Source organism: Candidatus Ozemobacteraceae bacterium, from assembly GCA_035373905.1.
In the GTDB taxonomy this organism is placed as follows: domain Bacteria; phylum Muiribacteriota; class Ozemobacteria; order Ozemobacterales; family Ozemobacteraceae; genus MWAR01.
Genome location: DAOSOK010000032.1, coordinates 1 through 57671 on the forward strand (window position 1 = coordinate 1; position 57671 = coordinate 57671).

At 61.8% G+C, this 57671-nt stretch carries 52 protein-coding genes and 2 tRNA genes (1 of these 54 running past the window's edge); 32 read left to right on the top strand and 22 right to left on the bottom strand.

The genetic code is table 11. The annotated features are described in order from the left end of the window. Nucleotides 1-115: 115 nt before the first annotated feature. From clpX to PLU72_15005, 6 genes are all read right to left on the bottom strand, one after another. On the bottom strand, nt 116-1366 hold the full coding sequence (clpX, locus tag PLU72_14980) for an ATP-dependent Clp protease ATP-binding subunit ClpX (protein ID HOT29482.1): 1251 nt from the start codon (nt 1364-1366) through the stop codon (nt 116-118). A 4-nt stretch (nt 1367-1370) separates the two neighbouring features. Beyond that, complete coding sequence (clpP, locus tag PLU72_14985; protein ID HOT29483.1) at nt 1371-1979, bottom strand: ATP-dependent Clp endopeptidase proteolytic subunit ClpP; 609 nt, start codon at nt 1977-1979, stop codon at nt 1371-1373. Continuing rightward, entirely contained in the window at nt 1976-3319 is a 1344-nt protein-coding gene (gene tig / locus PLU72_14990; protein ID HOT29484.1) for a trigger factor, read from the bottom strand. The genes clpP and tig overlap by 4 nt, the downstream gene beginning before the upstream one ends. A 33-nt stretch (nt 3320-3352) precedes the next feature. Next, nucleotides 3353-3425 (bottom strand) — tRNA-Gly (locus PLU72_14995). Nucleotides 3426-3439: 14 nt separating this feature from the next. Further along, a tRNA-Leu gene (locus PLU72_15000) sits at nt 3440-3521 on the bottom strand. 260 nt (nt 3522-3781) lie between these two features. Beyond that, on the bottom strand, nt 3782-5842 hold the full coding sequence (locus PLU72_15005; GenBank protein HOT29485.1) for an ATP-binding protein: 2061 nt from the start codon (nt 5840-5842) through the stop codon (nt 3782-3784). Between the two features lie 145 nt (nt 5843-5987). On the opposite strand from PLU72_15005, the gene PLU72_15010 reads away from it, so the two are divergent. Genes PLU72_15010 through PLU72_15030 form a run of 5 tightly spaced genes read left to right on the top strand, consistent with a single transcriptional unit; the run spans nt 5988 to nt 8822 of the window. Then, on the top strand, nt 5988-6404 hold the full coding sequence (locus PLU72_15010; GenBank protein ID HOT29486.1) for a response regulator: 417 nt from the start codon (nt 5988-5990) through the stop codon (nt 6402-6404). Beyond that, a complete protein-coding gene (locus PLU72_15015) occupies nt 6376-6759 on the top strand; it encodes a response regulator (GenBank protein ID HOT29487.1) in 384 nt (127 codons plus the stop codon). The genes PLU72_15010 and PLU72_15015 overlap by 29 nt, the downstream gene beginning before the upstream one ends. A gap of 12 nt (nt 6760-6771) precedes the next feature. Further along, complete coding sequence (locus tag PLU72_15020; GenBank protein ID HOT29488.1) at nt 6772-8157, top strand: HD domain-containing protein; 1386 nt, start codon at nt 6772-6774, stop codon at nt 8155-8157. Nucleotides 8158-8166: 9 nt separating this feature from the next. Next, complete coding sequence (locus PLU72_15025; protein HOT29489.1) at nt 8167-8331, top strand: hypothetical protein; 165 nt, start codon at nt 8167-8169, stop codon at nt 8329-8331. 20 nt (nt 8332-8351) lie between these two features. Further along, nucleotides 8352-8822, top strand: coding sequence for a metallopeptidase family protein (locus PLU72_15030; GenBank protein HOT29490.1), 471 nt, complete (start codon nt 8352-8354; stop codon nt 8820-8822). Nucleotides 8823-8896: 74 nt separating this feature from the next. Here the strand turns inward: PLU72_15030 and PLU72_15035 are convergent, their stop codons facing one another. Further along, nucleotides 8897-9103 (bottom strand): cold-shock protein, encoded by a 207-nt coding sequence (locus tag PLU72_15035; GenBank protein ID HOT29491.1) that lies wholly within the window; start codon nt 9101-9103, stop codon nt 8897-8899. A 461-nt stretch (nt 9104-9564) separates the two neighbouring features. Between PLU72_15035 and PLU72_15040 the strand changes: the two genes are divergently transcribed. The 4 genes from PLU72_15040 to PLU72_15055 all read left to right on the top strand — a co-directional run bounded on the left by PLU72_15040 (nt 9565) and on the right by PLU72_15055 (nt 12615). Beyond that, nucleotides 9565-10281 carry a TVP38/TMEM64 family protein gene (locus tag PLU72_15040; protein ID HOT29492.1) on the top strand — a complete coding sequence of 239 codons (717 nt, stop codon included), beginning with the start codon at nt 9565-9567 and terminating at the stop codon, nt 10279-10281. 52 nt (nt 10282-10333) lie between these two features. Beyond that, entirely contained in the window at nt 10334-11389 is a 1056-nt protein-coding gene (locus tag PLU72_15045) for a lipase family protein (protein ID HOT29493.1), read from the top strand. 79 nt (nt 11390-11468) lie between these two features. Next, entirely contained in the window at nt 11469-12092 is a 624-nt protein-coding gene (locus tag PLU72_15050) for a LysE family translocator (protein ID HOT29494.1), read from the top strand. Nucleotides 12093-12141: 49 nt separating this feature from the next. Beyond that, entirely contained in the window at nt 12142-12615 is a 474-nt protein-coding gene (locus PLU72_15055) for an 8-oxo-dGTP diphosphatase (protein ID HOT29495.1), read from the top strand. Nucleotides 12616-12766: 151 nt separating this feature from the next. Here PLU72_15055 and PLU72_15060 read toward each other — a convergent pair whose 3' ends face one another. Further along, entirely contained in the window at nt 12767-13468 is a 702-nt protein-coding gene (locus PLU72_15060; GenBank protein HOT29496.1) for a cysteine peptidase family C39 domain-containing protein, read from the bottom strand. Nucleotides 13469-13700: 232 nt separating this feature from the next. Here PLU72_15060 and PLU72_15065 point away from each other — a divergent pair, with 232 nt between their 5' ends. From PLU72_15065 to PLU72_15075, 3 genes are all read left to right on the top strand, one after another. After that, the gene (locus PLU72_15065; protein HOT29497.1) at nt 13701-14372 is read left to right on the top strand and encodes a DUF4956 domain-containing protein; all 672 of its coding nucleotides are present in this window, start codon (nt 13701-13703) and stop codon (nt 14370-14372) included. Between the two features lie 73 nt (nt 14373-14445). Beyond that, nucleotides 14446-16188 carry a CotH kinase family protein gene (locus PLU72_15070; protein HOT29498.1) on the top strand — a complete coding sequence of 581 codons (1743 nt, stop codon included), beginning with the start codon at nt 14446-14448 and terminating at the stop codon, nt 16186-16188. Nucleotides 16189-16200: 12 nt separating this feature from the next. Then, the gene (locus PLU72_15075; GenBank protein HOT29499.1) at nt 16201-16977 is read left to right on the top strand and encodes a polyphosphate polymerase domain-containing protein; all 777 of its coding nucleotides are present in this window, start codon (nt 16201-16203) and stop codon (nt 16975-16977) included. A gap of 18 nt (nt 16978-16995) precedes the next feature. Here PLU72_15075 and PLU72_15080 read toward each other — a convergent pair whose 3' ends face one another. Further along, on the bottom strand, nt 16996-17649 hold the full coding sequence (locus PLU72_15080) for a tetratricopeptide repeat protein (GenBank protein ID HOT29500.1): 654 nt from the start codon (nt 17647-17649) through the stop codon (nt 16996-16998). On the opposite strand from PLU72_15080, the gene PLU72_15085 reads away from it, so the two are divergent. The 9 genes from PLU72_15085 to thpR all read left to right on the top strand — a co-directional run bounded on the left by PLU72_15085 (nt 17621) and on the right by thpR (nt 25790). Beyond that, nucleotides 17621-18928 carry a hypothetical protein gene (locus tag PLU72_15085; GenBank protein ID HOT29501.1) on the top strand — a complete coding sequence of 436 codons (1308 nt, stop codon included), beginning with the start codon at nt 17621-17623 and terminating at the stop codon, nt 18926-18928. The two genes, PLU72_15080 and PLU72_15085, sit on opposite strands and share 29 nt — an antisense overlap. Nucleotides 18929-19026: 98 nt before the next feature. Next, on the top strand, nt 19027-19881 hold the full coding sequence (locus tag PLU72_15090; protein ID HOT29502.1) for a phosphate ABC transporter substrate-binding protein: 855 nt from the start codon (nt 19027-19029) through the stop codon (nt 19879-19881). Beyond that, the gene (pstC, locus tag PLU72_15095; GenBank protein HOT29503.1) at nt 19868-20743 is read left to right on the top strand and encodes a phosphate ABC transporter permease subunit PstC; all 876 of its coding nucleotides are present in this window, start codon (nt 19868-19870) and stop codon (nt 20741-20743) included. Before PLU72_15090 ends, pstC begins: the two co-directional genes overlap by 14 nt. Before the next feature lie 15 nt (nt 20744-20758). Next, the gene (pstA, locus tag PLU72_15100) at nt 20759-21601 is read left to right on the top strand and encodes a phosphate ABC transporter permease PstA (protein HOT29504.1); all 843 of its coding nucleotides are present in this window, start codon (nt 20759-20761) and stop codon (nt 21599-21601) included. Beyond that, a complete protein-coding gene (locus PLU72_15105; GenBank protein ID HOT29505.1) occupies nt 21598-22383 on the top strand; it encodes an ATP-binding cassette domain-containing protein in 786 nt (261 codons plus the stop codon). Before pstA ends, PLU72_15105 begins: the two co-directional genes overlap by 4 nt. Then, the gene (pstB, locus tag PLU72_15110) at nt 22383-23138 is read left to right on the top strand and encodes a phosphate ABC transporter ATP-binding protein PstB (GenBank protein ID HOT29506.1); all 756 of its coding nucleotides are present in this window, start codon (nt 22383-22385) and stop codon (nt 23136-23138) included. The genes PLU72_15105 and pstB overlap by 1 nt, the downstream gene beginning before the upstream one ends. A 30-nt stretch (nt 23139-23168) precedes the next feature. Further along, nucleotides 23169-23837 carry a phosphate signaling complex protein PhoU gene (gene phoU, locus PLU72_15115; GenBank protein HOT29507.1) on the top strand — a complete coding sequence of 223 codons (669 nt, stop codon included), beginning with the start codon at nt 23169-23171 and terminating at the stop codon, nt 23835-23837. Between the two features lie 116 nt (nt 23838-23953). Then, complete coding sequence (locus PLU72_15120; protein HOT29508.1) at nt 23954-25195, top strand: competence/damage-inducible protein A; 1242 nt, start codon at nt 23954-23956, stop codon at nt 25193-25195. An 82-nt stretch (nt 25196-25277) separates the two neighbouring features. Continuing rightward, nucleotides 25278-25790, top strand: a complete 513-nt coding sequence (gene thpR, locus PLU72_15125) for an RNA 2',3'-cyclic phosphodiesterase (protein HOT29509.1) — start codon at nt 25278-25280, stop codon at nt 25788-25790. Nucleotides 25791-25839: 49 nt separating this feature from the next. Here thpR and PLU72_15130 read toward each other — a convergent pair whose 3' ends face one another. From PLU72_15130 to PLU72_15160, 7 genes are all read right to left on the bottom strand, one after another. Further along, on the bottom strand, nt 25840-27285 hold the full coding sequence (locus tag PLU72_15130) for a HAMP domain-containing sensor histidine kinase (GenBank protein HOT29510.1): 1446 nt from the start codon (nt 27283-27285) through the stop codon (nt 25840-25842). After that, entirely contained in the window at nt 27282-28478 is a 1197-nt protein-coding gene (locus PLU72_15135; GenBank protein HOT29511.1) for an FIST N-terminal domain-containing protein, read from the bottom strand. The genes PLU72_15130 and PLU72_15135 overlap by 4 nt, the downstream gene beginning before the upstream one ends. Nucleotides 28479-28678: 200 nt before the next feature. Beyond that, nucleotides 28679-29515: a hypothetical protein gene (locus tag PLU72_15140; protein ID HOT29512.1), complete on the bottom strand. Its 837-nt coding sequence runs from the start codon at nt 29513-29515 to the stop codon at nt 28679-28681. 140 nt (nt 29516-29655) lie between these two features. Further along, complete coding sequence (locus PLU72_15145; GenBank protein HOT29513.1) at nt 29656-31386, bottom strand: carbamoyltransferase C-terminal domain-containing protein; 1731 nt, start codon at nt 31384-31386, stop codon at nt 29656-29658. Between the two features lie 140 nt (nt 31387-31526). Beyond that, nucleotides 31527-32411: a gamma-glutamyl-gamma-aminobutyrate hydrolase family protein gene (locus tag PLU72_15150; protein HOT29514.1), complete on the bottom strand. Its 885-nt coding sequence runs from the start codon at nt 32409-32411 to the stop codon at nt 31527-31529. A gap of 148 nt (nt 32412-32559) precedes the next feature. Continuing rightward, nucleotides 32560-33882, bottom strand: coding sequence for a hypothetical protein (locus tag PLU72_15155; protein HOT29515.1), 1323 nt, complete (start codon nt 33880-33882; stop codon nt 32560-32562). Between the two features lie 27 nt (nt 33883-33909). Continuing rightward, entirely contained in the window at nt 33910-34950 is a 1041-nt protein-coding gene (locus tag PLU72_15160; protein ID HOT29516.1) for a hypothetical protein, read from the bottom strand. Nucleotides 34951-35219: 269 nt separating this feature from the next. Here PLU72_15160 and PLU72_15165 point away from each other — a divergent pair, with 269 nt between their 5' ends. Next, nucleotides 35220-36173, top strand: coding sequence for a hypothetical protein (locus PLU72_15165; GenBank protein ID HOT29517.1), 954 nt, complete (start codon nt 35220-35222; stop codon nt 36171-36173). Nucleotides 36174-36242: 69 nt separating this feature from the next. On the opposite strand, the gene PLU72_15170 is transcribed toward PLU72_15165, so the two are convergent. The 3 genes from PLU72_15170 to PLU72_15180 form a co-directional block, all read right to left on the bottom strand. Further along, nucleotides 36243-36959 (bottom strand): hypothetical protein, encoded by a 717-nt coding sequence (locus PLU72_15170; GenBank protein ID HOT29518.1) that lies wholly within the window; start codon nt 36957-36959, stop codon nt 36243-36245. Between the two features lie 123 nt (nt 36960-37082). Further along, complete coding sequence (locus PLU72_15175; protein ID HOT29519.1) at nt 37083-37580, bottom strand: septal ring lytic transglycosylase RlpA family protein; 498 nt, start codon at nt 37578-37580, stop codon at nt 37083-37085. Nucleotides 37581-37687: 107 nt separating this feature from the next. Then, nucleotides 37688-39163, bottom strand: coding sequence for a hypothetical protein (locus tag PLU72_15180; protein ID HOT29520.1), 1476 nt, complete (start codon nt 39161-39163; stop codon nt 37688-37690). A gap of 146 nt (nt 39164-39309) precedes the next feature. On the opposite strand from PLU72_15180, the gene PLU72_15185 reads away from it, so the two are divergent. Then, complete coding sequence (locus PLU72_15185) at nt 39310-42900, top strand: AsmA-like C-terminal region-containing protein (GenBank protein ID HOT29521.1); 3591 nt, start codon at nt 39310-39312, stop codon at nt 42898-42900. Between the two features lie 63 nt (nt 42901-42963). Beyond that, nucleotides 42964-43320, top strand: a complete 357-nt coding sequence (locus PLU72_15190) for an STAS domain-containing protein (GenBank protein HOT29522.1) — start codon at nt 42964-42966, stop codon at nt 43318-43320. A gap of 22 nt (nt 43321-43342) precedes the next feature. On the opposite strand, the gene PLU72_15195 is transcribed toward PLU72_15190, so the two are convergent. Further along, nucleotides 43343-43942 carry a TetR/AcrR family transcriptional regulator gene (locus PLU72_15195; GenBank protein HOT29523.1) on the bottom strand — a complete coding sequence of 200 codons (600 nt, stop codon included), beginning with the start codon at nt 43940-43942 and terminating at the stop codon, nt 43343-43345. 281 nt (nt 43943-44223) lie between these two features. Here PLU72_15195 and PLU72_15200 point away from each other — a divergent pair, with 281 nt between their 5' ends. The 8 genes from PLU72_15200 to PLU72_15235 all read left to right on the top strand — a co-directional run bounded on the left by PLU72_15200 (nt 44224) and on the right by PLU72_15235 (nt 55777). Next, nucleotides 44224-45255: a hypothetical protein gene (locus PLU72_15200; GenBank protein ID HOT29524.1), complete on the top strand. Its 1032-nt coding sequence runs from the start codon at nt 44224-44226 to the stop codon at nt 45253-45255. 468 nt (nt 45256-45723) lie between these two features. Further along, nucleotides 45724-47289 carry a bifunctional UDP-sugar hydrolase/5'-nucleotidase gene (locus PLU72_15205; GenBank protein ID HOT29525.1) on the top strand — a complete coding sequence of 522 codons (1566 nt, stop codon included), beginning with the start codon at nt 45724-45726 and terminating at the stop codon, nt 47287-47289. 172 nt (nt 47290-47461) lie between these two features. Continuing rightward, nucleotides 47462-49069 (top strand): HD domain-containing protein, encoded by a 1608-nt coding sequence (locus tag PLU72_15210; GenBank protein HOT29526.1) that lies wholly within the window; start codon nt 47462-47464, stop codon nt 49067-49069. Nucleotides 49070-49087: 18 nt separating this feature from the next. Then, nucleotides 49088-51646: a HEAT repeat domain-containing protein gene (locus PLU72_15215; protein ID HOT29527.1), complete on the top strand. Its 2559-nt coding sequence runs from the start codon at nt 49088-49090 to the stop codon at nt 51644-51646. 57 nt (nt 51647-51703) lie between these two features. After that, nucleotides 51704-52990, top strand: coding sequence for a tetratricopeptide repeat protein (locus tag PLU72_15220; protein ID HOT29528.1), 1287 nt, complete (start codon nt 51704-51706; stop codon nt 52988-52990). A gap of 1 nt (nt 52991) precedes the next feature. Continuing rightward, entirely contained in the window at nt 52992-53891 is a 900-nt protein-coding gene (locus tag PLU72_15225; protein ID HOT29529.1) for a 50S ribosomal protein L11 methyltransferase, read from the top strand. 222 nt (nt 53892-54113) lie between these two features. Continuing rightward, nucleotides 54114-55202: a M23 family metallopeptidase gene (locus PLU72_15230; protein ID HOT29530.1), complete on the top strand. Its 1089-nt coding sequence runs from the start codon at nt 54114-54116 to the stop codon at nt 55200-55202. A gap of 11 nt (nt 55203-55213) precedes the next feature. After that, entirely contained in the window at nt 55214-55777 is a 564-nt protein-coding gene (locus tag PLU72_15235) for a hypothetical protein (GenBank protein HOT29531.1), read from the top strand. Between the two features lie 468 nt (nt 55778-56245). Here the strand turns inward: PLU72_15235 and PLU72_15240 are convergent, their stop codons facing one another. Together PLU72_15240 and PLU72_15245 are read right to left on the bottom strand one after the other, a co-directional pair. After that, on the bottom strand, nt 56246-57157 hold the full coding sequence (locus tag PLU72_15240; protein ID HOT29532.1) for a hypothetical protein: 912 nt from the start codon (nt 57155-57157) through the stop codon (nt 56246-56248). 301 nt (nt 57158-57458) lie between these two features. Then, nucleotides 57459-57671 carry the final stretch of a hypothetical protein gene (locus PLU72_15245; GenBank protein HOT29533.1) on the bottom strand. The gene runs 549 nt beyond the window's last position, so the window shows 213 of its 762 coding nt (coding positions 550-762); its start codon lies beyond the right edge, outside the window; it ends in the stop codon at nt 57459-57461.

Consider the following 57671-nt stretch of genomic DNA (forward strand, 5'->3'; position numbering starts at 1 on the left):
AAACTCAAGATCATGGCTCTTCATGAGACAAAGTACGCTTTAGTCGGATGAACCTGAAAAGAAACGCAGGCGCGGGCCGTAGCTCGCACCTGCGTGGGTGGGCGGAGCGAGGACGTCAGGCGGTCCGTTCTTCGCTCATTTTATATATTACTTGATATGGTTCTTTCCGCTCGACCGTCCGTTCGGTGATGATGACCTTCGAGACGTCGCTGCTCGAGGGGATCTCGTACATCAGGTCGAGCATCATCTCCTCGAAGATGCGCCGCAGGCCGCGCGCGCCGGTGTTCTGGCGGATCGCCTTGCGGGCGATCGCCTGGAGGGCGGGCGGGGTGACTTCCAGATCGACGCCTTCCATGCGGAGGAGGCGCTGGAACTGCTTGGTCAGGGCGTTCTTCGGGGTGGTGAGGATGCGGACGAGATCGTCCTCGCCGAGCTGGTCGAAGGTCGCGACGATCGGCACGCGGCCGATGAACTCGGGAATCATGCCGAACTTGAGCAGGTCTTCCGGCATGATCTGCGAGAGCAGGTGACTGATGCGCTTGTCGCGCCTGGCCATCGGCGTGCTTCCGAAGCCGAGCGACGTGGTGCGGGTGCGTGACTCGACGATCTTTTCTATGCCCTCGAACGAGCCGCCCATCAGGAACAGGATGTCCTTCGTGTTGATCTGGATGAACTCGGAGTGCGGATGCTTGCGGCCGCCCTGAGGCGGCACGTGCGCGATCTTGCCTTCGAGCATCTTCAGAAGGGCCTGCTGGACGCCTTCGCCCGAAACGTCGCGGGTGATCGACAGGTTTTCGCTCTTGCGGGCGATCTTGTCGATTTCGTCGATGTAGATGATGCCCTTCTCGGCCTTCTGCACGTCGTAGTCGGCGGCGCGCAGAAGGTTGAGCAGAATGCTCTCGACGTCTTCGCCCACGTAGCCGGCTTCCGTGAGGGTCGTGGCGTCGGCGATGCAGAACGGCACGTTCAACAGCTGCGCCAGAGTCTGCGCAATGTGCGTTTTACCCGAGCCGGTGGGGCCGAGGAACAGGATGTTCGACTTCTGGACCTCGACGTCGTCCTTGCGGATCGGCGACCGGGCGAGACTGATGCGCTTGTAGTGGTTGTAGACCGCAACGGCGACGATCTTCTTCGCCCGCTGCTGGCCTACGACATACTGGTCGAGAACGTCGACGATTTCCCGGGGCTTGATGATGCCCTTCAACTCATGGGTTTGGTCGTCGTCGACCTCTTCCACCATAATGTCGTTGCACAGCCCGATGCACTCGTCGCAGATGTAGACTTCGGGGCCTGCAATCAGCTTGCGAACCTGATCCTGGCTCTTTCCGCAGAAAGAACACCGGAACTGGGGGCTCTTAGACAGCATGCGGTTACTCTCCGGCCGATTTGGCGGTTACTGGCTTGCGTTGAACGACTTCGTCGATGATGCCGTATTCCTTGGCTTCCATGGCCGACATGAAGAAGTCGCGGTCGGTGTCCTTCTTCACGCGCTTGAGAGGCTGGCCCGAATGATGCGCCAGCATGTCGTTGAGCTTTTCCTTGATGCGAAGAATCTCGCCGGCCTGAATCTCGATGTCGCTGGCCTGGCCCTGCGCACCGCCGAGGGGCTGGTGGATCATGATGCGCGAGTTGGGTAGCGCGTACCGCTTTCCGGCGGTGCCGGCCGCGAGCAGAACCGCACCCATGCTGGCCGCCTGGCCGATGCAGATCGTGCTGACGTCGGGCTTGATGTACTGCATCGTGTCGTAAATCGCTAGACCCGCGGTCACGACGCCGCCGGGGCTGTTGATATACACCGATATGTCTTTCTCCGGGTCCTCGGACTCGAGGAAGAGAAGTTCTGCGATGATGAGGTTGGCCATGTGGTCCTCGATCTCGCCGCCGATGAAGATGATGCGGTCCTTGAGAAGACGAGAGTAGATGTCGTACGCGCGTTCGCCACGACTGCTCTGCTCAATGACGATCGGTACCAGCGTCACTGTGCGTTATCCCCCTTGTTGAATTCGGCTTCTTTCACCATATCGTAATGAACCGCGTTGTTCTTTAGCAAAAACTCGCGAATCTGCCGGTCGCGGATCGCGTGGCGGAGATTTTCCTCGCCGTCACCCTTGGAAAGGTGCTCCATCAGCTTGTCCACGGTCATGCCGTAATCGGAAGCCCGCTTTTCGACTTCGGCCCGGAACTCGGCATCCGACACTTCGATCTTCTCGCGCTCGCCGATCTCGTCGACGATCAGCATGACCTTCGTCTCGAACTCGGCTTTCTCGCGGAACTCTTCGCGGAACGCCTTGTAATCCTTGTTCGAGCGCTTCAAAAACTCGGCCAGGCTGCTGTTGAACTGGCGCCAGCGGCGGTCGATGTTCGACACGAAGTAGTCGATCGTGCGCTCGACCATGGCGTTCGGCAGGTCGACATGGGTCTTGGCGACGACCTCTTTCAGGATCGCATCGACCGCGCGCTCTTCGCCGTCCTTCACCGCGTGCTCTTCGAGGTCCTTGCGGATCTTGGCCTTCAGTTCGTCGAGGGTCTGGAACTCGCCGACTTCCTTCGCGAATTCGTCGTTCAGGGCGGGGAGAGTCGGGCGGGAGATGCGCTCGAGCGTCACGGTGACGTCGAGGGTCTTTCCGTAATACTTGGAATCCTTTTCGGCGTCGGTGTTGACGTCGTAAGTGAAGGTGCGGGTTTCGCCTTTCTTCATGCCCTTCATCGGAAGGTACATGTGATTGTCTTCGGTGAACTTGTGGTATCCCTTCTCTTCGGACATCTCGGCATCTTCGGTGCCGTCGCAGGAGACGACGATCTTGCCCATGAAGTAGTCGCCGAACTGGAGTTCGCCGTCTTCGACCGGGACGGTCTTGCTGAACTGCTCGCGGCGCTGTTCGAGCACTTTGCCGACCAGTTCTTCATCGACCTCGAGGCGCTTCACCGTGACGGTATGGCCGCGATAGCCGATCTCGCCGAGCTTCGGGCGGACGTCGAACGTCGCCTTGAAGGTAAACGGCTGGCCTTCCTTCAGGTTGGACTCTTCGATGGAGAAATCGCTGACCGGATGCAGCTTGGTCTGGCGGATGGCGTCAGGATAAACCTGTTTGACGAGCTCTTCCTCGACCTGCTCGCGGATCGCGTCGGGGCCGATGAACTTCGCCAGGACCGGACGCGGGGCCTTGCCGGGGCGGAAGCCGGGGATCTTCACGCTGTGGGCGGCGCGCTGGAAAAAATGGTTGTAGGCGGCCGAAACCTGCTCTGTGCCCACCTCGACGGTCAACGCGACCTTGTTGGGGCCGATTTCCTGAACCTGTGTCTTGAGCTGCGTGGACATGGATCTGAAACTCCTTCAAGAGAAATAAAAAAGAGCGGGAGACGGGACTCGAACCCGCGACCTCCTGCTTGGAAGGCAGGAGCTCTACCAACTGAGCTACTCCCGCTTGCATGCTTGCTTTGCGAAGGGCGGGACTTGAACCCGCACGGTGTAAACCACCAGATCCTAAGTCTGGCGCGTCTGCCAGTTCCGCCACCCTCGCACGCTGTTGCGCACGCGCGCTCGACCATATTACCAGAAGAGAACGGAGAAGGCAACCCCCCGCCAAACTTCAAAGGCCGGAAACGCCTTTCATCTCAGAAAACACGATGAACACAGAGGTTTCACAGAGAACGACCTTGATGAAACCCTTCCCCTTCGGCATAACGCCGCGGGCGAATCGGGCGGTTCGCGAACCGCCCCTGCGGGAGGCGAACATTGGGGTGTAGGGGCGGTTCGTGAACCGCCCGTGACGCACCCTGGCTACACGGGCTTTTTCGCGGCGGTCGCGGCGGGCTGGGCCGGCGGCGGCGGGTTGAACGGGAGAGTGAGGCGGAAGGTCGAGCCCTTCCCCGGTTCCGACTCGACGGAGGCTTCGCCCTGGTGAACGTGGGCGATCTGTCTGACGAGGGCCAATCCCAGGCCGGTGCCGCCCACGTCGCGGTTGAGGGTGCTCTCGACCCGGAAAAACTTGCTGAACAACTGCTTCTGGTCCTCCCGGGAAATGCCGGGACCGTTGTCCGAGACGGATAATGTGTAGCTTGTGCTATCGTATGAGAGTTCGAAGGAAATCTTTCCGCCGGCCGGGGTGTATTTCACGGCGTTGCTGAGGAGGTTCAGCACGCTCTGGTGGACGAGGTCCGAATCGCAGACGGCCTCCCGGTCGGCATCGGGAAGCCGGACGTCGAGCGTGTGATTCTTCTTCTGTATATCGGCAGATAGAACGGTGGCGGCTTTTTTCACCAGGCCGTGCAGGCTGACGGTCGTGAACTTGTAGGTCTTGCGGCCTGCCTCCATCTTCGAGAGGTCGAGGATATCGTTGATCAGGTTGGTCAGCCGGACGGCCTCGTCGAGGACGATCTGCAAGTAGTCCCTCCGGGTCTGCGGGTCGTCGGTCTCGTCGTCGAGCAGCATCTCGGTGTAGGCCCGGATCGATGTCAGCGGAGTGCGCAGTTCGTGGCTGACGTTGCTGACGAACTCGGTCTTCATGCGGTCGATTTCCCGCTCCAGGGTAATGTCGCGCGTTAGGCCCATGCAGGCGATCACTTCGCCCTGTGCGTTCGTGATGCGCTTCGCGTAAAACGCGATCCGCCGCTTCACCTCGCCCCGGGAGTCGGTGATCGTCACCTCGCCCCTCCGCGGGCGACTGCCGCTCGCCGAATCGCCGGAATCAATGCTGCCGCCATCGTTCACGGAGGAAAAGCTGGGCCGTTCGAAAATGGCGGGCCACTTCTTCCCGAGCCACTCGTCGCGGTCGATCTCGTAATGAGAGCAGTAGGCTGGGTTCAGATACAGGATCGTGTCCTGTTCGTCGAACAGGATGATGCCCTCGTTGATGTTTTCGAACAGCGCACGAAGCTTGATCCGTTCGTCCTCGAGGTCGCGCGTGGCCCGCGCCGCGTCGTGCGCCGCCTTTTCGAGCCGGCCCCTCGTTTCCTGCAGGGCTTCGTCAGCGGCTTTCAGCTTGCCTTCGAGCGCTCCGGCGAGACCTTTGAAACGTTCAGAAACCAAAGGATAAAATATACTATAAAATCCGAAAAAGAGGAACCAGGACAGGATGAGGGAAACGCCCTGCTCGGCGATGGCGCGGGGAAGATGGGTGATGTGGCCGCCCGATGCGACGAGGGCGGAGTTGCAGGCCTGTATGAACATGAAAAACGTGAAACCCAGTCCGAGGGCGCCCGCCCAGATCGCCCTGCGCCGGATGCCGATGCCGAGGATGATGAGACAGGCGCCGATCACCAGGGGAACGATGCTCAGCGCGGCGGACCCCGGCAGCCCGCTCCCTGCCCCGACGGAGATCGTTCCCCGGCCGTCCGTATAGCCTGCATGGATGTTCACGATGAGGCCGATGAAGGGCCCGGCCGCGGCGACGAGGATGAACAGCGTTCCGATGATGATCAGGAGATTGCCGAACCAGTCGACCCACCGGTCGGGATTGATGTCGGTGAATTTCGCGGCGATCATCTTCCAGATGATCTTCGGCGGCTCGATACCCGAGCAGAGCCACCCCAGGAAAACCAGTGGCAGTGGGGTCGTGCACCAGCTCAGGACCATGCCGATGCCGCCTGTCAGGTAGAACAGCCAGCCGAGCTTCTGGCGCATTGGCAGGCGCTCCTGCCATTCATGGGTATGGAGATGCTCGAGAAGCCGCTCGGTGACGATCAGGGCGATGCCGACGCCGATCCAGTTGATGCCGTGAAATGCCCCCGGCTCATCGAGCGTCGACAAAAGCCTGAACATGCCATAGGCGAAAGCGGCAAAGCCCGCCACGCCCCACCGGCTGTGCGGTCGAAAATCACGTTTCCCGGAGCTCGATTCCATGACCGCGATTCTAACAGGGAACTCCGCCCCGGTCGAAGCAAATTTTCAGGATTTCATCCGCGTCATCTCCGGTATCTGCGTAATCTGCTGATTGGTTTCCCAAGCTCGCGCGGTTGATGAAAGACGTGAGCGGAGGAGAGCGGGGGTGTGGTATCGTAGGGGCATGGCGCATATCCTCGTGATCGAAGATGAAACGAATATCGCGCGGGCGGTGAAGGACCGCCTCGCGCGTGACGGCCACGCGGTCGACACCGTTCTCTCGGGGCCCGCGGCGTTCGAGTATCTGCGCGGCGCGCGGCCCGATCTGATCATTCTCGATGTGCTGATGCCCGACATGGACGGCTTCGAGGTCGTGAAGCGCCTGAAGGCAGATGAGACCACGCGAAGCGTGCCGGTGATGCTTCTGACGGTCCTGACGGAAGACGAGCGGCTGAAACAGCAGGGCCTCGATGCCGTGCTGACCAAGCCATACAGCGGCGCAGACCTGAGCCGCACCGTGCGCGAGATTCTCGAACGCGCGGCAGGAGGGAACCATGGAACGGAACAAGATCCTCGTTGCTGACGACGAGCCGCATATCCTGCGGGTCGTCAAGGACAAGCTCGCGAACGCCGGTTTCTCGGTCGTGACGGCGTCGAACGGGGAAGAAGCGCTGGAATCGGCCCGCCGCGAGAAGCCCGCGCTCGTCCTGCTCGACGTGATGATGCCGAAGATGAACGGCTTCGACGTCTGCCGGGCGCTGCGCGCCGAAGCGGAGTTCAAAAGCGTTCCGATCCTGCTGCTGACGGCGCGCGGGCAGGAGATCGACCGGCACATGGGCCTCGATGCCGGCGCATCCGAATACATCACCAAGCCGTTCAGCCCGCGGGAGCTTCTGGCGACGGTCCAGGCCCAGCTCGAAGCCGCGAAGACTGTCTGAGGAAAAGGCCCGATGACCGTTTCCCTGTCGCAGAGACTGGTGGATGCCGATCGTGTGCGCGCCGTGCTTCGTCACATCGAGCAGAGCGGCGGCACCTGGGCGTTGTTCGACAAGGCGGCCGTTCGTCGTGCCGGCATGCCGCCCGACATGCACATTCGGCTTCCCGACGACGTGGAGCTCGAGGTCTGGCTTCCGGCGGACTGGCAGATGGCCGTTCCCTGCCTGAAAACGGCGCTGGAACAGCTCGTCGCCGCGGAATACGAGAACGCCGATCTCGCCCGGGAACTGTCGCAGATGTACGAAGAGCTGACCCTGCTCTACAGGCTGAGCGAGTCGTTCACGGGAACCCTGAACCTCGACGAACTGCAGAAGCGCGCCGTGGCCGAAATCGCGGCGACGCTCGAGGTGAGGCGGGCGTCGATTCTCATGCTGAGCGAGGACGGCGAAAGCCTCATACTCACTGCGGGGCTCGGGGTCGCGAAGGGCGATATCGGCTTCCGCCGGTTCGGCCGCGGGCGCGGCCTCGCCTGGAAGGTGATCGCGTCGGGCCGGCCGCTGATCGTGAACGAGCCTGCAAAACACCCCGATTACGAGCCCGGCCTGATTCCCGACGAGAGCCTGCTGCTGGTGCCCCTGCCGGCGAAGACCGGCTGGCTGGGCGTCATCGCGGTGTCGAGCAGGCTCGACGGCGGCGAGTTCAGCTCGAAAGACGAAAAACTTCTCACCACGATCGCCCAGCAGATGGGCGCCGTCTGGGAAAACGCGAAGCTGTACCGCGAAACCCGCGAGTTGTTCCTCAACACGGTCGAGGCCCTGGCCGCCGCGATCGACGCCAAGGACCCCTACACGCACGGCCATTCGCGGCGCGTCACCGATTTCTCGGTCGCGACCGCCGCCCGGCTCGGCATTTCCGAAGAGAATCTCGAAACGATCAGGATCTCGGCGCTTCTGCACGACATCGGCAAACTGGGCGTTTCCGAGGCTGTTCTGCGCAAGCCCGACCGGCTCACGAACGACGAATACGCCGAGATCAAGAAGCACCCGGTCATCGGCGCCGAGATCATGCAGCATATCCGGAAGCTGTCGAAATTCATTCCGGGCATGATCGACCACCACGAACGGTTCGACGGAAGCGGCTACCCCGACGGCCGGAAGGGCGATTCCATCTCGCTCGCCGGCCGCATCATCGCCGTCGCCGACACGTTCGACGCGATCACCTCCAGCCGCCCCTACCACCCCGACCGCCGCGGCCGGCCCGCCGAGACAGCCGTCGCCGAGATCAAACGCTGTTCCGGAACGCATTACGACCCCGCCGTTGTCGAAGGCTTTTTGGCCGCCTGGCGAGCCGGCGAGATCCGCCCCGAAGCCTCCGCCGTCGCCGCCCCGCCTGTCGCCTGATGAAAAAATATGAATCCATATCCAAAGTGGCGGGATGTCAGAGAACGCTATTTTGCCAGGAAAGAGCTCGAAGTCCTCGATGAAGAGGTTCGGGCAGAGATCGAGCAAATCAAACGCCTCGAACTTCAGCGGTTTGGCGGCCTTGCCGGGGAAGCGGGTAAAACGCGTTATTGAATAAAGCAAATTATACTATCATGGAGTACGACCTGTTCCAGCGGCTTGTGCGGAACGAGGTCGACAAGATGCCGCCGCGATTTCTGCGCGGATTGTGCGGCGTTTTCGTTGAGCGGAAGGCGTTTCGGGAATCGGGGAGCCTGACCGGGCTGTATGTGCTGGGGCATTACTATCCGCAGTATCACTTGGCCGGCGGGCCGGCGGTCGTCATCTACTACGGCTCGTTCCGCCGGGTGTTCCGGGGCGCCGACGACCGGAAGATCATCCGCGAGATAGCGAAAACCGTTTCCCACGAACTGCTTCACCACTGGGAATTCCAGTCCGGCATCGACGACCTCGGCGACGAGGACCGAGCGTGGCTCGAAAAATGGCGCCGCTCGGCCGGCCGCACCTCGCCGAACTCGTTCGGCCGCGACTGGCGCGAGGCCCTGCTGTTCCTGATTCTTCTGATGACCGGCATCACCATCACCGCCTGGCTCGTCAGTCCGTGACGAGGGAAAAATGAACGGCGGAAAATGCAACCGGGGCGTCCTTTCGGACGCCCCGGCGTGTGTTCAGCAATCTATCAGGACAGCTTGCGAACGTTGATCGCCTGGGGACCCTTGGGGCCGGCTTCGACCTCGAACTCGACCTGCTGGCCTTCGTTGAGGGATTTGTAGCCGGAGCCCTGGATCGAGCGATGATGCACGAAAGCATCCTTTTCGCCGTTCTCGCGCTGAATGAAACCGTAACCCTTATCGTTGTTGAACCACTTAACAGTACCGCGCTCCATTATTTGGAGACCTCCTAGTATTTTCTCCGAAGCCTAGAACTACATTCCCGCTTACCCACAACTTGGTTCTTGTCCGTGCCGGCCCAAGACCTGTACTGCAACAAAACCGCATCGGAGTCGGGGACGCCCCTCGGAAGTTCCTTCATCTTACCACGCAACAAAAGGGTACGCAAGAGAAATCGCCGTGGGCACGAGGCATGATTCCCGCAAACCCGCTTCAGATAACGGAAAAGCGCTGAAAAATCCCCGATTGCCCGACGACGGAAGAAGGCCGGATACTGTATACTGAATCCTGAAAGATTCCTCCGTTCGCCCTGAGTCTGTCGAAGGGCGATGTCTCTCGTGTTTCGACAGGCTCAGCATGAACGGGAACGAGAAATTTGCTTTATGCCATGCAGGAATAAATCGTTGGCGATATCAGTAGATGTTGTTATCGGAAGCATGCTCCGGCGGAAAATCCGGTGAAGCAGTCCGAGTCACAAGCCGGAACCCTGGGCAGGGCGTATGCGAAATACGTCACGGCCTCGGCTATCGTCGTGCTCGCCCTGCTATTATTCCTCGGATTGCCGACCAGGGAAACGCTCGAACGTGCCCAGAATCTCTTCGCCGGCTCCGGCAGCGTCGGAGTCTTGTATTACACGGCGTTGTACATCGTCGGAAGCGTTCTTCTCCAGCCCTGTTTTCCCCTGACGCTGGGCGCTGGCTTCCTGTATGGGTTCCCGGCGGGGTTCGCCATCGCCCTTCTCGCTTCGACGCTCGGCGCGGCCGCTGCGTTCCTGACGGCCCGGTATCTTGCCCGCGGCTGGCTGGCTCGGCGAGCGGAAACGGACGAGCGGTTCCGGGCGGTCGACCTCGCCGTGACGCGCGACGGCTGGCGGGTGGTTCTTCTCCTTCGCCTCGCTTCGGTTCTCCCGTACAACCTCGTGAACTACACGATCGGCATGAGCGGCATCGGCCTGGGCCCGTTCATCCTGGCGACATGGATCGGCCGGATCCCGATCACGGCCGTTCACGCGTATCTCGGCTCGATCTCTCCGCGCCTCACCACCCTCGGGGAAACCGCGCAGGCCCTTTCCCCGGCCGAAATCGCCGTCTACGCGCTCGGATGGCTGGCAACACTCGCCTCGATGGTGTACATCGGCCGCATCGCCCGTGCCGCCCTCGCCGCCAGAGCCTGACCCCCCGGACCCCGGGGTTGGCATGCTATAATGGCCCAATGGAGGTTCGCTCATGACTCATGTTGCCATTCGTCACATCCGAACATCGCTGTATGCCATCGCCCTGATCGTGATGCTTGCCTCCCCGGCGTTCGCCGCCACTGGAGAGAATGCCTTCTCGACGGCTTTTCAGCCGGCGGCCGAGGGGCACAATCCCGTGAATGCCTACCTGTTGATGCTCGCGTGTTATTACAACTATGAGAACCGCATCAATACGGCCAATTTCGAAGAATTCAAAAAGAAATACACCGAACTCTTCAAGCCCTGGGGCATGACCGAGTTCGATTACCTGAACGTCCGCCGCCGGAGCGCCGACACGCAGGTCGTCGTCATGTCGAACGCGGCGGTCGTGATCGTCGTCTTCCGTGGCTCGGAAGCCAGCTCCGGTGCATCGTTCAAGCCCGTGAAGTTCGTCTACGACTGGCTGCTGACCGACTTCAACTTTTTCAAGCACACGGTCAAAGAGTGGGGCAGTGACGTGAAAGTGCATCGCGGCTTTTACAACGCCGTCGATGTCGTGTATCCCGAACTGAAGAAGTTGTGTGAAAAGCATCTCGCGGGCGGCGCCAAGCGCCTCTGGATCACGGGCCACAGCCTCGGAGCCGGCCTCGTGCCGATCGCCGCGTTCCGGCTCGCGAAGGACGGCATTCCGGTTCATGGTCTGACCAGCTTCGCCGGACCGCGCGTCGGAAACGAGGAGTTCGCGGACGCTTTCGCGGCCATGTTCCCGAAGTTTCAGCGGTGGGTGAACGACAGCGACATCGTGACGATGGTGCCGTTTGCCTGGATGAAATACCGCCACGTCTCGAAGCCGAACAACCTGTATGCCGACGGAACCGCCGCCATCGGCGACAAACCCTTCAAGGGCCGCGCGAAGGTCTCCGCCCACATGCCCGGCGTCTACCTGCAGAGGCTGTATGGCCAGGTCCCGCCGGAACTGCGCGATACCGTGCCGGCTCCGCCCGCCTTCGAAAGCGGCAAGGGCCCAGAAGACCCCGAACTCGAGCGCGAATTCTCGAAGAAACGCATCTCCATCATCGACTTCGGAAAGCCCGACATCGAAGACTGACGTTTGAATTGACGAGGGCCGCGGCGTATACTGCCGCGGCTCTTTTGTTAAGGTCTGTTATCGCCGGAGGCATGTGGTGATGGATGGAGCGGGATTTCTCGCTTTTCTGTGCGTTTCGGTTCTACTGACGATCGCACCGGGACCGGACAACCTGTTCGTGATCACGCAGGGGCTGACCCGGGGCAAAAAAGCGGCCGTCGTGACGGCCATGGGGATGTGCTGCGGGAACAGCGTTCACACGCTTGCGGCGGCCCTCGGTATTTCGGCGGTCATGTATGCGTCGGCGGTTGCCTTTGCCGTCGTGAAATACGCGGGGGCGGCGTATCTCCTGTACATGGCGGTCGCGACGCTGATCGAGAAACCGGGAGGCGCCGGGAAGGCCGCTCCCGAGCCGATGAGCGCGGGCGCCATGTTCCGGCGAGGCTTCGTCATGAATGTGCTGAATCCGAAAGTGGCGATCTTCTTCCTCGCGTTTCTGCCACAGTTCGTTCAAAAAGGCGATCCGCACCCTGCACTCTCGATGGTCTTCCTGGGGTTCGTCTTCGCCGCGCAGGCCGTCGTCATTTTCGGCCTGATCGGCTGGTTCTCGGGGGCGATCGGCGGATACGTGCTCGAAAACCCGAGGTTGTCGCGCCTTTTTTCCCTGCTGACGGCCGGAGTTCTCGGCGCTTTGGGCATCCGGCTGGCGCTGGCAGAGCGGTGATGGTGACCTGCCAGCATCGTATCCTTGTTTTCTTGAAAGGAAAATACAGATGAAACTTGCCACCCTCTGCTATGTCCGCCGTGACGGCCGGACGTTGATGATGCATCGCAACAAACGACCGGATGACACGCATTACGGCAAATGGAACGGCCTCGGCGGCAAGTTCGACGCGGGCGAGACGCCCGAGGAGTGCGCGCGTCGCGAGGTGCGTGAAGAGAGCGGGCTCGTGGCGCGCGAACTGCACCTGAAGGGTGTCATCACCTTCCCGAAGTTCGCGAAAGGGGAGGACTGGTATGTGTTCATCTATATCGTGCATGCCGATGGCGACCCTTTTCGCGAGTGTCCCGAGGGCGAGCTCGTCTGGATCGACGACGAGAAACTCGTCGAGTTGAACCTCTGGGAAGGAGACAGCGTTTTTCTTCCCTGGCTCGACCGCCCCGAACTCTTTTCCGCCCGATTCACGTATGAGCATGGGAAGCTTGTTTCCCATGACGCCGTCTTCTATCCGCTTTCTGAAGCGTGACGGATATCCGACGAAAGTCGTATGTTCTGAAATATAAAGTTATATTATATAATAAAGCCGGTTTCGGGGCGCCTCTTCTGGACGGCTGCAAGATGGGCTTCCGGTCGAAGTGCAAACCAGAAACGCTTACGGTGAAGTCGGGAGAAGAAGATCAATCGATGTGGGAAAATTCGGGCTGCCTGACTTCGCGGCCTTTCACGATGATGGCCATCTGGTTGTATTCGCGGCGCTTGCCATTCTCGATTTCGTAGTCATGCCAGCGGGTCAGGAACTCTTCGTTCGTGAGGTAGCCGCGGGTCCCGAGCAGGGAGGGGTCTTCGATGAAGATCGCCTGGTCGTTGAACCCGATCAGGATGCTGTAATGCCCGTCTTCCCACTCTTTGGAATAATCTTTGCCCGCCGTGTCGCCCCAGGCTTGGTAATCGATGATGACGACCCGGCCCTGACGCAAATCCTCTTTCATTGCTTCGAGGGAATAATGTTCAACCATCCGTGCGTCGAGGCCGAGCTCCTGCAGCCCCTTCACGAGACGGCTAGGGTGTGTGCCCTGCGCGGGTGTGGTTCCGAGAGATCTGGCGAATTCTTCCTGATATCCCCAGTGGCCGAAATACATGGCTGCTGCCTGAAATACCCCCACGCCGCAGGAGGAGTCGTTCATCTGGATGACGTCGGGAATATCTTTCATCAGGAATGCCGGGGTCAGCGAGGCAATGGAGACCGGCCGGGATTGAACCGACGAGAGACGCTCCCGAAACGGTGTTTTTTCCGCTCCGTCCGTGGGGCGATACCCGATGATCATCGATGCCAAAAGCGCCGCGAAAATCGTCAGACTGAGCCAGCCGTGTCGGTTCATCGTTGTCTCTCCCCAATTCGTGATTGTCTTTCGCCATTATAGCAACGCAGAGGAAAACGGCAATGGCCAGAACGGACGATGGCTCGCGACGGCGATGAGCGAAGGGCCCTGTTTGGATCCGTTCTTTCCGGAAAAGTCGGAATGATAAAAATATATATAAATATATATTATTGCCGTTGTAGGGGTGATCCTGATTGAGTTACCATACTGCATTCGGAAAAAGGAGATATCTATGGGTGATATGCTGACCGGTTCGGCACCAATGCGGTTGCTGGACCTTTCGGGGCCCGACGTGCTGATGGGGATGTGCCTTGCGTTCGCTCTCTGTCTCGTTCTTGCGCGGATCTGCGCGGCGACGGCGCCCGCGGGAACCCAGACGCGGCACGTGCCGCGAACCATGGTTCTGCTCGGGGTGACCGTGAGCCTGATCATGGCCGTGATCGGGAACAGCCTCGCCCGGGCGTTCGGGGCGATCGGCGCGCTGAGCCTGATCCGCTTCCGCACCGCCGTGAAGGATACGCGGGACCTCGCCTCGCTGTTCATGTCGATCGCCGTCGGCATGACGTCGGGAAGCGGGTATTTCCGGATCGCCATCGGGGCCACGGCGCTGATGTGCCTGTTCCACCTGTTCCTGGTGAAGTTCCCGCTCGTCGAGTCGGGGCGGCGGTTCTGCCTGCTGAGACTGCGCCATCCCGTCGATCTCGACGTGGCTGCCCAGGTCTTCCCCCTCATCCGCCAGAAAGCGGGCGAGATCAAGCTGCTCGGCAAAGAGGCGGCGGGAGACGGAAAACTCGCGGAAACGGTCATCGAGCTTTCGGTGGATGATTCCCTGTCTCTCGACGAACTCGTGAAAAACGTGGCGTCCGCCCAGCCGACCGTCCAGGTCAGCGTCCTGCTGGACTGACCGGCGATCCGGGCTGAACGGTATGGAGTCACGCCGGACGGGCGATCGCGCCGGTAGACGGGGCGGCACTCGAGTGCTGCTCTGGGTTGTCGCGTTCGCGCTGTTCGCCGCGTTCCTCGCGATGGAAGACGGAACGGGCGGAAGCCTGCGCAGGGGGCCGCCTTCCGCCGTCTCGGGCGGGCGCCCCAATCCCGCACTGGCAGCCGATCGTCAGGACCTCTTTCGCGTGCGCGACATCAGGCTGTCCATCGCCGAAGCAGACTGGGACTTCTTTTTCAGCCACCCCCCGCTCTCTCTGACGGCGTTTCAGAATGCCCGGCTCGCATGTCCCGGGCGAATCAAACCCCTGAAAGTGTCTCTTCGGGTGCGCGGCGGTCACGCCTGGCACTGGAGGCCCGACAAACCGTCGCTGCGCGTGCGGATGCCCGTCGGCCTGGCGTTCGAGGGGCGCCGGGTTCTCGACCTGATCAATCCCGAAGATCCCGCGATGGTGACGAGCCTGGTCGCGGATCACCTGGCGGTGCGGGCCGGCGTGGCGGCCTCGATCACCCGCTGGGCCCGCGTCTGGGTCAACGACCGCTTTCTCGGCATGTACCATCTGACCGACAGGCTCGACGGCACGCTGCTGGCGAATCTCGGCATGCCGGAATTGCCGGTGGGCGAGGGGAACCGCCGCACGTCGGACCTGTGGATGGACCCCGATCTCTGGGATGTTCACGGCGGTGCGATGACCGTTCGCGACCTCTGCCGGCCGGTGTTCGCGAAGCTGCTCGCGCTCGTCCGCCCGCCGCTGAACGTCGAGCGGACCGCCGGACTGTCGGAGTATCTCGACCTGGTGCGGACGGCCTCCTGGTCGGCGATGGTCACGGCCGTCGGAAGCCTCCAGAGCGATGACGTTCACAACCAGCACTGGGTCTTCGACAATACCGCGGGCGTGAAATTCTGGCCGGTGTTCGCCGACTGCGGCGGGTTCGGAGCTGTCACCCGGTTCGGCCTCGAAACCCGGCCGGAGGACATCGAGCTGTGGCCATACGAGTTCCTTTTCCCGATTATGGATGCCGCGTTTCGGAACCCCTACTTCGTCGCGAGGCGAAACATGGCGCTCTGGAAGCTGCTTCGCGGCGATCTGCGCGCCGAAGCCGTCGCCTCGCTCGCCGTCGGGCTTCACGCGCTGGTCGAGCCTGAGATCGCGGCGGAACGGCACCTCGGGGCCGTCGTCACCGTGCCCGGCCTGGGCGTTCCGGTGCGGGTCCCGATCTCGGCGCGGGTCGCGGCATCGGAAGCGGCGCGCATCGGAGACTGGATGCGGCATCGCGAGGCATATCTCGACGGCATGCTTGCATCGCTTGCCGTGACGATCGCGCCCCCGGAGGCGGTTTCCGGTGACTGGCTCCGCCTGCCCCTCGCGGTGTGGGGCCATGCTCCCGTCGAGTGGGAGCCGGGGGAGCTTGCCGCGTCGATCCGGCTCGACAGGAACCGGGACGGCCGCATCGACCAGGACGATGCCTCGTGTCCGGCACGGCTTCGCCTGTATCCGGCGATGCGCGAAGAGCCGGCGGCGGGCCGGAAATGGCTCCGCGGCGAGACGCGGCTTCTTCCGTATCTGCTGGCGCCCGCCACTCAGACCTATCTCATCGGCATCCGGGCAGACCGGGCCGCCGAGGTCGTGGCGGCATTGAAAGCCGGCGCAAGAAATTCCGTGACGGGGATGCCCGTTCCCGTGCTGACGGCTTCGGAGGCGGCGATGCCGCCCCTCTACGCGCATGCCGGGAGCCTTCACCCGTGGGCCGTGTCAGCCGGAACGCTGGACTGGTAAGGAGAAAAGACGTTGGCAAGCGACTGGGGGAGATACGAGGAGCGAAAGTTCCTGCTTCCGCCCGGAACGGCGGGAGAAATTCAGACGCGGCTGACCCGTGCCGCCGTTCCTGACAAACATTCCGGAGTTTCCGGATACGAGGTCGCCTCCCTGTATTTCGATACCTGGTCGGGGCAGTGCGCCTCGGACAAGCGTGAGGGGGAGTTCGACCGATACAAGGTGCGACTTCGCGCCTACCGTTCCGATGCGGCTGCCGGTTGGGCGGGTTTCCACCTCGAATTGAAAAGTCGCCAGGGAAATCGGATCGGCAAACGTCGCCAGCTTCTGCGGCCGGAGGAAGCCGACGGGATCGCTCGTGAGGGGCTGGGCGGCGCGGCGGTGGCCGCTCTGCTGGATGGGGACGGGGAACGGCTCATTCCGCCCGGACTGGCCGAGGCCTGGGCGGCCCGACCGGTACTGCGGCCTGCCGTTCTGGTGACGTACCGGCGGTCGGCGTTTCAGCTTCCGGGCTTGCCGGGCCTGCGTCTGACGTTCGACCGGCAGGTCGCCGCTCATCCGCCCTGCTGGCCCCCGGAAGACGCGGGAGGCGGGCGTCGGCCGTTCAGCCCGGTGTGCATCTTCGAAGGAAAAGCGCCTCTCGCCCTGCCGCGGACGATCCTGCAGATCCTGGCATCACACGGCATCCTGGAAACCAGTTGTTCCAAGTTCCTGCTGGCCCGGGACCTGCTCGATACCCGAATTCGCGATGTTCATGCGGCGATACCGCTTGCGGAAGGCCTCCACCCCTGAGGCGTGAAGCCGAACGCCTCACTCCCCCATGGCGAGAAGGGCGGCGAGCGTTTCCGCCCTCGCGGGATCGCAGACCGACAACGCTTTCTGCTCGCGAAGCGCCGTTTCGCGGTCGCCGCTCGACAGGGCGAGCGTGGCTATATACAAACGTATATATCCTTCCCGCGGGCCGGAAGGGTGGAGCGCGAGAACGTGCTGAAGCGCTTTCCCGGCCTCCGTCAGAAGACCGAGATCCGCCCGGGCCATCGCCAGTTCATACCAGGCGTCGATATCGCCGGGAGCGAGCCGGACTGCCTTTTCCAGAAGGCGTATCGCGTGTTCCATGTCGCCTGTCTGCCGGTTGCAGCGACCGAGGGAAACGAGGAGCGAAGCATCGTCCGGCTGCCGTGACCGGGCGCGATGGTAATGTCGTATCGCCTGGGTCGGCCGGCCGCTCAATTCCAGCGCAAGGCCGAGATCGTGGTTGACCGCGGGATCGTCGGGGTTCAGCCGGTAGAGTTCCTGAAAACGGGCGAGATCGTTCCCGAGTTGCGCACGATCGGGGGTTTGTGCAAGAATGACTGGTGAAAAGCAGGCGGACACGAGCATCAGCAGAACTCCGCCGATGGCTCGTCGCAGGAAGGGCGAAGAAAGGGGGCCCGTCATGGAAAACAACACCGTCAATCGGTTCATGTGGGTCATTCCCGTCGTTTTTCTCATCCTAGCATGGCGGATGAGCGGGCTCAAGGCATCGCGTGATATCTGCCCCGAGTTCGGCGGCGTGCTCGACATATCAGAAGCCGTTGCCGCCAAAGCCGACGGGACGCCGCCCCGGCTCGAAATGGAATACAAGTATCTCATCGAGGGGCCGGCGGAACTCCTGAAGAAAGACGAGTATCTGCTCGGCGCCATGCATCGGGCCGTCGAGCGTGAACTGCAGAACGAGTTTCAGTGGGAAGTCCCGAAATACGTCAACGCCTCGTTCTCGGTCTGCCCGATCGGCCTCGGCACGTTCTGCTTCGTCGACATCTACGTCGATACCCCGGACGGCATCAACGAGCGCTGGAACATCGCACATCGCATCCGGTACCGCTGGCACTCCCGGGGCGCGTTCATCCGGTACATGCTCGGGAGCGAGCGGGCCGACGATTACCCGCACCGGTGCGAATACCAGGTGAAGAGCTCGCGCGACGAGCAGAAGGACGGCTTCTATACCGCCAGGGAAACCCGGTTCGAGTATCGGAACGAGTCGCTGCCTTTCAAGCGCGACAAGTCTTCGCCGCCGCCGCCCTGGCCGTTTCACGAATATATACCATCTGCGATAACCGGGCATTATAAAAATTATTTCACGACCTCGGCGCAGGAATACGCGAGGTATATCCGCGAGGTCGAGCCCCACCGGGAGAAGCTCCGCCTGGCCCCGACCGTGATCGAGGTGATGACCCGGCGCCGGATCCATCTCAATCTGAACAACCCGTGGGGGGCTGCGACCGCGGTTCTCGGCGGCGGATCGACGACGAACACGACCCAGGCGATGGTGCTCACCCTCGATACCGTCGAGGTATACCCGCCGGATATCCTTCGGGTCTACTACGTTTCCAGGGAAGCGCTGAAATCGGGGATGTATGCCCAGCGGCTCGAGCGGCGCCTGCGGGACGAGTTCCGGCCCGCGTCGACCTATACCGAGGTCGAGTTCGAATTCGAACGGAATATCGAGGCCGCTCTCCACGAGCAGATGCGCGTTGCCACCGATTCCTCCGAAGCCGGTCGGCTCGCGGCGATCGAAACCGCGTTTCTCAAAGACCAGCTCCGCGTTTCCGAAATCGTCCGCAACGCCCTGCAAGAGCTGGGCCTGTCCGCGACGCCGATCAATATCAGCAAATATCGCAAGGCCCGGTCGATCCTGCGGGGCGATCTCGCCTGGTCGGCCTGGGGCGGCAAAACTGGCGTTGCAACGGGACCGCAACCGTAGATCGAGGCCGGATGTGTGGGAGATCTCGATCGGGGGAATATTGGGGCTTGCCATCGGGGCGTGGTTCTGGTAAAAATGCGCCCGTGAGAATGTACGCGATGGGCGTTCGATATCGGTCTCTTCGACCGGTCAGGTTCTTTGCACGCCTTGGGATCGCGATACTCGTTTTGTTCGGCCTCGTGGGGCTTTCCGGCTGCAGGGGCAAGGGCAGGGTTCTCATCGTCGCGGGCTCGACGTCGGTGCAGCCGGTGATGGAGAAGATCGCCGAAGCGTTCCGGAAGGTCAAGCCCGGCCTTCGTGTCGACATCGAGGGCGGCGGCAGCAGCGCCGGCATCATGGCGGTCAGGGCGAAGACAGCGGCGCTGGGGATGTCCTCGCGCGAACTCAAGCAGAACGACCCGAACGAGGCGCAGTTGTGGCGGCAAATGCTTGCTCTCGATGCGATCGCGATCATCGTTCACCCGGAAAACACCGTCGCGAGCCTGTCGCTGGCCCAGGTGCGCGACCTCTTCGCGGGAAAAATCAAGACATGGAAAGAGGTGGGCGGCCGGGACAGGCCTGTCCATGTCCTGGTTCGCGAGGAAGGCTCCGGCACGCGCAGCGCGTTCGAGGAACTCGTCATGAAGGACGGAAAGCACGAGACGCCGGTCGACGATTATGCGCTCGTGCAGGATTCGTCGGGAGGCGTGCGCGAAGTGGTCTGCAACGACCGCGACGCCATCGGCTTCGCCTCGCTGGGGGCGCTCAACGACAGCGTTCGGGCCGTCAGCGTCGAGGGAGTGACTCCCACGTTCGAATCGGTGCGGGAGGGGAAATACCGGCTCGTGAGGCCGTTCTATCTCATCGGTGTCGAGCCGCCGGCCGGTGATGCCGCGGACTTGACGAGATTTTCGCTGGGCAGTGAAGCGGCGGTGATCATGCAGAAGGAGGGCCTGGTCGGTGTCTTCCGGTAACGTGATGGCGGCCGACGACCTGCGCCGGCGCGAGGAGTGGATCAGACTGGCCCTGCTCTGCATGGCATTCTCGTCGATTCTGGTGCTCGCCATGATTATCCTGTTCGTCTTTCGCGAGGGCGTTCCGCAGATCGTGCGGGTCGGGATTCCCGAGTTTCTCGGCGGCGGCCGGTGGGCGCCGACGAAGGGGGTATTCGGCATTTTCCCGATGATCGTCGGCACGATCCAGGTCACGCTCGGCGCGCTGGTGATCGGCGTGCCGCTCTCCCTGCTGTCGGCGATCTGCCTCTCCGAGTTCGCCGCGCCGCGCGTCCGGATGGTCATGAAACCCCTGATCGAGCTGCTGTCGGCCATTCCGTCGGTCGTGTACGGCTTCATCGGCGTGACCGTCATCGTTCCCCTCGTCCGAGACACGCTCGGCGGAAGCGGGTTCTCGGTGCTCTCGGCCGCGCTCATGCTGAGCGTGATGATCCTGCCGACCGTGACGAGCATCGCCTACGACGCGCTCCGGGCCGTTCCCGCGGCCTACCGGGAAGGCGCGCTCGCGCTGGGGGCCACGCCGTGGCAGACCGTCACGCGCGTCGTCGTTCCGGCGGCCCGCTCGGGCCTCGTGACGGCCGTCATCCTCGGGATGGGCCGCGCCATGGGCGAGACGATGGCCGTCATCATGGTCGCCGGAAACGCCGTCGTCGTGCCGACCTCGCCCCTCCATCCGTGCCGCACACTCACGAGTAATATAGCTTTGGAAATGGCATACGCCTCGGGCGGTCATCAGAAAGCCCTGTTCGCGACGGGTGTCGTCTTATTCGTCATGATATTCTGCCTGAACTCGATCGCCACGTTCATCGCGCGACGCCGCTGACGGGAGAGGAGACCGATGGATCAGAACGTCCGCCGCCGCAACGAGCTCGCGAACCGGGCCGGCATCGGCCTCAGCTACCTCGTGACCGGGGCCGTTGGCCTGCTTCTCGCGGCGATCGTCGGCTACCTCGTCTGGAATGGCTGGCCGCGACTTTCCGCGGGGTTCTTCCTGCAGCAGCCCGAGGACCTCGGCCGGGCCGGAGGCATCCTGCCGGTGCTCGTTTCGACCGTCCTTCTCGGCGGGCTTTCCCTCGCGATCGCCGTCCCGCTGGGGGTCTGCACGGCCATCTATCTGACCGAATATACGACGGAGGGAAAACTAACGACGGTCATCCGGTTCGGGGCCGAGTGCCTCGCGGGCATCCCGTCGATCATCTTCGGCCTGTTCGGCTTCATCCTGTTCGTCATCACGCTCGGCATGGGCTGGTCGATGCTCGCCGGCGCCCTCACGCTCGCCTGCATGGTCCTTCCCACGATCATCCGGACCGCGGAAGAGGCGATCAAGTCCGTTCCGGCGGGGCTTCGGGACGTCGGCTACTCGCTCGGGGCGACGAAATCCCAGGTCGTCTGGCACATCGTTCTTCCCCAGGCGCGGCCGGGCATCATGACCGGCGTCATCCTGGCCCTGGGCCGCGCCCTCGGCGAGACCGCCTGCGTCATCTTCACGACCGGCATCTCCCTCGAAATGCCGACCTCGCTGCTCGATCCCGGCCGGCCGATGGCCGTCCATTTCTACATCCTCGCCCGCGAAGGAATCTCGATGGAGATGGCGTACACGACGGCCCTGGTGCTGGTCGGCCTCATCCTGCTCGTGAACGTCGCCTCGGCGTGGTTCCTCGCGAAGCGGAGCACGTCATGACGACCGAGCGGGCCATCATGCTGAAAGCCGAGCAAGTTTCCTACGCCTACGCGCCGCCCCCGGGAAAGCCTGCGGAACCGGCGCTGACGGATATCTCCCTCGAGGTCGAAACGGGAACGGTGCTCGCCATCATCGGGCCAGGCCGTTCGGGAAAGTCGACGTTCCTCAGGTTGGTGAACCGTCTGCAGGAAGTGGCGCACGACGGAACGATCTCCGGCAGGATCCTGGTGAACGGCTTCGACGTCTACAGCCCCGCCTGCGACCCGTTCCGCCTGCGGCGCCAGGTCGCCTTCGCCTTCGACAAGCCCCGCGCCCTCGACATGTCGATCGCCGAGAACATCACGTTCGGGCCGCGCCTCGCGGGCATCACCGCGAAGGGTGACCTCGAGGCCATCGTCGAGGAGACCCTGCGGGCCGCCTTTCTGTGGGACGAGGTGAAGGACCGCCTCTCGCTGAACGCGAACCGGCTCTCGGGCGGGCAGAAGCAGCGCCTCTCGATCGCGCGTTCGCTGGCCCTGAAGCCGAAACTCCTTCTTCTCGACGAGCCCTGCTCGGCGCTGGATCCGATCTCGACCGCCGCGATCGAGCAGGCCCTGACGGAGCTGAAATCCCGCACGACCTGCGTGCTCGTGACCAACAATACCAAGCAGGCCGCCCGCGTCGCGGACGTGACCGCCTTCTTCCTCATGTCGCAGCTCGTCGAGATCGGCCCGACGGCGCGCCTATTCCGAAGCCCGGTCGACAGGCGCACCGACGACTACCTCTCGGGGAGGTTCGGCTGATGCAGAGCGTCGTCACGGCCCGCGGGCTCGACTTCTGGTATGGAACGTTCCATGCCCTGAAAAATGTATCGTTTGATATAGAAGAGAAACGCGTGACCGCGCTCATCGGGCCGTCCGGGTGCGGCAAGTCGACCCTGCTCCGGGTGTTCAACCGGATGTGCGACCAGGTTCCGGGGTCGCGTCTCGCCGGCTCGCTTCGCGTGCTCGACCGCGAACTCGCGGAGCCGGACTGCGACGTGACGGGGCTTCGGCGCGACGTCGGAATGGTGTTCCAGCACCCCAATCCGTTCCCGATGTCGATCTTCGAAAACCTGGCGTTCGGCCTGCGCCTCGCCGGAATCCATGACCGCACGGCGCTGGAACGGGGGGTTGAGGAGAGCCTGACGGCGGTCGGTCTCTGGAACGATCTGAAGGACCGGCTCGACGCGTCCGCCGTCGCCCTGTCGGCCGATTACCAGCAGCGGCTCTGCATCGCCCGCGCCGTCGTGATACGGCCGAAGATCCTCCTGATGGACGAGCCCTGCTCCTCGCTGGATCCCGTTGCGACGCAACACGTCGAGGAACTGATCGTGCAGTTGAAGCGGGAATACACGATCATCATCGTGACGCACTCGATGCAGCAGGCCGCCCGGATCTCGGACCAGACGGGCTATATGCTGCTCGGGGAGTTGATCGAGTTCGACGCCACGCCGACGATCTTCCGGCAGCCCCGCGATAAACGTACAGAAGACTATATTTCCGGAAAATTCGGCTGAGCGTCGAACGCCGGCCGTGGAGGATTTCGCGTGATCATCAAACGCCATATGGATATGGAAATGAACGAGCTGCGCGGCATGCTGCACGAGATGGGGCGCCGGGTGCTCGGCATGCTCGAGCGCGGCCTGAAGAACGTCGGAAGCGGCAGCACCGACGTCTATGATGCCATATTCGACGAAGAGGTCGAGGTGAACCGCCTGCAGATGCGGATCGACGACCTCGCCTGGAAAGTCATGGCGCTCTACCAGCCCACGGCGGGCGATCTCCGGGCGCTGATCGGCGCCATCAAGGCCGCCGCCGATCTCGAGCGGGTCGGCGACGAGGTGTGCACGATGTGCCGCCGGTCGATGTCGCTCGGGAAGAGTCCCTGGCACGTCGACCCGCCGACGCTCGTCGAACTGGGCGTCATGGTCCAGAGCCTGTTCAAGGACGGGCTGACGGCCCTGTTCGAGCCGACCGAAGAGCTGGCCGAGTCGATTTTCACCGCCGACGACGCGATCGACGACGCGTTCCAGGCCCTGTTCGAGCAGATAAGGGAACGGCTTCGGACCGAGCCCGACCACATCGACAGCCTCCTCGATTTCCTTTCGATGGGCCGCAGTCTCGAACGCATCGCCGATCACGCGACGAACCTCGCCGAGATCGCGATCTTCATGCAGAAAGGCCAGGACGTTCGTCATCACGGCCTCACGTTTTGACCCGGCACATGCACGAACGCATTGATGCGTTGCAGGGGCGGGTCTCAGACCCGCCCCTACGGGCAATGACGGGAGTGCGACGTGTATATGTCAAAATATAAATCAATGGTGATGCGATGAGCGGTCGGACGGCCGAAATCGTGAGCGTGGGGACGGAGCTGCTGCTGGGCGAACTGGTCGATACGAACGCGGCGTGGATCGCGGGCGAACTCCGGCGGCTTGGGTATTACGTTTACTATAAAACGACGGTGGGCGACAACCGCGGCAGGCTCGCCGAGACGATCGGCCGGGCGTTCGGCCGGGCGGATCTCGTCGTGGTCAGCGGCGGCCTCGGGCCGACCGACGACGACCTGACGCGCGAGGCGATCGCCGACGTGTGCGGCGCGGTTCCCCGGGAAGACCCGGAGCTCGTGCGTCTGCTCGAGGCGCTGTTCGCGGCGCGCAACCGCCCGATGCCCGCCGTGAACCGGAAACAGGCCTGGCTGATTCCCGGCGCCCGCTCCCTGCAAAATCCGATCGGAACGGCGCCGGGCTGGTGGGTCGAGAAGGACGGCCGGACGATCGTCGCGATGCCGGGCCCGCCCCACGAAATGAAGAGGATGTGGGAAGAGCAGGTGAAACCGGCGCTTCCGAGGGGGTCGGCGATCCTCTGGGACACGACCCTGCATACGATCGGCATCGGCGAGGGAAACGTCGCCGAACTGCTTGCCGAGTTCACCGCGCGGGCGAACCCCAGCGTCGCCACCTACGCCCGCCGGCACGGCGTCGACGTGCGGGTCGCAGCGGGCGCCTCGGACATCGATGAGGCGAAAATCCTCGCCGCTCCTGTGCTGGCCGAGGTCGAGCGGCGGATCGGCAGGTTCGTCTACGGCAGGGACGACGAAACGCTCGCGGGAGCCATCGGAACGCTGCTTCTCGCGTCCGGGAAAACCGTCTCCGTCATCGAATCGGTGACCGGCGGCCTCGTCGCCGACATGCTGACGGACACGCCCGGGGCCAGCAACTGGCTGAACGCCGCGATCGTCGCGTATACCAGGGCCGCAAAGGAAATGAACGGCGTTTCCGCGGACCTCCTCGAGCGGCACGGCTGCGTCGCGGATGAAACCGCACGAGCCATGGCCGAGGCGGTACGGCGGCGATACGGCACCGATTGGAGCATCGCGACGACGGGCGTGGCTGGCCCCGGGGAAACCGAAGGAAAGCCGGTCGGTCTCGCGTTCGTCGCCGTCGCCGGCCCCGCCGGAATCCGCTCCATGAAACTCGGATGGCCGGGCGAGCGCCGCCAGGTCAAGGAGCGAACCGCCAACGGCGCCCTCGGCCTGCTTCTGCGGGTTCTTCGCGGCGACAGCGAACCTTGATTCATGGTTCCAGCGACGATGCTGTTGTAATATGAAAATAGCTATATAATAATAGAGAGAGGGTGCGTGCATGGCGAAGACGATGAGATTGTTTTATTCGATCCCGGTGCCGGACGATGTGCGGTATGAGCTGCGCAAGGCAGCCGACTCCCTGGGGCCCGACTGGCGGCCGTCGACCGAAGCGCAGCTGCACATCACCCTGGCGTTCATGGGCGAGGTGCCCGAAGAAGACCTTGCCGAGGTTATCGCCGCCGGCGATCGCGTGACCGCGGGCATGGCCCCCTTTTCCGTCAAACTCGGCGATGCGGGCGGGTTTCCGAACGACAGAAATCCGCGCGTCTGGTTCATCCATGTGGAATCTCCGGAGCTGATGCACCTGGCCGACGCGTTGAAGCCGGGGGTCGCCCGCTGGGCCGATCCGAAACCGTTCAAGGCCCATCTGACCATTGCCCGGCCACGCTCATACCGGGCCGCCGGCCGACCGCTGAAGATCGACCGGAGCTGGCGCGTCGACAGGTTCGAACTTGTCCGAAGCACGCTCGGCGCCAACGGCGCATCTCATACGGTGGTTCAAGAGTTTCGTCTGACCGGTTGAGCGAAACGGGAGCCTCTTCGCCAAGTTGCGGCTGGAACGTCCTCGAAGGTCAGGATGTCTCTTTCGTTCTTTGCGCGAGGGGAAGGTTCAGCACCACCTGTGTTCCCGCATCCTCTCCGGTTTCGCGGGAAGAAATGGCGATCGAGCCGCCGTAACGCTCCACGAACATTTTCACTAGCGGCAGGCCGAACCCGGTGCCGCGTTCTCCGCGGGTTCCGGGGCGAGTGGTGACCGTGGCGGGTTCGAACAGATAGGGCATCATGGCGCTTGGAATGCCGATACCGTGATCGCGGATGATCAGCAACACGCGGCTTGCGCATGGTTCTATCGACACCACGATCCGGCTGCCGGGATGACTGAATTTGATCGCATTGCTGAGAACGTTCTGCAATACGCTGAACTGAAGCGAAACCGGCTCGGCCATCACCCGGATGCCGGAGCCGGTCGTGAGTTCGTACGTTTTCATCAGTTCGATGCCTTTTTCCTGCAGGCGGCCCTTGAGGGTTGCGATGGTTCGGTCGAGATACTCGGTCAGGTCGACAGCCGTCAATCGAAGCGAGATTTTTCCGTTGGCCGTCGCCCGAAGCAGCCGGACGTTCTCGACGATCGCCTGGATATCACTGGCGCAGGAATACATTCTCAGAAAATACTCGTGATCGGCCCCCTGGAACCGGTGTTCGAGAAGCGAAAGAATGCCCAGAAGCCCGGTCAGGGGATTGGCCACGTCATGCGTCAGAAGCGAGACCAGGGCGCTGTTGCTTTCGCTCGATTCGAAAAAATGCTGCTTCTGCTCCTCGGAACGGCGGAGCGATTCTTCCAGCTGCAACGCGGTCTTCTGGCGCTCGTCCATCTCCTGCTTGAGAGCCAGCGCCTGGTTGCGCAGCTGCTCTGCCATCCGCTCGATCCGGCGCGTGTAATCGATGTTGAACAGGGCCTGCGACACGAGCGGCGCCAGCCGCATCGCCCGAAGGACATGCTTGGCCGAGAAGAACCCGCGCTGGGAATGCAGACACACGAACAGCGCCGGAACGGGGTCGTGGCGCAGCAGCACGTGAAGTGCCGATGAGAAGGGGGCGCGGATCGATTCCGGCTGTTCGCGCCACTCAGGTATGGCGGAGATGTCGAAACAGGCCGCCGCTTTTCCGGAGAGCACTCGCCTCATCATGTCTCCGACCGTCCAGACGGAGCCGGCCAGCTCGGCTTTCGTGCTGATGACCGGCTGCAGGCCCCCGTCGCCATCGAGCGTCAGGATCAGGGCTTCCTCGAAGCCGATGATTCCCTTCAGCACTTCGATGAGCTTTTCGAACACCCGTTCGCGATTCCGAGGGTCGGACAACACGTTCAGCCCGGCCAGGATCGCATCGGACTCTGCGCGTGCCTCCGATTCCCGAACATTGGCGCGTTCGAGATCGATAAGGGTTTCCCGGAGGGCCTCGGCGTCTTCAAAGGAGACGGAGCGATGCGTGATGTTCGGTGTCCCTCCGGATTCCGTCATTCGGTGAACACCAGCAGGGAGACCATGAAATTCCCGTGCCGATTCTCTCCCCCGACGAAACAGCCCTGCTCGCCGTAGGTGAATGCACCGAGAAAAGGAACGTCGTCACCCAGGCCGCGCCGGAGGCCGGCAACAACGTCATTCATTCGCTCGCGAACGATGAACATGCAGCCGGCGCAAAACATGACCATCGCACCTGAGATCCGTCCCTGAAGAGGCGAGAGGGAGTCCACCGCCGAACGTGCCGCCCGTTCGGCGCGCTTGACCAGGCCTTCCTGGGTTCCCTGCATGAGCCAGACCTTTTCGTTCGGGGAGATCCCGGTAAACAGGGTCAACCCCCCTTCCCGGGTCATCGTTGCCGGGTGCGACAACTGGAAATAGGGTATCTCGCCGATCAGGCCGGCTACCCTTCCGAGCGGGTGCAGAGCCGTCCGCTGCATCAGGTTTCCGCCGGTTGGCAGGAGGTCCGCCAGGCGGTTGTCGAGCCACTCATTGTAGACGTGGGCAGCCTTCCGGCCATCGAGTTCCTGGATGGTTCTTCCCTCGCATCGGGTAATGACGGCCATTTTCGTCGTAGGGTCATACCCGCTGTGAAAGGAAAAGCCGATCTGACCGGGAGAAAAGAGCACCGCCACCACCGCCGCGTTCTCATGCACCCTGCCGTTGGCGAACTGCTTCCATTGGCCGGTCAGGTCGTCGTCTGCCGAACTGCCGCCGCAGATGGGAACGTTCGGCCCGAACAGGTCCTCCAGACCGGCCAGCACCTCTTCCTCGTGGCCGGGCGCGTTGGTGACCCAGACCATCGTCGGGATTTCCCCTTCGCGGTTCGCCTGTTTCAATGCCTCCCGTCCGGCGATCACACCGGTGGTTCGCGGATGTGCTCCGAGCGGCGCCATGCCGACGCCGTATGCCCCGTCGGGGTCGAACAGCGCCAGAAGTCCCATGCAGCGATCCCCCGTGCATAACGCCCCCCGGTGGGTCATGATCCCCTGGCAGGACGTGCCGCCGTGCATCGGGACGTCCGGGAAGGCTGCGGACAGCTCATTCATCAGCACGGTTTCGTCGTATCCGATCGTCGCGTAATAAAACAGAAGCTGAGGTTTTGTTTTCTCCGGGGTTTCGGTCGCGCGCACCAACTCCCGTATCGCCTCGAGCGAATCGGAATGCCGGGAAAATGCAACGATCGTTCTCATCGGAATTCACTTCTCACGTTCAGATCATTCTCTGTTTTCAGGATAGACTGCCTTTTCCCTCCGTGTCAATGTCCGGAAGGGGTACCATCGGCTGTGCCGCATCGATCGCCCCGCGTCGCGCGCTGAAAAAATATAATTATAGTTATAATACGTGCGCCTGGTTTCGCTCTTCTCGCCGTGATGCGGGACGTACCTTCCGCTCAACGGTCGCGTCGCGGGTGGCAGGGGCAGGAGAGGCGTGCAAGGGGAGCGGGGTCGCCCGTGCGGTTGAATGCGCGCAGGGCAGATTTGATCGATTCGTCGCACTTGCCGCAGCCGGCAGGAACCCGTTTCGGCTCGAGCCCTTCGTCGCTCAGCCCGACGACGGTCTCCCCGAGGGCGCTCAGGGCTATGAGCGTTTCCACGACGGCCCAGAGTGAAACAGCCTGGTACCGGCCGGCAACGTATTCTTGCTCGAGAGGGGTGCCGGGGGCGATGAATGTCGGCTGGAGGGCGACTCTTGCCGGAAGCGACAGCCGCTTTGCGAGGTTGAATATATATCTTCCGGTATTGACGGCATCGACGATCGCTGCCTCGTCATCATGAATGCCGATCGGCTTGAGAAGAACATTCGCGAGGATGCTTGCGCCTTCCGCGGCGAGAACGCTTGCCGCCCGTTCGAATTCCGCCAGGCCGAATCCTTTGTTGATGAACTTTTCACGGACGGTGTCGTTCGAACTCTCGAGCCCGATGCCGACTTCCAGGATGGCGTTCGGAAGAAGCCTGCGGGAGTCGGCGATCCGCTCCGGGGTGATGAACTCCGGTCGCGACTCGACGAGAATCCGGGCGACGGCCGTCTTCCCGAGCATGCCGAGAACGTGCGTCCGGACGTCGGGCGGCATCTCGCCGTCGGCAAAAAACGAGCCGGAGTTGTACAGGTCGACTTCGCCTATGCCGTCTAGGGCACCCGGAGCCCCGAAAACCGACTCTGCCTGGGCGATCAGGTCGGCCGGCGTCCAGGTCGAGTCGCCGAAGGTCATCGAGCCGAACCCGCACATTGTGCATCCGCCCCCGGGCCGTCTGGCATACGCGCAGCCGGGCGCGCGAAAGATGAAGATCAGCCGATCGGCAGGTTTCCCGAAAACCCGGGTCGGAACACGCTCGACCCAGGCCGGTTTTCGGGGGTCCGGAGGGCGGCTCACCGCTTGACGAGATACGAGCCGATCGCCAGGGCGTCCATTTTCGACCGCTTGAAACAGTCGATGGCGTGTGACGGGGTGCAGACGATCGGTTCGCTGATGTTGAACGACGTGTTCAGGACCATTCCGATGCCGGAAAGGCTTTTCATCTCCTGGAGCAGTCTTGCGTAGATCGGGTTCACCTCTGGCCTCACGACGTGGGCGCGGGACGTCGCGACGCGCGTGATGCCGTTTTCCTGGACGACGGCGGGGATCCGCTGGATGTCGCGCGGCTCCTTCACGGGGAGGGCGAGCAGCATGTATTCCGCCGCATCGAGATCGGTCGGCGTCCGCAGATGACGCGCCACGTCCTCGACGAGGACGCTCGGCGCGAACGGGCGGAAGCTTTCCCGTTCCTTCACTTTCGCGTTCAGCTTCGTGCGGATGTCGAACCGGCTCGGATCGGCGAGAATCGAGCGGTTGCCCAGGGCGCGCGGCCCGAACTCGAGACGGCCCTGGAACCAGGCGACCACCTTGCCGTCGTAGACCATCCGGGCGACGCGCGCGGGGAGGTTGTCGATCATGTCGCCGCGGAGGCCGGCGGCTTCGATGGCGGTCCTGATCTCGGCATCGGTGTATTCCGGCCCGAGATAGGTGTGTTCGAGGCGGGGGCGCTTCGCGTTTCCGAGAACATGGCACCAGAGGTGGCATGCCGCGCCGATCGCGGTTCCGCCGTCGTTCGCGGCGGGCTGGATATGCAGGAACTTGAACGGGGTTTCGCGCAGGATCCGGGCGTTCGCGACGCAGTTCAGCGTGACGCCGCCCGCCATGCACAGCGCGTCGAGACCGGTCTTCCGGTGCAGCAGCTTCGCGAGATGGACGAACACCTCTTCGGTGACGGTCTGGAGGCCCGCCGCGATGCTGGCTTCCTCATACCGGTCGATGATCGAGGTGCGGCGCGGCCCGAGCAGCTTCTCGATGCCGCTGAAATCAGGGGTGCGGAACTTCATGATCGAGTTGTCGACCGTGAAGCCGGTGTCGGTCAGTTGGATGATCTTGCGGAACTGGGCGGCGTAATCGACCCCCGAATCCTCGCCGATCGGGTCGGAAATGCAGGCGTAGCCCATGACCTTGCCGGGACCGCCGTAGACGTCGAAGCCGAGATGTTCCGAGATCTTTTCCCAGACGAAGCCGAGCGAGTTCGGGTAGGGAATCTCGATGAGCGGGGTCAGCTTGTTCCCTTCGCCGATGCCGAGCCAGGCGGTCGTGAACTCGCCGATCCCGTCGATCGTCAGAACGGCGGCCTTTTCATGTCGAGACGTATAGAACGCGCTTCCGGCGTGGCAGAGATGGTGGGGAAGGAAGTGAAACTCGGCCTTCGGGAAGCGGCGCTTCAACTCCGCTGCGGCTTTGTGAAGATGTGCGTGAAATGTGACTTCGCCTTCGGGCGTACCGAAATCGCCGGGCGGAATGCTCTGCTCGCCGAGGTCGCGGTTGGCCGCGAGGCGGGCTTCGGGGTCGAAGGAGAACGCGACGTGATCGACCTGGTCGGGCGTGATGCCGGCATGGCGCAGGGCCCACTCGATCGCTTTGTCGGGGAGCTCGTCGGCGTTGTCGACGCGCGAGCACTTGGCGTGCTTCACCCGATTGAACCGTTCCTCCTCGACCGCGCCGAGGATGACGCCGTCGCGGAGAAGGCAGACGGATGATTCGTGATACGCCGAGTTGACGCCAAGGATAATCGTTCCCATGCTTTGCCGTCCTCCATGATATAATAATAAATATATATATACGCAGGAACGCCGGCATCCCGATCGGGGAACCGGACATCTCAGCGAGCGGAACCACTATACCACCGATGGGGCGTCTCGGACCAATTCTCCGGGCAGGGTCAGCGAAGGTTGTCTTCTATGGCCCGGAATCGGCGGGCGGCGTCGACGAACGTTTCGAAGAGACGGCCGAACTCGGCTCGATCCGGGAGCATCTTCTCGGGGTGGAACTGGACCCCCGTGAAAAAGGGGCCGGACGTCGTTTCGATCGCTTCGACGATGCCGTCGACGGAGCTTGCAGTGATCCGAAGGCTGTTGCCCAGCTTCTTCACCGCCTGGTGATGATACGAGTTCACCTCGACGGTGGGTGATGACAGCAGTTCGGCGAGAAGGCTTTCCGGTTCGATCCGGATGGTGTGCGTGCAGATGGCGGAATGGCCGTCGATCCGCAACCGGTGCGGAACGCCGCTTTCCGATGCCGCCTGGGCCGGAATATCCTGCCACAGCGTCCCGCCGCGGAACACGTTCATGATCTGGTGTCCCCGGCAGATGCCCAAAACCGGGATCCCGCGCTTTTCGGCCGTTTCGAGCGCCGTCAGTTCGAACTCGTCGAAGACGCGGTTCACCTTTTCGAGCTTCGGGTGCGGCCGTTCCCCATACAGCATCGGATCGACGTCGTCGCCACCGGGAATCAGTAGTCCGTCGATCCGCTGAAGACGGGCGGCCGTTTCAGAGGCCGGATCCGACGGCGTGAGCGGAACGATCTCGGCGCCCCAGCTCGAAACCGCGTCCCGATACCGCCGAAGCAGCTGCGGGTCATCAGGATTGGACGGCGAATTCGCCGGCAGCGGCCTGATCGAGAGTATGCCGATGCTGGGAGTTGATCGGGAAATCCCTGATGATGCGTTGCCCACCGGTCCCTGCCGGCAGAAGAAAAAGGCGACGATCAGCAGCAGAATGACTCTCAGATAACCGTTGACGGAACTCCTGGCACTCGAACCGCTCATCGCTCTGTGCTCCGATTGATGGAGGAATGTATTCTTTCAGAGATGTACCACATATCCGCCAGGATGTACAGCGGCAGATGATGAATCGGCAGAACGATGATCGCCCCGGCCGTGGGCCGGGGCGATCGGGCGAAAACCGCGTTTTCTGTCAGTATCCGTAGGTTGCCTGGTGGAGGCTGTTGATCACCTCGAGGCGCTTGCGGGCCATTTCGACCTGGCGTTTATAGGGGGCGATATATTCCTCGATGATCTGCGTGCGCCGGTTCATGATGTCGTGATACCGGTCCATCGCCCGGTCCATCTCGCGGCGGTAGGGTTGGACGTACTCGTCGACGATCTGGGCTCGGTTCCGCATCGTGTAATCGTACCGTCTGCGGTTTTCCTCGACGGTGCGGCGGGCCTGGTCGATCAGTTCGGCCGAGGGCGACGCCTGCGACTGGAGACGCCGGAGTTCCTCTTCTGACCGCTGGACTTCGCGGCGGGCATGCTCGACGCGGCGTTCGTATTCGCGCTCGCCGTCGTACTGGGCCTGGCGATACCGCTGCTCGGCGCGGTCGTAGTCGCTCCGGGCGTCGCGCAGCATGCTCTCGTAGTTGCGCTCGGCCGCTTCCCGCTGCTGATTGAGCATCTCGATCGATGCGTCGTGCTGGCTCCGGGTGCGCGCCACGATGCCGAGGCTGGCAGACTTCGGATCGCCGTTTCCGGCGATGAGCGTGGCGGCCTTGGCGTAATCGGCCTTCGCGCCGTTGAAGTCATACTGGGCGTTCATGACGGCCTTCGACAGATACACGTCGGACAACCGCTGATTGAAGTCGGGGTAATCGCTGAATTTGCCGGGGTAGTTCCATGACTCGAGCTGGGCGAGGGCGGTGAGCTCGGCCGCGTTGCCGTCGATCAGCTCGACGACCTTGAACAGCCACTCGATCGCGTCCTTCATGCGGGTGTCGAGGCGGTAACAGTCGGCGATCTCGAGGAAATTCTCATCGGAGCGGGCCATTCTGAGCAACCACTGGATGGCCTGTTCGTACTCCTTCAGCGCCTTGTAACAGCCGGCGATGCGGCCGCGCACCGTGTCGTCCTGCCGGTCGATCTTGAGGTAATACTCGATGGCCTTCCGGTATTCGCCCTTCTTTTCGAGCGTCGATGCGACGTTGAAGACCATTTCCTGAACCTGCTTTTGAAGGTCCTTCATGTCGGAATACATTGACCTGATCGTCTCCGACGTCTCGGCGATCTGCTTTTCGAGAGCTTTTTTCTTGCTGCCCTGGAAGACGCCGCCGAAGCCGTCGAGCTTGCTTCGCTCGATATACAGCCTGTCGAGTTTGAGCTCGGGCTCGAGCAGTTCGGTCTCCTTCTGGATCAGCCGCTTCTCAAGGGCTTCGATATCGGACGTGTCGGCGGCGAAAAGGGTCGCGGGGACGAACAGAAGACCGGCGGCCAGGATGCTCAAGGTATAGCGTTTGATATTCATCGTTGTCCTTCCTCTCTTTCCCGGTCGTCAGCGCCCGACGTTCACATACAGGTCGCCGAAGTCGGACTCGCTGTAATAGATGGCGTCGCTGCGGGTGCCGCCCGCCGGAACGACCCAGATCTGCGCCTTGGCGTTCTTGAGGCGGAGCTTCTGCTCGCCGCCCACGGACTCGACCTTGCCGAGCTGGGCGATGCGGCTATACTGATTGTCCGCCATCCAGCCGTAGGGGTTTTTCTCGATGACCGTCTGATACCAGGCCAGCGAGCCTTTCTCGGGGGCGTCGCGGGTCGGCTCGACCGTGACTTCGATGCTCTGCTTGCCCCAGAAGCCGCCGGTCGTCAACACCATGACCGCCTTGAGGTCGTTCGCCACCGCGACGCCCTTGTAATTGCGCATCAGGGCTTCGATGACGTATTTGCGACCGGAGACGTAGTAGTTGGTGACCGGCTTGTCGCCGCTCTCGTCGACATACGACGCCATCACCTTGCACTCGTGCCGGTCGAAAATCTCCCTGATCAGCTCGTTGCGGCGGTTTTCCTTGTTGTCGTCGACCGAGAGAACGGCTTCGACGATCGGCATCTGGATGACGACGAGACCGCGCTGGACGGTGCTGAGCAGCAGTTCGGAAGAGGCCGCGCGGCTGGTTTCCGTCGAGGCGACGTCGTTCGCCGCGCGAACGAGTTCGTCGGAAGCCCGGAAATCAGCGACTTTCAGGAATGCCGCGCGTTCTTTCAGCATCTGGATGGCGACGGCGGACGTCTGCGCTTCGAGTTCTCCCTTCCCGGCCGAAAAGGTCTGCGCCGTTTCGAGGGCCGCCTGAAGGTCGCCGGCGTTCTCGATGTCGCCGATCATGCGGCCCAGAGCCTGCTCGCGGCGCTCGGTCTGCGCGGCAACGGTGGTATATGCCTCGCGCGATGCGGCATCCGTCTCGTTCATCGTGTAGGCGGACTGGGCGATTCCCTGGGAAAGATCCTCGAGAGCCGCCTTCATCGCGTCCGCATCGAAGGCCACCGCCGGGGTGACGGCCAGAACGGCCATCGCCGCGACTGTCCAAAAACGTCGGAACATGCTCATCCTCCTCAAAAAGGCCGGAATTCTGAACTCCCTGTATAAAGCAAGAGATATGCCGCAGTGGTGTCCCTCATTGAAGGCTTGTTCCATGATGAACCCGGGCCTCCGGTGTCGATTTTTCGTCACTTTTCCTGCCGGAAATTCAGACATCGCAAGAGAAACGTCAGCGGCGCATGGCCGATCGGGGCATGGTCCGTTCCCTCTTGCATTACAGGTGGGGTGAGGGTATGATTGCGCCCTATCGATCGACGAAAGGAACAATACCGATGCGTCATATTCTCCCTCCTCTCCTGATCGCCGCGGCGTTCGCCATGGTCATTCCCGCACAGGCGGCTCCCAAGGCCGGCACTTCCGCCGCTCCCGCAGCCGCTTCCGAGACGAAAGCCGTGAACCCGATCGTCCTCGCGAACCAGATGATGATCACCGTCATGGAACGGATCAAGGCGGGCAACTACGCCGAAGCGCGCACCGTTGCCAATGACATGGTGTTTGGAAGCGAGAAACTGGTCGACACGCCGAACGCGGTCACCCGGAGCTTCGCAAATCTCATGGGGAAGAAACTCTACGAGAAGATGCTCGAAAAGGAAGGGCGGGGCAACGTCGAGGTGACCTGGACGCAACAGCCCATCGCCGACGGGTATTATTTCCTGGCCATGATCAGCTTCCAGGAGGGGAAACCTGACGAAGCCCTTGAGTTTCTGCAGAAAGCCATCTTCTGGGACCCGGTCCGCGCGGCGTTCTACGTCGAGCGCGGGTTCATGATGCATCACCAGAAATCCCCGGTCGAGACGGCCACGATTTTCATCACGTATCTCAAGGCTCTCGAACTGGCCGACAATCCCCAGGATTTTGCGGCCGCCCTCCGGGGAATAGGCTACCTGTTCGTCGAACGCCGCGACCTGAAGCCCGGCCTCGCCTGCTATCTGCTGTCGCGCAGGCTCGATCCCGACGACAAGACCGCGATCCGGCAGATCGACTACATCCGCGCCCGGTCGCCAGGCCTCGTGAAAGAGATGGATGAAACCAAGGCGGCTGCCATCCTCAAGGCCGCGAATGTGCCCCCCACCTACAACCCTCTCCACGTCCAGGTGCGTCTCGAAATCGCAGATGAGATCAAAGACCCCAAAAAGGCCGCCGAGGCGAAGGCGATCCTGACCGAAGCGCTCAGGCTCGATCCGAACAATCCCGAGATCATTCGCAGGCTCAAGGCCCTGAAGTAAGCCGTTTCAGTTCCAGGAAAACGGCGGCGGAATCCGAAAGGAATCCGCCGCCGTTTTGACGTGCACTCGTCAGGATTTTCCTTTGGCCGCAGATTTTTTTGTCTGTGCGGAGCCGGCCTTTTTCGCATCGCTCTTCGCCGAGGTGGTATCCGCCTTTTGCTTCTCGTCTTTCTTTTTTTTCGGCTTCGAAGGAGGAGTCCACGGAGGATTGTGCTTGCGGCTCTTTTCCTGCGACCACATGTGATCCTGCGCATACTGGATCAGCTCGGCATCAGACAATTCTCCGAAACTGCGTCCAGAGCCGGCGCCGGCCGGGGCGTTGGCGGTCGCCTGGGGGGTGTCCGCCGTTGCGGGCGCTGCGATTGCCGCGGAAGCGGTCGGGGCGACGGGGAGATCGGCAGGCGGGAACAGGGGCTTGGAGGCTTCTTTTCGAGTTCCGCGGTCAGTCTTCTCGCTTGCGGAGGCTTCGTTCTTGTGTTCGCTCCGCGGAACGGCCGGCTTTCTGGGTTTCTTCGCGGGCGCCTTTTGCTTTTCGTCCTGTTCAGGCTCGGTCACGATCGACCCTGGCTCGAACTCCTGGGCGGGCGGCGTCTGGGTCTCGAATTCGGCGGGCGGGGCGACGGTTTCGACCGGCGCGGCGGCAGCGGCCTCTTTCGCTTCGATCCTGCTGCGAATCCGTTCCAGCAGGTTTTTGCCGTCTTCGGTCAGCGCTGATGCCGGAGTTCCTGCCGCGAGCGTGAGAAAACCCGCCAGCAGAAGACCGGAAACTCGAAACTGTGAATTCATTGTTTTTCCTTTCGTCCGTTCACGACCGCCGGACGACAACCCGCCTCGACCGCAAAAGAGCCGGTTCAGGATTGTCCGGAGCGGTCGGAACGGCTTTGTATAAGCCGCCCAAACGCTGATCGATTACAGATGGCTCTGGTCAGCCCGTTGTTTCGCCGAGGCCATTTCGTCGTGATCAACCTTGAAGATCTTCGTCACGACGCGGCCGACGCCGCTGATGCCGAGAGCTTTGGCCCCATGTTCGTCGAGATCGACGATGCGGCCGGCGATGAACGGTCCGCGGTCGATGACGCGGGTGAGAATCTTTTTCCCGTTCGCGGGGTTGATCACCTTCACGAGGGTCCCGAACGGTAGGGTCTTGTGCGCGATGGGATAGATCATGTCGCGGATTCCGAGCTGCCTGTTGTCGATCTTTTCGGGCTTGGTGGGGCAGTGATACCAGGATGCGATACCAAACTCGACCAACACTTCGATGCCGGGATTTTTCTGATAGACGGTATTCGAATCGACGGATTTGTTCATCCTGGCGGCGACATCAGTGATCGGGATCGGCGCCGCATGTGCGGTTGCGGTCAAAAACAGGCCGATGACGAGGACTGCTGCGATTGATCGTACGGTCAAAACTCAATACCTCCGTTGATGGATCGAATCGTATCTGAGTTATAAAAGCATAAGAAAATCGCTCCCGGCTGTCAACCCGCCGGTCCGACCTTCGGATACGCTGATGATCAGCGGATGTTCGTGGGGTGAGAGAAACGGTAGGGGAGATTCCGGAACAGTTTCCAGGTTCCGTTCTCGCGGCGCCAGGTGATGACGGCGCTGATGGGGCCCGAGTCGACATCGACGCCCGGAACCAGCCTGATGACCCGCACCTGCGCCGAGCAGCGAACGGTGGCGAGGTCCGGTCCGTTGAACGCGATCGATTCAATGGCGTAGGTCGCGATCTTCACGTCGCAGGCGTTGAAACGCGCCTGGGCGGTCTCGATGAGATCGCTGAACGTGCTGTGCGAGTCCCAGTCGTTCCCGAAATTTTCCGAGACGAGCTCCCGAAGAACGTCGAGGTTCTCGCTTCCGAGCGCGGCCTGAAGCCGGACGTGGGCCGCCGCGATCTCGCCCCAGCGGGCGTCGGCGCCGAGTTGGCGCGGGTCTCCGGCCTTGTAAGGCATGTTCCGGACGATCTTCCAGAAGGTGCCCTCACGCTGCCAGTAGACGTCGGAATAATAGACGCCCGTCGAGCCGTCGGTTCCGGAAAAGAAGTTGCTCCAGAACGCCTCGGCGGCGATCCGTATTCGTGCACGGCCGCCCGGCATCAATTCCATGTCGATGATCGTCCAGGAGGCAACCGAGAAGTCGTAGGCGTCGAAGTACGAGGCTGTCTTTGTGAGCAGGTCGAGCCAGCTTGCCGACGAATCCCAGTCGTTCGTAAACGAGGTCGACACATACTGGGCAATCAGGTCGTGATTTTCCTTGAGAACGGCGTTCTCGAGAACCCGGTGTGCCTCGCGCAGCGTTGATTCGCAAGGCTGAATCGCCTGTGCCGCGGCGAGAACGGGGGTTTTCACCATCTCGAGGTCGAGAATCGTTTTCGGGACGGCCGACGGCTGAATCTGCAGGGCAAGCCGGATGGCGCGCGTCACGCTCGCGACGTAGGGCTCGAACTCCCGGGTCGCGATATCCCATTCCGTGAGTTCTTTCCCCATCTGGTGCGCGCGTTCCCAAATGAGCGCGACGGCGGTGGTGTCGACGGTCACGGAAAGCCGTGTCGTGTCAGTTTCCCGGAGATCGCGGGGAAACAGTCGCCGGCGCAGGGCTACTTTCCCGGCTTTCGCTTCGAGAACCAGCTCCGCGGAATAGGGGACCTTTGACACGGTGAACGTGCCGTCTTTCGCTGCCCATGCGGATTTTTCACCGGCGATGAGCTGGAATTTCGAGTAATCGCTCATCACCAGCAGGGAAGGGTTGATGACCCCGGTATCGACGAGGTCTCCCTCGACGGGGAGACTTGCGAGACTGACGGTTCCGGAAAGTGTATAATATTCCCCGACCGGTAACGGGTTGAAACGCAGGTTTCCCTGGTCGCAGCCCGCGGCGAACAGCATCGCGAGAACGGCGGCAAAAAGCGCCGTCAAGCGATGGAGCCAGAATCGAGAGGATCGCCGGCCGGTTGTCGATCGTGTTTCGCGCATGGATGTACGGATGACCACCTTCTTCTCCCTGTTCTATCTTCGGCTTTGCGACCGGATTCCCGAAGTGCGCCGGTTACCCTCTGGTCACGGAAGGCGAACTGGCGTATCATTGGCCGCGCACATCCAGGCCTGACCTTTTCAACCCGATATGGAGGCACATCATCATGAATACGAACACCCCAGAGGCGATCATCGATACCACCGCCCCCGAAAGCGAAGAAAAACCGCGTTCGAGCAGGGCGAGGCTGATCGGCATTTTCCTGGCGGCTGTCGGATTCATCGTGTTGCTGGTCGTCGGGGTCGCGTATTACGCCTACATCACGTATCTCGACCCTGCAGCCCTGAAGAAACAGGTCGAGACGAGCGCCGGGCTGGCCCTCGGTCTTCCCGTGAGCGTGGGCGAGGTCAGCCTCAGATGGCCGACGATCACCATGACCGGGATGCGCGTCGGGGATCCCGCCTCGAGAACGCTGCCTCTGGTCGAAATCGGCATGGCTGCTGCGACCCCTGATTTCTTCGAACTCCTTTCGGGAAAGGTGATGCTGGAAAGCGTCTTCGTTTCCTCCGTTTCCGCGAAACTGACGCGCGCGGAGGACGGCTCCGTCGTCCTTCCCCCCGGCATGACGGCTGCCTCGGGAGCCAAACCTGCCGAGCCTTCCGCCGGCATCGACTTCGACGTGCGCGGCCTGCCGCTGCGCCAACTCGAAATCGAGCAGGTGCGGGTCTCGCTCGACGATCTTGCGGCAAAAAAAGCGTTTGCGGCCGTCATGCCGCATCTGCTGGTGAAAAAGTCCCTCTCCGGAACCGCCCTGCCGATCGACACCAAGATCACGGTGGAGGGCATCGGGAATGTCGCGATCAAAGGCGAGCTGCGACCCCCTGAGAAGCTTCAGGCGAAGATCCACATCGAAGGGATCGAGGTCGGCACCCTGCGGCAGGTTCTTCCCGCTTCCGTCGAACTGCCGGCCGGCCTCGGCGTGGCGAGCCTTCTTGCAGATGTTGTGCTGACAGGCTCCGGCAGGCTCTCGGTGCGGAACGTGTCACTCAAATGCACGCCGGACATCGACGTGAAGGGCGAGTTCGAGGCGGCATCGCTCTCGCCGCTCCAGGGCTCGGCGACGATCGCCCTCGAGCCGCTGCCGGTGAAGCGGCTGATGGAGCTCGCCGGGAAATACCTGCCGCCGATGCCCGACGTGAAGATCGACGAGGGGCGGCTGGGCGGCGAGGTCCGGTTCGGCATCGCCGGCGGCGAGATGCGCGATATCTCCGCGTGGGCGAAGCCGCAGGGGCTCGTCGTGCGTCACGCGATGCTGCCGGCGCCGCTCAAGCTGGCGCAGGGCGGCGTGAAATACGATGAAGGCCGGGTCGAGTGGGAAAAACTGGCGGCCGAGATTCGCGGCATCACCGTGAAATCCGACGCCGGCAAGGTGGATATCGCGAAGATGACCGGCCGCGGCGACCTTTCCATACGCCTCGATATGTCCGTTCTCACCGGCGATCTGAAAAAGTTCATTCCTGAGGCCGTTCTTCGGGCGAAACCGGAAGGCACGGCCGCCTTCACCGGAAGCGTCGAGATCGACGCGGATGGCCCGACGCTCACGGGCGAACTCGAGGGCGGGAGTATCCGGGCCGTGCCCGCGCCGGGCATGTCGCCGGTCAAGCTCGACGCCCTCAAGCTGACGCTCACGCGCGTCAACGCGAAAAGCGGAACGATCGCGGTCCGGGAGTGCAAAGGCAGCGCTCTCGGCATGACGGCGACCCTGCAGGGATCGGTCAAGAACGGGGCCGATCCGTCGTTCGACCTGAAAGCCAATGCCACGGCCGACCTGGCGGCGCTGAAAGAGGCGCTTCCGATCGAGAACGCCCTGTTCAAGAAGCAGGCCCGCCTTTCGGGAACGGCCGTCGTCGACGCAACGATCGGCGGCAGCCTGAAAAAGCCCCAGCCTGCCGGAAAGCTCGAACTGACGAATGTGGACTTCTCGATCGCGGCCCACGGCGTGCATGTGACCGGCATTTCAGGGACTGCGGCGATCGACCCGGACAAAATCACCATCGGCAGGCTCGCCGCGAATATCTTCGGCGGCAAGCTGGCGATTGCCGGCTCCCTGGCGGACTACCTCGAAAAGCCGCGCGTGGCGGCTTCCGGAACGCTTCACAACGCCGATCTCGGCGAGATCAGGACCCTGATTGCCAGCAACGTTCCCGACTTCCCGGCGGACCTCGGGTTCAACGGACGGGCCGATCTCGACATCGTGGTCAAGGGCTCGGCAGACCAGCCCGAGTTCTCCGGCAACGCCGTCCTCGCGGGGGCGGGATTGACGCATCCGGCGATCTTGCGGCCGATCCGGGGCATCGTCGGACCGATCAGGTTCGACCAGCGCGGTCTCACGACCGAAGGTTTGCAGATGGGCTGGGGAAGCTCGACGGTCAGGCTCGTCGGACGTATGGAGAGCTGGTCCGGCTTCAAGATGGCGTTCCAGTATGACGTTCAGCCGCTGGACCTGACCGATATCGGCGAATTTTTCCTGGCCGGCACCGGTTACCGGGCCCAGGGCTCCGGCACGGGTGCGGGAAAGATCTCCGGCCCGATCGCAAAGATCGTGGTGGACGGCGCGGCGAAACTGCCGTCGGGCGTGTTCGAGGCGCCCGTTTCCAAGGGCGGCTCCACGTTCAAGTTCCCGTTCACCGACCTGACGGCGCCGTTCCGCTTCACCGACGGGATTCTCGCGATCACCGGCGCCCGGGCGAATCTGTTCAGCGGTGAAATGACTGCATCGGGAAAGGTGTTCGTCCGGGAAACGCCGATCCGGTTCGGCTTCGATACCCGGGTGAAATCGCTCCAAACGCAGGAGTTCCTGGCCACGAACACGACGATGAAAAATGTTCTCCAGGGAGGCCTCGACATGAGCTTCATCGCCACCGGCACGACCGTCGGCCTCAACTCGCTCGACGGTGCCTCGACAATGAGCATGGCCTCGGGCAGCTACAAGGCCCCGCCGGTCGCGGCGCAGATCTTCAACGCCGTCGACTTGTCCCAGTTGTCGAGCGGCGTCGTCAAGAGCCTCCAGGGACATTTTGTCTTCAAAAACGGCCGCATGAACTCGGACGATCTTGTGTTCAAGAGTCCCTTCGGCCAGCTTTCCTACAAGGGCTCGGTGGGTCTCGACACGACGCTCGACGGAACGGCGAACCTGGTTCTCCCGCGCGAAATCTGCCAGGGAAGCAAGGTGCTTCGCGACCTCGTCGGCAACCAGCCCAGTCTCGAAATCCCCGTCGGGGTGCGCGGAAGCCTCCTGTCTCCCGGCGTCGATCTGCGCCTCGACAAGCTCCTGAAGAAGGCCGCCGAAAACAAGGCGAAAGACGCCCTGATGGACATCCTGGGCGGAAAGAAGGAACAGGCGCCCCAGCCCGTTGCGTCAGGAACGACCGGCGCCGCTGCACCCGAGGCGAAAAAGAAGGGGATAGGCGACATTCTCGGCGGCGAACTGGGGAAAATCCTTGGCGGCAAGAAACCTGCCCAGGAGCCTGTTCAGCCGCACCCGGCACCGGTGGCCACGGCGCCGGCCCCTGCCGGGGTCACCGGCGCGGCTCAACCGGCATCTTCCCCCGTCGTCGTCACCGGCACCGCCCAGCCCGCGTCGGCACCGGCCCCCGTTGTTGCAACGCAGCCCAAGCCGCTTCCCCCCGAAAAGCAGATCAAGAAGGAACTCAAGGATATCGAGAAAGATTTGAAAAAACTGTTCAAGTTCAAATAATCGTTTCCCTGGATGATTATTTTCCCGGAATCTGGTAATCTCTAGCCTCGAAGAGGAAGGCTGATGAATACGACGGAATTTTCCCTGCGTTCAGAAAATCGCGGTGCGGTCACGCTCATTTACACTCACGGTCCGCTCAATGAAGCGGCCGGAGCGGCGATCCTCAGGCTCGTTCAGGAAAAACTCGATCAGGGCGTGACGAGGTTTGTCATCGATTTCGGCCTTGCCGTGTCGATCACGAGCCCCTGCGTGGCCTCGATTCTGGAGATCGCCGAGAAAATCGTCGATGAAAAGAGCGGTCGCCTCGTTTTTGCCGGACTGACGGACCTCAACCTGAAAGTGTTTGAAATGGTCGGGATTCTTCTCTATGCCGAATCCTGCCGCAACGTCCAGGAGGCCGAAGTCCAGGCGCTCATGTGAGCGGCGGGATCTGCGCCCTGCATCAGACTTTTGGAAGCAGCCCTTCGAACAGGAGCGTCATCACGAGCTTCGTGTTGTCGGTGATGCGTTCCGGCCTTCCCGTTCGGATCCAGTGGTAGATGAGAAAATGCAGCATCCCCAGGATCCCCTGCATCACCAGTTCGGGATCGGTGTCCCGTCTGATCTGCCCGGACGCTTGTGCGCGCTTGATCTCCTCGACCGGCCAGAGCGATCGGGAAAGATACCGTTCGGCGAGCTTCTTTCGCATGTTTCCCTCGGGAATCGACTCGTCGCCCGTGAAAATCCTGAGGAAATTGAAGATCATGGGGGACGTCGCGAACATCTCAAAATACGAATTGATGGCGATTTCCGACCCCTTCCTGAAATCGGTGAAGTCCGTCCGCTCCCTGATCGTTTTTTCTATATTATCGAGGATATGATCGAAGACCTGCATGAACAGACCTTCTTTGCTGGCGTAATGACGGTAAATCGTTGCCTTGCCGACGGTCGCCGCGGCCGCGATGGCGTCGACGTTCGCAAGATGGAATCCTCGCTTGCAGAACTCGGACAAGGCCGCCGTGATGATCCGGGTTTCTCGGGCGATCTGTTTCGGGGTTGCCATATATGCCTCCGGGTATGATACGGAGCTTCGAACGCATGTCCACCCTATAGACCTCCGAACCTTCGATGTCAAGGGGCACACGGCTCGGTCTGGTTTTCACATCGTTTCCCGGGTTGCTGAAAAAGGCCTTGCCGATGCTAATTTCCTGACAGAATTTTCGCGAAGACGGCGAAAGAAGTGTCTGACAGCGATGTTCGATCATGGTACAAATGTTGCTCGCATTATCGTGTCCGCTGAAATGAGATGAAAAACAAGACGAAAAGATTCGAAGGAGGACACCAATGAAGTCGGGCATCCTGAAGAACATTCTTATGCTCACCCTGGCGTTCGGGCTCATCGGAGCCGCTGACGTTTCCGCCGGGAACCCCGGGCAGGGCCATTGCAAAGCGAAGAAGAAGGTCGGTTTCTTCCAGAAAATCGGCCGGGCGTTCGTGAAGGTCGGCGACAAGATCAAGAACAAGATCATGGACACCCACGTTGCCGTGAAGAAGAAGATCACCGGCCGCAAGAACCGGGTCTGGGTTTGCGGACACTACAACAAGAACGGCCAGCACGTGAAGGGCCACTGGCGCTATATCAAGGGCAGCTGCGGCAATAACCCCGGCCAAGGCAATAACCCCGGCCAGGGCAATCATCCCGGCCAGGGGAATGACCAGGGCCAGGGAAATCCCGCTCCGCTTCCTCCTCTGCCCCCTGCTGACGAACCTCCCGCCGGGGAACCTCCAGCTGAAGAGCCGCCTGCCGAGCAGCCCCCGGCCGAAGAACCCCCGGCTGAAGAACCTCCCGCCGAGCAGCCCCCGGCTGAACAGCCTCCGGCCGAGCAGCCTCCGGCTGAACAGCCTCCGGCTGAGCAGCCCCCGGCCGATCAGCCACCGGCCGATGAGGGGACTCCGAAGCCCGGCCAGAGCGGGGAATCCTCCGGTCAGAAACGCACGATCGGCATGCTTATGAACGATCTCGTGACCCTCAGTTCCGATGCCGATGCGGTCAAAGCCCAGGCCATTTCCGCAAAAAAGGCGAAGAAGAACAACGCGGCCGATATCGAAGCTGACTACCAGCTCCTCGCATACGATCGCGAAGCCGATTCGAAGCTCCTGGTCAAGGTCGTGATCAACGATCTCGCGAAGAACAAAGGCCAGAGCGGCATCTACTACGCGGCGTTCCTTCGCAACCTCGGGTCTTATACCAAGGCCGACCGCGCTGAAATCAGCGACGTCATCTCCGCCGTGAAGGCGAACATCCGCCACGAAGCCGCCCAGGGCGGAACCGATAATCCCTACAAGGCTCGCCTCCAGGAAATGAACAAGTTCTAAGCACGAACCACCCTCTCAGAACCGCTCCTCCGGGAAAACCGGCGGGGCGGTTTTATTATATTTTGAATGGAATATATCATTCGCTGTCCTGGCGGGGCGGGGGTGAATCCCGCCCCTGCAACAGGTGGTGCGGCCCATCCCAGGAAAAAACCTGTGTCTCCGTGACTGGTATGTGTGGTTCACGTTGAGAACCAATCCGCAGATGACGCTGATGAAGCAGATTTCGCAGATGAAACTCTGAAAACCTTCTTCCCCCGGAGTTTCCGATCCCTGGCGAAAAAAAACTCGTTTCAAACGTTCGTTCTCATCGGCTCTGCATCAGGTTTTTATCTGCCCTTCATCTGCGGATCCATTCCTGAAAACCTCGTTCTTTTCAACGGAGTATCTCTGTGGTGCGTAGTTTTTCCGGTGTGCGACGCGATCTATGGTGGGGTTGCCAATGGATGGGGGGATGGATACAATGGCGGCATGTCGGAAGAACGCTCATATCGACGGTTTTCTGTTTTCGTTTTCCTCCTCGGGGTGGTCATTCTTGCCGTGACCGTCTGGTGGCTGATGAGGCCCCTCGGCGAACGGCGACTCCACCTCGTTTTCACGGGCGTCTCGAAAGGGCATATCCAGCCGTTCCTGGCGCGGTTTGCTCCCTACCGAGACCAGCGAATGGGCGGGGCGGCGCACAAAGCGGCGAAACTGCAGTCGCTCGTTGCATCGTTTTCCGGCGACCCGTTCTGCATCTTTTCCGTCGGCAGCGAAATTTCAGGCACGGCCGACGCCTATTTCACGCGCGGATCGGCGATCGTCGAGGCGCTCAACGCCTTTCGCCTCGATGCCATGCTGATCGGCAATATCGAGTTCACCTTCGGCCGTTCGCGTCTCGAAGAACTTTCGCGGTTGGCGAAATTTCCCCTGCTTTCAAGCAATATCACCGAAGAAGGCTCCGATTCTCCCCCGGGATTCATGACGCCCGAGCTGTTGCTCACTCCCGGAAACGGGCTTCGCGTGGGCGTTCTGGGACTGACTCCCGAGACGACGCCGGAGCTGACGGCCCGCGGAAATGTGAACGGCCTGCGTTTTCTCCCCCCCGGCCCGGAGATCGCCGTCGCGGTGAAGCGTCTGCGGGGAAAAGGCGCCGACCTGGTGGTTCTGCTGAGCCTGATCGATCGCGAACGCATCGGGAAGCCCGAATGGGATGCGATCGTCGCGGCCGCCCCGGACGTCATCAGCATGATCGACTTCAACGTCGATGCGCCGCCGCCCGCGAAGGAGGACGGCATCGTCATCAAGACGGTCAGCGGGTATAACCAGGGCAAGGAGATCGATGTCCTCGATCTGGACGTGCTTCCTGGCACGGGCGTGACGTCGTTTCGCGGACGGCGCATCCCGATCTGCTCCGATCTCGTGACTCCCGATCCGATGGTGGAAGCGTTGCTTCAGCGTGCGGTTGGCGATATCACCCGGCTGAAGACCGAGCCGGTCGGGGAATTCGCCGCCGATTACGAGCGCCGATACGATGCCGAGTGCCCCATCGGCAACCTCGTCGCCGACGCCATGCGCGAGATGACGGGCGCCGATCTTGCCCTTCAGAACAGCGGCGGCGTTCAGAGCAACATCCGAAAAGGCGCGTTCACGCTCGGCGACCTCTACAACGTGCTGCCCTTCGACAACCAGGTAGTCACGATGTCCCTCTCCGGTCAGGATCTCCTCGAGGTCCTCACGACGTCTGCGTCTTTGCGTCGGGGCGTCCTCCAGATCTCCGGCGGGACCTACACGTTCGCGAACCGGTCGAGTGACGATTTCGATCTGAAAGATGTGACGGTCGGCGGAAAACCGCTCGATCCCGCGCAGGCCTACAAGATCGCGGTAAACAGCTTTCTTGCCGAGGGAGGCGACGAGTTCAGGGGCTTCAAGCGCGGTCGCAATCGCGAATACGGCCCCATCCAACGCGAGGTGGTCAAGGAATACATCCTCCGCCGTTGCGCCTCAGGCCCGATCGAACTTTCGACCGACAACCGCATCATCAAGGAAACTCCCTGACCCTGAACATCTTTTCCGGGCCTGTTACGGGCGCATCGGGGGGGCAACCTCAGTATCGTAGGGGCGGATCGTGATCCGCCCGTGTTGCCGAGGATGCAGGCCGGTTCCCTTCCCGTCCTGATCGAAGCCGGTTTGTGTAAGCCGGTGAACCGTGATACAATGCGCAATCGTCATGTTTAGCACTTCCTGGTTCATGCAAAAACCGAGCGGGGCGCAGGAAAACCTGTTCCGCGAGAATCAGCTCCTGAAGGCCCAGATACAGGAGCTTCTCAGCCTCGAAGAGACGGGGTTCTTCATCGAACTCGACTCGCTGCTGAAGGCAATTCTCAAGAAGGCCCTGATCCTCTGCAAGGCGGAGGCGTCGTTCTTCGCCCTCACCAGGAGCGACCCGTCCCTGCTCGACATCCGGATTTCCAATCTGATCCTCGACGAGAAGATGAACCGCATCCGGGAACAATTCAAGACGGAATACGAGCGCTGGCAGGAGTCCGAGTGCGAGCTCATCACGATCGAGGATTTCATCGTCCTTCCCCTCATCCGTCGCCACCGCATGCTGGGCATCATCGGTCTCAAGCTGAACGCCTCGGCGCCGGAGAACGTCTGTGAGATCCTCCCGATTCTCGCCCGGCAGGCCGCTTCCTCCCTGGAAAGCGCCATTCTCTACGAGAAGATGTTCAAGCGGCTGATGGTGCTGAGCAACGTCTTCATTCTCGGCAAGGAGATCGTGAGCAACATCCGGCTCGACAGCCTCGTCGACAAGTTCCTCTCGATCGCCCGCGACGGGACGAACAGCGACGTTGCCGCGATCTACCTGGTGCGCGGCACGGGCGAGGCACCGTCGTTCCAGCGCGTCCAGACGGCCGCCGGCGAAGGCCGGTTCGCCGACGGACCCGAATCGGGGTTTTCGCCGCTCATCCAGAGTGTCGGGGCCTCGCAGCAGCCGGTCACGCTCGAGCATCTCGATTCGGGACCCTATGCCCGCACCGAACCGGGGAAGGTGAAAGGCGTGAGGCTTCGGAACACCATCGCGATCCCCATGAAGCCGGGAGACCGCTTCCTCGGCGTCATCCAGATCTGCAATAAACACCATGACGAGCCGTATACGCCCGAAGATCTCGATCTGCTCAAGATTCTCGGGAATCAAATAGCGTTCGTTATACAAAATTCCGACCTGTTCGAGAATCTCCAGCGTGCGTATTTCGACACGCTCTCGGCGCTCACCCAGGCGATCGACGCGAAGGACAGCTATACGCGCGGCCATTCCGAGCGTGTGACGAACTACTCCGTCGAGCTGGCGATCGCCTTGGGCCTCGAAAAGAAGGCGATCGAAGACGTCAGGCTCGCCGGGATGCTGCACGACATCGGGAAAATCGGCATTCCCGAGACGATCCTGAACAAGCCCGGCAGACTGACCGACGAGGAATTCAACGTCATCAAGTCGCATCCGGAACTCGGCGTCCGCATCCTGGCCCGCGTCGAGTTCCTCGAGCCGGTCATCCCTCTGATCCGGCATCACCACGAGCGGTTCGACGGGCGGGGATATCCCGACGGCATCGACACGCACAACATCCCACACGGCGCCCGCCTCATCGCGATTGGCGACACCTACGATGCCATGACCTCTGACCGCCCGTATCGGAAGGCCATGGACATGGAAACGGCTCTCGCCGAGCTGATCCGATGCCGGGGAACTCAGTTCGACCCGGATCTCGTGGATGTCTTCGTGACGATGATGCGGAACGCCGCGGCTCGTACCGCCGCGGTGGCCTCAGACGCCTGAACCTGAACGGGAGCAGCCATGCCCTTCAAAGCCCACGGACGGTATATCGAGCGCGCGTTCCTGGCGCTCATCCTGATCACGCTTTCGAGCTTCGCGTATTACTTCACCATGGCCGACATCGAGGAAGTGCAGACGCGCTACCAGAACCGCCACGCCATGCTGATCAAGCTTCTCACGCGCGAGATCGGCGACCTCATGAACCGGCGCGCCGACCTGACGCCCCGCCTCGCCAACCTGCTCGCCGAAGAGGCGGTCGCCTACGCCGTCGTGCAGCAGCCGAGCGGGGAAGTGCTCGCGAAGGCCGAGAGCGGCCTGGTCGCCGTCGAGTCTCTCCAGGAGATCGAAACCCAGGCCCTCCAGTGCACGCACCTGCTCCTGATCCAGCACGAGGACCTGTCGCGCACGATTCCCCTCGTCGAAGCGGCGATGCCGCTGGTCACCGAGAGCAACCGCAAGGTGATCGTCCGCGTCGGCTTCTTCCGGGCTGACGAAGAGGAAAAAATCCGGCAGGTTCGGTTTCGCAACCTGCTGATCTTTTCGACGCTGCTGCTCGGTCTCATCACGTTCTGGGTCATCCGCAAGCGCAACGCCTCGGGGCTCAGCACGGCCTGGCTCGGCGGAACGGGCCTGATCGTGCTTCTCCTCTTCCTCTCCTCGCGCATGACGATCCAGGAATGGTACGAGCGGCACTGGCGTCAGAGCTTCGTCCAGCATGGCATGTCCGTCGCGAAAGTCGTCAGCCTCGCCGCGAAGCGGTTCCTCAAGGCCGGTGAGGAAGGGGACCTGCGCGAGATGCAGACGCTCCTCGATCTCGACGAGAACTACGCGTTTCTTGCCGTCGCCAAGGACGAACAGTATCTTTTCCACTCCGATCCCCAGCTGAAGGGGGCCACCTTCGACCCCGATTCGGCCTACTCCCGCAGCCTCAACTCCGAAATGCCCATCATGGTCCGGATGGCGGAGGAGGGGATGTACGAGGTTCTGGTGCCGATCATCGAGGGTCAGCACCGCCTAGGAACGCTTCGGCTCGGCCTCCGGAACGATTCCGGCCACGGCCCTCTCGGCATCCTCCGGAACAGGCTCACCCTGATCTTCCTCGTCGCACTGATCATCTCGCTCCTGCTCGTGTATCTGCTCTCCCAGCGCGTCTCGCATGACTTGGGCACGTTCATCCAGTCGATGGAGCAGGTGACCGCCGGCGACCTGCGCCAGCAGGTGTTCATCGACCGGAATGACGAGTTCGGCCAGCTTGCCCACGCCTACAACTTCATGCTGATGAGCCTGAAGGAGCGCGACCTGCTCGGCAGGGGGCTGCAGAACTACGTCAGCAAGAGCATCGTCGACAAGACCCTCCGCATGGTGACGACCCAGGAAAAGACCGGCGAGAAGGTGTTCGCGGTCGCGATCTTCGCCTATTTCAGCGGCCTCACCGAAGCGATCAACCGCAACAGCGGCCCGCAGGTGCTGGCCCTCGTTCGCGAGTTCTACCAGACCGTTCGTCAGGTGTGCCAGCCGGGCTCCGGCTGTCACATCCAGGTTCACATGGCCGGGATTCTCGTCCTGTTCGCTCAGCAGAACAGGCACGAAGCGCTGATGCAGGCCGTCCAGGCCGCCCAGATGCTCGACCAGTCGTTCCTCAAGCGCGGCGAGGCCCCGTTCACCCCGCGCCTCACCCTGCACGCCCTCGAGGTCGTCCACGGCGCGATCGACGACGAGGGCCGCGACATGATCTGGCTCGGCGAGGGAATGCTCGATGTGCGGACCTTCTCCGACGTTCAGGACATCGACGAGATCATCATCAGCGAGGAAACCTCGTTCCTGCTCAAGGACGTGGCGACGCTCGACGAGTTCGAGCTGGCCTCAAGCGACCAAGGCCGGGTGCGTGCATATATATTCCGAGGTTTCAAACCTATCGATACGCTTATACGCATCTTCCCCGACTCCTCGCCCTGGACGAAGGTGCTCATCCTCAAGGTCCTCAAGGGCCAGGCTCGCATCGAGCACGTGGACCAGCTTCTCCAGTGGTTCGCCGACCCCGATCCAAACATACGCTACCACGTCATGGACGTCCTCGAACGGTTGAGACCCGCGGGCATCCTCGATTTCGTCGTCCGGACCCTCAGCGAGGAGACCGAAGCGAAGGTGCTGTCGAAGACGATCAGCGTGCTTGGCAAGATCGGCAACGAGGCACACGTTCCCATTCTCGCCGAGAAGCTCCGCGTTGACGACCGGCGCGTCAAGGCGAATACCGTCGAAGCGCTCGAAACGATCGGCGGCAAGAAGGTCTACGAGTTTTTGAACCTGCTCGTCGACGAGCAGGACAACCGCGTTCGGGCCAACATCCTGATCGCCCTCGGCAAATACGGCGACCTGCGCGTCTTCGAACTGCTGACCACGATGATCAAGGATCCCGACCGCAACATGCGCGCCTCGGCGGCATACGCCCTCGGCAAGCTCGGCATGGCGCAGGGCGTCGAACCCCTGATCACGGCCCTTTCCGACAAGGATCCCATGGTGCGTCGCCAGGTCGTCGCCTCGCTGACCGCCCTGAAGGCCGACCTGGATATAGACTCATAGATGAGATAATATATATCACTACATACGAGAGTGTAAGGCTCTCAGGAGGGTTGCGGCATGGATTTCGATCAGGCCTACAGGCTGGCCAACGACGCTCTGAAAGAAAAACGGTTCGACGACGCGCTGAAACTGTTCGAAGAGGCGCTCAAGGCAAAGCCGAACGATATCTACACGATCAACAAGATCGCCATGATCCACAAGGAGAAAGGCGATTTCTCCCGCACGATGAACCTGCTCGAGCAGTCCCTCAAACTCAAACAGGAGGATCTGTACACCAACTACCTGCTCGGGAACACCTATCTCGAGCAGGGCAACATCGAGAAGGCGATCGAGACCCTCGAGCACACCGTCAGCATTGACAAGAAGGACAAATACGCTCGCAACTCGCTCGCGCTTGCCTATCGCATGCGAGGCGACACCGACAAGTGTATCGAGACCCTTCGCGAGGCGCTCAGGGTCTCGCCCGACGATCTCTATAACAAGCTCAGCCTCGCAACGGTCCAGTTCGAACAGGGCGAGGCGGCCGAGGCGACGCGGCTTGCCCAGGAGATCCTCCGGAAGGATTCCCAGAACCTCAACGCGATGGTGCTGCTCGGCCGGATCGCGCTTGAGGAAGGCGACTCCGGCGGCGCCCAGACGTGGCTCAACAAGGTGCTGTCGATCGACGGCAACAACAGCGAGGCGCACTACTACGCCGGGCGGTTGTGTCTCGAAGGCGGCGACCCGGCGACGGCCGCCGCCCATTTCAACGCGGCCCTCCAGACCGGCTCGGACAAGCTGTCCATCAGCAAGAACCTCGGCGTGATCTTCCTCGACAAGGGCATGTTCAAAGAAGCGGAGATCGAGTTCGCCCGCGCGATCTCGCTCGACTCCGAGGATCCCTTCACGCTCAACAACATGGGCAAGCTGCTGCTGCTCCAGGGCCGGCTCGAGGAGGCGCTCAAGTACCTCGAGAAGGCGTTGACCGTGAAGCCCGACTACGCCTTCGCTCATTACAATATGGGCAAGGTCTACCGCGAGCGGAAGGAATACGCATTGGCGATCTGGCATTTCTTCTTCAGCCTCAAATACGAGCCCGACGACGTCTACGCCATGAACAGCCTCGGCCGCACCTTCCTCCTGGCCGGCCTGCCCGAGCAGGCCAGGGACACCTTCGAGAAGGTACTCCGGGAAAAGGACGCCGCCGATCCCTATGCGATCTTCGGCCTCGGCGAGACCTATGAGTCGCTCGAAGAGCTCGAGAAGGCCCTCGCGTCGTACCGCAAGCTGAAGGCCCTTCCCGGCATCGCAAAAAGCCTGCTGGAAAAGGCCGAAGCGCGCATCCGCGCCCTGCAGGGTCGCTGAGATGCTCCGCCGGTTCGACATCACCGCTCCGGATGACCTCGAAGAGCCTCTCTGCGGGCTGGCGGAGCGGCTCGGCCTGATCACCTTTTCGAGCCCCCAGATCGAGGACACGGGCGGCGGGGAAGAGGATTTCTGCTTCACGGGCGAGACGATCGTCAGCTTCCTCGTCTCAACGGTGGAACAGGATCCGGCATATATAGAAAATGAAATAAAAAGGTTTCTCGCCGGGGAAGGCGTTTCTGCGGCGGTGAAACTCGAAGTCCGGGATTACCCTGACAACCAGGATTGGATGGAAGGGTTCCGGATGCATTTCCAGCCGATCCGCGTCGGGGATGGTATCGTCGTGCGCCCTCCGTGGGCCGATCCGCTCGAAAACGAGACGAGAGCGACCGTGATCCTGATCGACCCGGGAATGGCGTTCGGAACCGGGACGCACGAAACCACCCGGTTGTGCCTCACCCTTCTGGCGAAGCTGAAGCCCGAAGGGGGGCGGTTCCTCGACATCGGCGCGGGAAGCGGGATTCTCGCGTTCTACCTCGCGAAACACGGCGCTGCCGCCGTTACGGCGCTCGAAATCGACGGCGCCGCGGTCGAGAACATGCGGAAAAACGCCGCGCTGAACGGGCTTGAAAAGCGAGTCGAGATGATGTGCGGCGACTTGGCTGCGTTCGAGCCGAAATGGCCTGCCGACGGGGTCGCCGCGAATATCACCTCGCCGGTTCTCGTCGAACACCTGGCCCGGCTGGCTGGCTGGACCAGGCAGGGCGCGTGGGGAGTCTTCTCGGGCGTAAACGACGCCAACGCCCCGCGCGTGCGCGAAGCCTTGAAAGCCGCTTCCTGGCGCCTCGACGAGGAAATCACCGAGTCCGACTGGCACGCCTTTCGCTGCACACGCATCTGACACGGGAATAGACAAATGAAAATCGATACTCCGTTCACTCTGAAATATCAGAGTCTGGACTGTATCTCCCGATGGGGCGAGAGACAGTTCATGCTTCGATACCTCGGCATGAGCGGTACCGAGGAGCCGAGAAGATTGTCGTGTTCCTTATGCGATGAGGAGTAACATGAGCAGGATCGAATTCGTTTTATCTTCTGATACCAGAATCAGGAGGCTACAGCCATGAATGCTTTCAACACCCGGATGGTATTCGCATTCCTTCTCCTCCTCCTCGTTGCCGTCACGCCTGTGATGGCAGAAGACCTCGATACTGACGGCTTTGTCCCGACAACGGGAACGGTGGTGTCGAACACGGCCACCGTGAACACCCTCGCCTCCCAATCCGCGACTCCATCAGGGGAAAACGCTCAGGCGAACCGAAGTTCCCAGTCGGATCTTGCGGAGATGGACACTCTCTTGCAATCCTTTGGAGATTCCCTCTCGAGACTGCTCACGGCTCTCTCGAACCTCTTCCGTGCCTTGGCGGGAATCTTTTCCAATAACGTCGGGGAGGTGAGAACCCCGATTGCTGACGCGCCTCCTGCTTCGAACACAGCCTCAACCACTCCCTCGACCACCGCGGCCGATGGCGACCGAAGGAGCGTCCTGAACGATGTCCGGTATGGCATCTCCCGCCTGGCGCAACGGGTTCAGAACCAAGACCCGCAGGCGGCTGCCACCGTCGCCTGGGTCACCCCCTATCTGAACCGGCTCAAAGCCTTCGGCAATCCGGCCGACGCAGACCTGATCCGCTATGCCGATGATATGATCCGCAGGGCCGGTTCCCTGCCCAGTTCGACGACGAGCCGGCCGCCCTCCACCCCGACCACCCAGCCCACTCCGGCGCCCGGCGCGGGAAGGGTTCTTCCCTCTGGATTCGTCAACCCCTGTCCCACGGGGAGGATTTCTCCCTATGCTGGCGACGACGGCTGTGACATTCACGCCCCGGTCGGTACTCCTGTCTATGCGGTCAAGGACGGCGTCGTCGTCTATAACGACCCGTCCGGGCACAGCGCCTGGGAAGGCCCAGGCAACCATACCGGCGCCGTTCGCATCCGCCACGCCGACGGCACGGAATCTTGGTATGCTCACCTTTCCGGCCGCAACCTGAATCTCAAGCCAGGGATGCAGGTCAAGGCCGGGACCCTGGTCGGCAATGTCGGCATCGCCAACAACGTGCCACACCTGCATATCAGTATCTTTTACTCGCGCGGCGGCGATTCTGGCGGGTTCATGGATCCGTTCGAGCTTGCGGACGCCCTCCGCGGATGAAGGGGGAAACTATGAAGAATACTCTGATGATCGTGGTTCTGACCCTGGCTCTTCTGGCGACGGGTTCCGCATCGTGGGCGGAAAATAACGTCGAGAATCCCGCCTTCGCCCGCTGGAAGACGTTCCAGCCCGGGGCAATGGTTCGCTACCAGGAAGTTCTCCACTGGGATGAAACTCTGATCGAGACCCAGATCACCTTCACTCTCCTCGAGCGAAACGATGACAAGGTCGTTCTCGAAAAGGCGACTGCCGAATTCGAGCGGGGTGTTGCACAGCCGGCTCGCACGGAGCGGATCGAGTATCTCGCCCGTGTCTCCGGCGGCGACCCGATGGTCGCGAACGTTCCCGAAGCCGAGATCGTGCAGGGAGGGTTGGAGGAGCTGGAGATCGCCGGCCGAAAGATGAAATGTCGCGTGGAGGAAAGCTGGATCCGGCAGGGCAAAGACTCAGCCTACACCCGTTCCTTCTTCAACAAGGCCATCCCGGGATGGCTGGCGAAGCAGGTGGAAGGAATGGATTCGCCACGGCCCGTCATCCATCGGACCCTGCAGGTGGTGGATTTCCGCTCCCAATAGTCGAATCGAACTTGAAATCCGGGACGTGATACCGAACTCAACATTCCGTATCACGTCCCGGAATCTGTTTCAGGCGACCTGGCCGCCCGTCATCCCCAGGAAACCTGCAGATGCATATCTCCGGAGTTTCCCCTGATGCGTCGAAGTCTGTCCTGAGTCTCCCGAAGCGGGCGAGGGGCATTTCATGCGTCGATCCCCATCCAGGACGAACGGCGTCGAGTGTGCATCACAGTGTCGTGTTCCTTGTGAGGCGGGGAGGCACGGTGGAGACGTCGAGGTGCAGATGATGACGGGCCTTGATCTGAGACATGTGTTTGATCAGTGGCAACAGCGGATTTGCTCTCGAGACGTGGTGAATCCCCAGAGATGTCTGAAAGCCTCTCTGTGGAAGTTTCATCTCCTCCTTCTTCCCGGGCGTACAAAGAAACATCCCCGGGCCTTGCGGCCCGGGGATGTTGGTTATCGCGGCTACTTCGAGTTGCTCTGCCGAAGGAGAGTGATGTATCTGTTGTAGGCTTCGCGATAATCGTTGAGCGCCTTCTGCGAATCGGACCGCAGCATGTTGCTCCGCACTTCTTCGTCGGGGTTTTCGGTCCCGCCGATGTTGGTCACGATCGAGATATACTTGTTATAGGCCTTGATATACTCGGCGTGCGCGTTCTTCAGCTCGCTGGAAGCGTTGGTGGAGGTGACTTCCGGGACGACTTCGGGAACGACTTCAGGAACGACTTCGGGGGCTACGGCTGTTTCGACCGGGGCTGCGGCGGGGGTCTGAGAACCGCTGACCGGGATTTCGCCGGAGGTCGAAGGCATGGTGACAACACCAGTGCTGGCGGAAACGCTGCTCGCGGGCAGGTTGTTGCCGTTGCCGATGGTCTGCTTCTGGCGCTTGTACTTCTTCCAGATGAAGTAGCCGGCGACAGCCGCGCCAACGATGACGAGAGCGGGGATGAACAGGGGGCTTCCGATGATGCCGCCGATGAAGCCGGCGATACCGGAGAACAGGCTGCCGATCATGCCGACGATTCCACCGAGAGCGCCGGTGATGAAGCCGCCTGCGGCCGCAACGCCACCGCAGATCGTGGTGCCGATTCCGGCGATGCCTGCACCTGCGCCTGCCACTGCTGCGACAGCTCCGCCCGTGCCTGCTGCCACTGCGCCACCAGCGAATCCGACGGCGGACGCGATGGTCGGAGCGGCGAGAATTGCTGCACCTGCGACACCGACTCCGATGAGAGCCGATTTAACGGGATTGGCCTTGACCTTTTCCTTGATCGTCGAGAACAGGCCTGCTTCGGCACTGGTCACGAACGACGTCAGGAGCATCACAACGGCCAAGGTTGTCGCAAGGGACCTGAGTAAGCTGCGATACAACCTCATATGGATTCCTCCTTCAGTTGAGTAGGAACAGAAATGAAACGGATATGGACTTCCTTTCAGGACACCTCCAGGACGTATGAAATGGTTTGGATTGGGTAATAGGGTTGGGTTTGGGTGTTTGGGTATAAAGAAGAAACCCCGCCTCGGGTAAAGCGGGGTTCCAGCTTTAACGAATTGAGCGTGAGGTACCTGCGTTACTGCTGGACTCCCCTTCGCTTTTCAAGGACCGTTCCGTGAATCTTGTATTCGATTATACGAACGGTTCGGAAGAGCGTCAAGAGGTCCGGTACCCCGATTTGGATTATTTCACCATGCCCATCTTGAGGGTCAGGTTCATGCGGGTGTCGATCTTTTCCTTCTTGCCGCCGCCCAGGTCGTTTTCCATGACCATGACCATGTTGCTGACGACTTCGTTCTTGACCATGATGCCGGTCTTGTGGGCGAACCAGATCTTGCCGTCGGCCTTCACGTTCAGGTTGATGCTGCCGGTGTCACCCTGCTCGGAAACGACGTT

Bases quoted from the DNA above. Each gene is read 5' to 3' on its own strand.
- PLU72_15170 (HOT29518.1), bottom strand. From the start codon at position 36,959: ATGAATTCACAGTTTCGAGTTTCCGGTCTTCTGCTGGCGGGTTTTCTC.
- PLU72_15160 (HOT29516.1), bottom strand. From the start codon at position 34,950: ATGTTCCGACGTTTTTGGACAGTCGCGGCGATGGCCGTTCTGGCCGTC.
- PLU72_15150 (HOT29514.1), bottom strand. From the start codon at position 32,411: ATGAGCGGTTCGAGTGCCAGGAGTTCCGTCAACGGTTATCTGAGAGTC.
- thpR (HOT29509.1), top strand. From the start codon at position 25,278: ATGAGATTGTTTTATTCGATCCCGGTGCCGGACGATGTGCGGTATGAG.
- PLU72_15020 (HOT29488.1), top strand. From the start codon at position 6,772: ATGACCGTTTCCCTGTCGCAGAGACTGGTGGATGCCGATCGTGTGCGC.
- PLU72_15140 (HOT29512.1), bottom strand. From the start codon at position 29,515: ATGTGCGGGTTCGGCTCGATGACCTTCGGCGACTCGACCTGGACGCCG.
- PLU72_15050 (HOT29494.1), top strand. From the start codon at position 11,469: ATGGATGGAGCGGGATTTCTCGCTTTTCTGTGCGTTTCGGTTCTACTG.
- PLU72_15120 (HOT29508.1), top strand. From the start codon at position 23,954: ATGAGCGGTCGGACGGCCGAAATCGTGAGCGTGGGGACGGAGCTGCTG.
- PLU72_15195 (HOT29523.1), bottom strand. From the start codon at position 43,942: ATGGCAACCCCGAAACAGATCGCCCGAGAAACCCGGATCATCACGGCG.
- PLU72_15030 (HOT29490.1), top strand. From the start codon at position 8,352: ATGGAGTACGACCTGTTCCAGCGGCTTGTGCGGAACGAGGTCGACAAG.
- PLU72_15080 (HOT29500.1), bottom strand. From the start codon at position 17,649: ATGAACCGATTGACGGTGTTGTTTTCCATGACGGGCCCCCTTTCTTCG.
- PLU72_15215 (HOT29527.1), top strand. From the start codon at position 49,088: ATGCCCTTCAAAGCCCACGGACGGTATATCGAGCGCGCGTTCCTGGCG.
- PLU72_15090 (HOT29502.1), top strand. From the start codon at position 19,027: ATGGGCGTTCGATATCGGTCTCTTCGACCGGTCAGGTTCTTTGCACGC.
- PLU72_15135 (HOT29511.1), bottom strand. From the start codon at position 28,478: ATGAGAACGATCGTTGCATTTTCCCGGCATTCCGATTCGCTCGAGGCG.
- PLU72_15055 (HOT29495.1), top strand. From the start codon at position 12,142: ATGAAACTTGCCACCCTCTGCTATGTCCGCCGTGACGGCCGGACGTTG.
- PLU72_15235 (HOT29531.1), top strand. From the start codon at position 55,214: ATGAAGAATACTCTGATGATCGTGGTTCTGACCCTGGCTCTTCTGGCG.
- PLU72_15210 (HOT29526.1), top strand. From the start codon at position 47,462: ATGTTTAGCACTTCCTGGTTCATGCAAAAACCGAGCGGGGCGCAGGAA.
- PLU72_15145 (HOT29513.1), bottom strand. From the start codon at position 31,386: ATGGGAACGATTATCCTTGGCGTCAACTCGGCGTATCACGAATCATCC.
- PLU72_15220 (HOT29528.1), top strand. From the start codon at position 51,704: ATGGATTTCGATCAGGCCTACAGGCTGGCCAACGACGCTCTGAAAGAA.
- PLU72_15230 (HOT29530.1), top strand. From the start codon at position 54,114: ATGAATGCTTTCAACACCCGGATGGTATTCGCATTCCTTCTCCTCCTC.
- PLU72_15200 (HOT29524.1), top strand. From the start codon at position 44,224: ATGAAGTCGGGCATCCTGAAGAACATTCTTATGCTCACCCTGGCGTTC.
- PLU72_15060 (HOT29496.1), bottom strand. From the start codon at position 13,468: ATGAACCGACACGGCTGGCTCAGTCTGACGATTTTCGCGGCGCTTTTG.
- tig (HOT29484.1), bottom strand. From the start codon at position 3,319: ATGTCCACGCAGCTCAAGACACAGGTTCAGGAAATCGGCCCCAACAAG.
- PLU72_15155 (HOT29515.1), bottom strand. From the start codon at position 33,882: ATGAATATCAAACGCTATACCTTGAGCATCCTGGCCGCCGGTCTTCTG.
- PLU72_15185 (HOT29521.1), top strand. From the start codon at position 39,310: ATGAATACGAACACCCCAGAGGCGATCATCGATACCACCGCCCCCGAA.
- pstA (HOT29504.1), top strand. From the start codon at position 20,759: ATGGATCAGAACGTCCGCCGCCGCAACGAGCTCGCGAACCGGGCCGGC.
- PLU72_15130 (HOT29510.1), bottom strand. From the start codon at position 27,285: ATGACGGAATCCGGAGGGACACCGAACATCACGCATCGCTCCGTCTCC.
- PLU72_15085 (HOT29501.1), top strand. From the start codon at position 17,621: ATGGAAAACAACACCGTCAATCGGTTCATGTGGGTCATTCCCGTCGTT.
- PLU72_15240 (HOT29532.1), bottom strand. From the start codon at position 57,157: ATGAGGTTGTATCGCAGCTTACTCAGGTCCCTTGCGACAACCTTGGCC.
- PLU72_15105 (HOT29505.1), top strand. From the start codon at position 21,598: ATGACGACCGAGCGGGCCATCATGCTGAAAGCCGAGCAAGTTTCCTAC.
- PLU72_15045 (HOT29493.1), top strand. From the start codon at position 10,334: ATGACTCATGTTGCCATTCGTCACATCCGAACATCGCTGTATGCCATC.
- PLU72_15025 (HOT29489.1), top strand. From the start codon at position 8,167: ATGAATCCATATCCAAAGTGGCGGGATGTCAGAGAACGCTATTTTGCC.
- pstB (HOT29506.1), top strand. From the start codon at position 22,383: ATGCAGAGCGTCGTCACGGCCCGCGGGCTCGACTTCTGGTATGGAACG.
- PLU72_15005 (HOT29485.1), bottom strand. From the start codon at position 5,842: ATGGAATCGAGCTCCGGGAAACGTGATTTTCGACCGCACAGCCGGTGG.
- clpX (HOT29482.1), bottom strand. From the start codon at position 1,366: ATGCTGTCTAAGAGCCCCCAGTTCCGGTGTTCTTTCTGCGGAAAGAGC.
- PLU72_15065 (HOT29497.1), top strand. From the start codon at position 13,701: ATGGGTGATATGCTGACCGGTTCGGCACCAATGCGGTTGCTGGACCTT.
- PLU72_15165 (HOT29517.1), top strand. From the start codon at position 35,220: ATGCGTCATATTCTCCCTCCTCTCCTGATCGCCGCGGCGTTCGCCATG.
- PLU72_15035 (HOT29491.1), bottom strand. From the start codon at position 9,103: ATGGAGCGCGGTACTGTTAAGTGGTTCAACAACGATAAGGGTTACGGT.
- PLU72_15225 (HOT29529.1), top strand. From the start codon at position 52,992: ATGCTCCGCCGGTTCGACATCACCGCTCCGGATGACCTCGAAGAGCCT.
- PLU72_15190 (HOT29522.1), top strand. From the start codon at position 42,964: ATGAATACGACGGAATTTTCCCTGCGTTCAGAAAATCGCGGTGCGGTC.
- PLU72_15015 (HOT29487.1), top strand. From the start codon at position 6,376: ATGGAACGGAACAAGATCCTCGTTGCTGACGACGAGCCGCATATCCTG.
- PLU72_15205 (HOT29525.1), top strand. From the start codon at position 45,724: ATGTCGGAAGAACGCTCATATCGACGGTTTTCTGTTTTCGTTTTCCTC.